General features: G+C 51.1%; 39 protein-coding genes. 20 read left to right on the top strand and 19 right to left on the bottom strand.

Annotation, left to right across the window (positions count from 1 at the left end):
• The first annotated feature begins 73 nt into the window (after window positions 1-73).
• The 7 genes from DZK30_RS10735 (at window position 74) to prmA (ending at window position 11,232) form a co-directional block, all read left to right on the top strand.
• The gene (locus DZK30_RS10735; protein ID WP_162903019.1) at window positions 74-1,897 is read left to right on the top strand and encodes a type VI secretion system baseplate subunit TssF; all 1,824 of its coding nucleotides are present in this window, start codon (window positions 74-76) and stop codon (window positions 1,895-1,897) included.
• Between the two features lie 32 nt (window positions 1,898-1,929).
• Window positions 1,930-2,592, top strand: a complete 663-nt coding sequence (locus tag DZK30_RS10730) for a peptidylprolyl isomerase (RefSeq protein ID WP_118974147.1) — start codon at window positions 1,930-1,932, stop codon at window positions 2,590-2,592.
• A 65-nt stretch (window positions 2,593-2,657) separates the two neighbouring features.
• Window positions 2,658-3,428, top strand: a complete 771-nt coding sequence (locus DZK30_RS10725; RefSeq protein WP_118974146.1) for a TIGR02757 family protein — start codon at window positions 2,658-2,660, stop codon at window positions 3,426-3,428.
• Between the two features lie 243 nt (window positions 3,429-3,671).
• Entirely contained in the window at window positions 3,672-6,599 is a 2,928-nt protein-coding gene (locus tag DZK30_RS10720) for a choice-of-anchor L domain-containing protein (RefSeq protein ID WP_162903018.1), read from the top strand.
• Between the two features lie 247 nt (window positions 6,600-6,846).
• Complete coding sequence (locus DZK30_RS10715) at window positions 6,847-7,902, top strand: PorP/SprF family type IX secretion system membrane protein (RefSeq protein ID WP_118974144.1); 1,056 nt, start codon at window positions 6,847-6,849, stop codon at window positions 7,900-7,902.
• A gap of 196 nt (window positions 7,903-8,098) precedes the next feature.
• Window positions 8,099-10,279: an OmpA family protein gene (locus DZK30_RS10710; protein ID WP_118974143.1), complete on the top strand. Its 2,181-nt coding sequence runs from the start codon at window positions 8,099-8,101 to the stop codon at window positions 10,277-10,279.
• A 122-nt stretch (window positions 10,280-10,401) separates the two neighbouring features.
• A complete protein-coding gene (gene prmA, locus DZK30_RS10705) occupies window positions 10,402-11,232 on the top strand; it encodes a 50S ribosomal protein L11 methyltransferase (protein WP_118974142.1) in 831 nt (276 codons plus the stop codon).
• Here prmA and DZK30_RS10700 read toward each other — a convergent pair.
• The 6 genes from DZK30_RS10700 to DZK30_RS10675 all read right to left on the bottom strand — a co-directional run bounded on the left by DZK30_RS10700 (window position 11,229) and on the right by DZK30_RS10675 (window position 16,446).
• Window positions 11,229-11,744 carry a hypothetical protein gene (locus DZK30_RS10700; RefSeq protein ID WP_162903017.1) on the bottom strand — a complete coding sequence of 172 codons (516 nt, stop codon included), beginning with the start codon at window positions 11,742-11,744 and terminating at the stop codon, window positions 11,229-11,231. The two genes, prmA and DZK30_RS10700, sit on opposite strands and share 4 nt — an antisense overlap.
• A gap of 53 nt (window positions 11,745-11,797) precedes the next feature.
• Window positions 11,798-12,532, bottom strand: coding sequence for a ribonuclease III (gene rnc / locus DZK30_RS10695; protein WP_240432902.1), 735 nt, complete (start codon window positions 12,530-12,532; stop codon window positions 11,798-11,800).
• Window positions 12,533-12,537: 5 nt separating this feature from the next.
• Complete coding sequence (gene fabF / locus DZK30_RS10690) at window positions 12,538-13,797, bottom strand: beta-ketoacyl-ACP synthase II (RefSeq protein WP_118974140.1); 1,260 nt, start codon at window positions 13,795-13,797, stop codon at window positions 12,538-12,540.
• Between the two features lie 46 nt (window positions 13,798-13,843).
• Window positions 13,844-14,080 carry an acyl carrier protein gene (locus DZK30_RS10685; RefSeq protein ID WP_106520856.1) on the bottom strand — a complete coding sequence of 79 codons (237 nt, stop codon included), beginning with the start codon at window positions 14,078-14,080 and terminating at the stop codon, window positions 13,844-13,846.
• A 173-nt stretch (window positions 14,081-14,253) separates the two neighbouring features.
• Entirely contained in the window at window positions 14,254-15,648 is a 1,395-nt protein-coding gene (gene fumC, locus DZK30_RS10680; protein WP_118974139.1) for a class II fumarate hydratase, read from the bottom strand.
• A gap of 81 nt (window positions 15,649-15,729) precedes the next feature.
• Window positions 15,730-16,446 carry a DUF3575 domain-containing protein gene (locus DZK30_RS10675; RefSeq protein WP_118974138.1) on the bottom strand — a complete coding sequence of 239 codons (717 nt, stop codon included), beginning with the start codon at window positions 16,444-16,446 and terminating at the stop codon, window positions 15,730-15,732.
• 211 nt (window positions 16,447-16,657) lie between these two features.
• Here DZK30_RS10675 and DZK30_RS10670 point away from each other — a divergent pair, with 211 nt between their 5' ends.
• Window positions 16,658-17,773: a fatty acid desaturase family protein gene (locus tag DZK30_RS10670; protein ID WP_118974137.1), complete on the top strand. Its 1,116-nt coding sequence runs from the start codon at window positions 16,658-16,660 to the stop codon at window positions 17,771-17,773.
• Between the two features lie 136 nt (window positions 17,774-17,909).
• Window positions 17,910-18,896: a tRNA dihydrouridine synthase DusB gene (dusB, locus tag DZK30_RS10665; RefSeq protein WP_118974136.1), complete on the top strand. Its 987-nt coding sequence runs from the start codon at window positions 17,910-17,912 to the stop codon at window positions 18,894-18,896.
• Between the two features lie 56 nt (window positions 18,897-18,952).
• Here the strand turns inward: dusB and trpS are convergent, their stop codons facing one another.
• Together trpS and DZK30_RS10655 are read right to left on the bottom strand one after the other, a co-directional pair.
• Entirely contained in the window at window positions 18,953-19,954 is a 1,002-nt protein-coding gene (gene trpS / locus DZK30_RS10660; RefSeq protein ID WP_118974135.1) for a tryptophan--tRNA ligase, read from the bottom strand.
• A 129-nt stretch (window positions 19,955-20,083) separates the two neighbouring features.
• Window positions 20,084-22,120 carry a hypothetical protein gene (locus DZK30_RS10655; RefSeq protein WP_118974134.1) on the bottom strand — a complete coding sequence of 679 codons (2,037 nt, stop codon included), beginning with the start codon at window positions 22,118-22,120 and terminating at the stop codon, window positions 20,084-20,086.
• A 112-nt stretch (window positions 22,121-22,232) separates the two neighbouring features.
• Here DZK30_RS10655 and DZK30_RS10650 point away from each other — a divergent pair, with 112 nt between their 5' ends.
• Window positions 22,233-24,068: a DUF2207 domain-containing protein gene (locus tag DZK30_RS10650; RefSeq protein ID WP_118974133.1), complete on the top strand. Its 1,836-nt coding sequence runs from the start codon at window positions 22,233-22,235 to the stop codon at window positions 24,066-24,068.
• A 169-nt stretch (window positions 24,069-24,237) separates the two neighbouring features.
• Here the strand turns inward: DZK30_RS10650 and DZK30_RS10645 are convergent, their stop codons facing one another.
• The 6 genes from DZK30_RS10645 to DZK30_RS10620 all read right to left on the bottom strand — a co-directional run bounded on the left by DZK30_RS10645 (window position 24,238) and on the right by DZK30_RS10620 (window position 35,229).
• On the bottom strand, window positions 24,238-25,992 hold the full coding sequence (locus DZK30_RS10645) for a T9SS type A sorting domain-containing protein (protein WP_205529412.1): 1,755 nt from the start codon (window positions 25,990-25,992) through the stop codon (window positions 24,238-24,240).
• 69 nt (window positions 25,993-26,061) lie between these two features.
• A complete protein-coding gene (locus tag DZK30_RS10640; RefSeq protein ID WP_118974131.1) occupies window positions 26,062-27,849 on the bottom strand; it encodes a T9SS type A sorting domain-containing protein in 1,788 nt (595 codons plus the stop codon).
• A gap of 64 nt (window positions 27,850-27,913) precedes the next feature.
• Entirely contained in the window at window positions 27,914-29,722 is a 1,809-nt protein-coding gene (locus tag DZK30_RS10635; RefSeq protein WP_162903016.1) for a T9SS type A sorting domain-containing protein, read from the bottom strand.
• Between the two features lie 40 nt (window positions 29,723-29,762).
• Window positions 29,763-31,568, bottom strand: coding sequence for a T9SS type A sorting domain-containing protein (locus DZK30_RS10630; protein WP_118974129.1), 1,806 nt, complete (start codon window positions 31,566-31,568; stop codon window positions 29,763-29,765).
• Between the two features lie 39 nt (window positions 31,569-31,607).
• Window positions 31,608-33,422, bottom strand: a complete 1,815-nt coding sequence (locus DZK30_RS10625) for a T9SS type A sorting domain-containing protein (RefSeq protein ID WP_162903015.1) — start codon at window positions 33,420-33,422, stop codon at window positions 31,608-31,610.
• Window positions 33,423-33,456: 34 nt separating this feature from the next.
• Window positions 33,457-35,229 (bottom strand): T9SS type A sorting domain-containing protein, encoded by a 1,773-nt coding sequence (locus DZK30_RS10620; protein WP_118974127.1) that lies wholly within the window; start codon window positions 35,227-35,229, stop codon window positions 33,457-33,459.
• A gap of 160 nt (window positions 35,230-35,389) precedes the next feature.
• Here DZK30_RS10620 and DZK30_RS10615 point away from each other — a divergent pair, with 160 nt between their 5' ends.
• The 4 genes from DZK30_RS10615 (at window position 35,390) to DZK30_RS10600 (ending at window position 42,824) form a co-directional block, all read left to right on the top strand.
• On the top strand, window positions 35,390-35,692 hold the full coding sequence (locus tag DZK30_RS10615) for a hypothetical protein (protein ID WP_118974126.1): 303 nt from the start codon (window positions 35,390-35,392) through the stop codon (window positions 35,690-35,692).
• A gap of 76 nt (window positions 35,693-35,768) precedes the next feature.
• Window positions 35,769-38,639, top strand: a complete 2,871-nt coding sequence (gene uvrA / locus DZK30_RS10610; RefSeq protein WP_118974125.1) for an excinuclease ABC subunit UvrA — start codon at window positions 35,769-35,771, stop codon at window positions 38,637-38,639.
• A gap of 214 nt (window positions 38,640-38,853) precedes the next feature.
• A complete protein-coding gene (locus tag DZK30_RS10605) occupies window positions 38,854-40,800 on the top strand; it encodes a tetratricopeptide repeat-containing sensor histidine kinase (RefSeq protein WP_118974124.1) in 1,947 nt (648 codons plus the stop codon).
• A gap of 56 nt (window positions 40,801-40,856) precedes the next feature.
• Window positions 40,857-42,824 carry a tetratricopeptide repeat-containing sensor histidine kinase gene (locus tag DZK30_RS10600; protein WP_118974123.1) on the top strand — a complete coding sequence of 656 codons (1,968 nt, stop codon included), beginning with the start codon at window positions 40,857-40,859 and terminating at the stop codon, window positions 42,822-42,824.
• Here DZK30_RS10600 and pafA read toward each other — a convergent pair.
• Entirely contained in the window at window positions 42,821-44,452 is a 1,632-nt protein-coding gene (gene pafA, locus DZK30_RS10595; protein WP_118974122.1) for an alkaline phosphatase PafA, read from the bottom strand. The genes DZK30_RS10600 and pafA overlap by 4 nt on opposite strands.
• 278 nt (window positions 44,453-44,730) lie before the next feature.
• Here pafA and DZK30_RS10590 point away from each other — a divergent pair, with 278 nt between their 5' ends.
• Window positions 44,731-47,133 (top strand): alpha-ketoacid dehydrogenase subunit alpha/beta, encoded by a 2,403-nt coding sequence (locus DZK30_RS10590; RefSeq protein ID WP_118974121.1) that lies wholly within the window; start codon window positions 44,731-44,733, stop codon window positions 47,131-47,133.
• A 190-nt stretch (window positions 47,134-47,323) separates the two neighbouring features.
• Here the strand turns inward: DZK30_RS10590 and DZK30_RS10585 are convergent, their stop codons facing one another.
• The 3 genes from DZK30_RS10585 to DZK30_RS10575 form a co-directional block, all read right to left on the bottom strand.
• Complete coding sequence (locus tag DZK30_RS10585; RefSeq protein WP_162903014.1) at window positions 47,324-47,620, bottom strand: DUF2752 domain-containing protein; 297 nt, start codon at window positions 47,618-47,620, stop codon at window positions 47,324-47,326.
• An 88-nt stretch (window positions 47,621-47,708) separates the two neighbouring features.
• Complete coding sequence (locus DZK30_RS10580; protein ID WP_118974119.1) at window positions 47,709-48,065, bottom strand: CCC motif membrane protein; 357 nt, start codon at window positions 48,063-48,065, stop codon at window positions 47,709-47,711.
• A 116-nt stretch (window positions 48,066-48,181) separates the two neighbouring features.
• Entirely contained in the window at window positions 48,182-49,102 is a 921-nt protein-coding gene (locus tag DZK30_RS10575) for a T9SS type A sorting domain-containing protein (protein WP_118974118.1), read from the bottom strand.
• 118 nt (window positions 49,103-49,220) lie between these two features.
• Here DZK30_RS10575 and DZK30_RS10570 point away from each other — a divergent pair, with 118 nt between their 5' ends.
• The 3 genes from DZK30_RS10570 to DZK30_RS10560 all read left to right on the top strand — a co-directional run bounded on the left by DZK30_RS10570 (window position 49,221) and on the right by DZK30_RS10560 (window position 52,488).
• Window positions 49,221-50,015 carry a thymidylate synthase gene (locus DZK30_RS10570; protein ID WP_118974117.1) on the top strand — a complete coding sequence of 265 codons (795 nt, stop codon included), beginning with the start codon at window positions 49,221-49,223 and terminating at the stop codon, window positions 50,013-50,015.
• Window positions 50,016-50,156: 141 nt separating this feature from the next.
• Window positions 50,157-51,938, top strand: a complete 1,782-nt coding sequence (argS, locus tag DZK30_RS10565; protein ID WP_118974116.1) for an arginine--tRNA ligase — start codon at window positions 50,157-50,159, stop codon at window positions 51,936-51,938.
• A 1-nt stretch (window position 51,939) separates the two neighbouring features.
• Window positions 51,940-52,488 (top strand): hypothetical protein, encoded by a 549-nt coding sequence (locus DZK30_RS10560; protein WP_118974115.1) that lies wholly within the window; start codon window positions 51,940-51,942, stop codon window positions 52,486-52,488.
• A gap of 209 nt (window positions 52,489-52,697) precedes the next feature.
• Here the strand turns inward: DZK30_RS10560 and DZK30_RS10555 are convergent, their stop codons facing one another.
• Window positions 52,698-54,893, bottom strand: coding sequence for a gliding motility-associated C-terminal domain-containing protein (locus DZK30_RS10555; protein ID WP_118974114.1), 2,196 nt, complete (start codon window positions 54,891-54,893; stop codon window positions 52,698-52,700).
• Between the two features lie 387 nt (window positions 54,894-55,280).
• On the opposite strand from DZK30_RS10555, the gene DZK30_RS10550 reads away from it, so the two are divergent.
• On the top strand, window positions 55,281-56,906 hold the full coding sequence (locus tag DZK30_RS10550; protein ID WP_118974113.1) for a DUF349 domain-containing protein: 1,626 nt from the start codon (window positions 55,281-55,283) through the stop codon (window positions 56,904-56,906).
• 152 nt (window positions 56,907-57,058) lie between these two features.
• A complete protein-coding gene (locus DZK30_RS10545) occupies window positions 57,059-57,643 on the top strand; it encodes a MarC family protein (RefSeq protein WP_118974112.1) in 585 nt (194 codons plus the stop codon).
• Window positions 57,644-57,671: the final 28 nt, after the last annotated feature.

Below are 57,671 nucleotides of genomic sequence, written 5' to 3'. Positions count from 1 at the left end.
ACCAGACCGGCCTCCTTTTCCCTTCAGGGAATTTCATTTTTCCGAATACTTCAAAAATACAGGCTCAACCGTTATGCTGAAAAAAGAACAGATCAGGGACCGCATGCTGAAAACGGCTGCCAGGCTTTGGGAGATCCCGGAGGGAGAGATAGAGACCAATTTTGATCCGCTGATCCTATTGCTACTGGAGGCCTGTGCCGGGGAGCTGGAGCAGATAGGCGCAGGTATCAGCGCTACGCAAAACCGGCTCATCGATCGCCTGGCCGAACTGATACTGCCCGAAGCGATGATCAATGCCCACCCGGGATCCTGCATCATGCAGGCCCAGCCGGTGGAAGCCAGGGCCATGCTTGATGAAACCACGCGCTTCTATACCACACAGCGTATTCAGCAGGCGGGCATGACCGCCTACAACCGGGATTTCTATTTTACGCCTGTGGGTAGCTTCCAGCTACTTAAGACCAATCTCGGCTATATGAAAGCCGGGCATAAATTTTACCGCTTCACAGCCAGCGGTCAAAAAGAGCTGATCGGTGATACCGGCCACAGCGGCGCTTCCAACGAGCTTTGGCTGGCATTGACGCCGGAGAAGGGATTAAACAGCTTTAAAGGGCTGCAGCTTTTCTTTGATCTCAAAGGGCATAGCGAGTCGGATCTTTTTTATAGCAGCCTGCTTCATGCAAAGGCTTATGCCGGGGAGCAGGCGCTTAGCCTGGAAAGCGGTTATTATAAAGGATACCAATTTGAGCTGAACCTGGAAGAGGCGCTGTCGGGCGGCTATCACTACAGCCGTAAGGTACACCGGCAGGTAGCCGGCGTTTATGCCCGCCAATTTGTTAACCTGGCCGGGGACCTGCAACCGGTTCCGGGCGATATGCCCGGCGCCTGGACCGGCCTGCCCGAAAAGACTTTACAAAGCCTCCAGGCCGAGGGCCTCGTCTTTATCCGGATTGTCCTGGGACGTATGTTCCAGCAAGAGACGCTTGACAGGCTGCATTGCAGCATTAATGCGTTCCCGGTGATCAACCGGTCGCTCAATACCCTGCATCACCGTACCGACAGCCGGGTTAATATAGTACCTATGCCCATAGAGGGCAGCTTCCTTGACCTGCAGGACGTTACCGGCTCCCCGGGCGGAAAATACCGGATCAACAGCTCGGCCGGCGGCCGTCAGGTGGAAGAAGGCGAAGCGATCGTGCGCCATGGCGGCGTAGGCAAAACGAACGCCCGGGAGGTGCGCGAGATCATAGGCAGCCTAACGGAGGCCATCCGGGATGAAAGCGCCTACTTTAGCCGTATGAGTAATGAATTTGTGCTGGCGCGCCTGCGGGAAATTACGCGCATACTGGCGCGGCTTGAGGATCAGATGCAGGTGGCCCGTGATAAAAAGGAGGCCTTGCATTACCTGTTGCTGAAGCCTAAAGCTGCAGGAGAGTCGATAACGGTAAGCTACTGGACCACTAACGGTACAGAAGCACATGTGGTCAAGGCCGGCACATCGCTTACCGCATTCAATCATACGCTCACACCTTCGCGCAGCGCCTTTACGCTGACCAATGTTACCGGTGGAAAATCGACGATCTCCGATGCAGAAAAAAAATACATTCTTCAACGACAGCTGGCATCGGGAGGGAAGATCATAAGTGCCGAGGATGTAAAGCTGCTGAGCTACCAGTTGCTGGGCGACAGGATCAAAAAAATAGCGGTGCGGAAGGGCGTGCAGCCAGGAGTAGGCCCCAACCAGGGATTTCAACGCTCCATTGATATTTTTCTTACATTAGCGCCCCGGCATAGCGATTCGGAGCAAGACGAGGTCGGCTATCTTTGCCGGGAGCTGGAATATTATCTCAGCTTGCATGCCTCTCCGGTATATCCTTTCCGGTTGGTGCTGCAATAAGGCCACTATTTTAAAAGGACTACCGATAACCGATGAAGAAACTTTTATTTTCCCTTTGTCTGGTGCTGCTGTGCTGCACCGCTTTTGCACAGAAATACCGTGCTGTAATTACGACTACATACGGCAAGATCGAATTATTTCTTTACGACAATACACCCAAGCACAGGGACAATTTTGTCAAGCTGGCCAAAAGTCATTTTTATGACGGTACGCTTTTCCATCGTGTGATCCCCGACTTTATGATCCAGGGCGGTGATCCCGATTCCAAAACGGCCAAGCCCGGCGCTCCGCTGGGTAATGGTAGTACAGGTTACCTGGTTCCCGCAGAAATAAAACCCGGGAATATCCATAAACGCGGCGTACTGGCTGCAGCACGCGATAACAATCCCGAGAAATCGTCTTCCGGGTGCCAGTTCTATATTACCGTGGGTAAGAAATTTACGGATGCCGACCTGGACAATATCAGCAAACGTACCGGCCAACAGTATACGCCGGAGCAACGCGCACTCTATCGCACCATCGGCGGCACGCCTCACCTGGATGGCAATTATACTGTGTATGGCGAAGTAACCAGCGGCATGGATATTGTAGACAAAATTGTAAAACAGCCCCGCGATGGCATGGATCGCCCTAAAGAGGATCAGAAAATACTGAAGCTCAGGGTTAAAAAGAAGTTTTTATTCTTCTGGATATAAAAAATGCCTGCGTTCAAAAAACTTCCGGTGAGCATTCTCCGGAAGTTTTTTTGTTTCTTCGGGAGATGAATACCACCGTGCTGAAGCAAATGCTGGATCGTAAAGTAGCCGAATACGACCAGCCCGATTTCATAGCTAAGGATCCCGTGAGCATTCCTCATCGCTTCAACCGGCTCCAGGATATCGAGATATCGGGCTTCTTTGCTGCACTTTTTGCCTGGGGCAACCGGACCTCGATTATTAACAGTTGCAACCGTTTGCTGCAGTCGATGGATAACGCGCCCTACGACTTTGTGCGCAACCATACCGAAGCCGATCTAAAACCCCTGCTCACCTTTGTCCACCGTACCTTCAACGCGACGGACCTGTTCTGGCTCCTTCATTTTCTCCGGCAGCATTTCCACAATCATGACACACTGGAGACGGCTTTTTCACAATTTATCAACCCCTTATCCCCCGATATTACACAGGCAATCAGCGGCTTTCACGACTATGTATTTGCTGCGTCCATGGCGCCAGAGCGTACCCGGAAGCATATCTCTACTCCGGCTAAACAATCGGCCTGCAAGCGGCTGAATATGTTCCTTCGCTGGATGGTGCGTCGCAATAGTGCCGTCGACTTTGGCATCTGGCGCAAGATCAATCCGGCACAGCTTGTATGCCCGCTGGATGTGCACGTAGCCCGGGTAGCCCGCCGGCTCCATCTGCTGAGCCGCAAACAGGATGACTGGGAAGCAGCCCTCGAGCTCACAGCCGGCCTGCGCCAGCTCGACCCCACCGATCCTGTGCGGTACGACTATGCGCTATTTGGCCTGGGCGTCATTGAAAAATTCTGAACGGAAAGCCCGCCTGTATTGTTCCTCGAAATATTTCTCTATCTTGTAGCACTATAGGCGTCCTTAACACCATAGCAGCCGGTCCAAATATCCCGGGGAACAGGTATATGATATAAATTATACTTCTCCCCCAACGTTTGCCTGTTATCGGGTCGTCTCTGGACTTGGAGTAGGGTGTCGGTCGTGCCGACCGGGGTATATATTCCAGTAAACCAAACCGCAACCGAACATAAAAAGCCATTTATGTATACAGCATTACAACGCATTATCCTTTTCCTTTGCTTGCTCCTGGTCCCTGGTTTTTCTAGTTATGCACAGCTTGTGGTTACCGATAACCAGACGGCTACGCAGCTGGTACAAAAGCTTACAGGCTCGGGGGTAACCGTATTAAATCCAACCCTTACCTGTCCCGGATTATCCAATGCGGTATTTTCCGGTACCAGCAACCTGGGTATCGACAGCGGTATCATTCTTACGTCGGGAAGAGCCATGACCGTGCCTGGCGGCGCTATAGGTGTGAACGGCCCCAATACGGGCGGCCCCGGCCCCGATTTTGCAAATGGCGCACCCGGAGACCCGGATCTGAATAATATCCTGGCCGGCCTGCAAAGCAATAATGCCTGTGTATTGCAATTCGACTTTGTTCCTGCGGGCGATTCTGTGAAATTTGATTACGTTTTCGCTTCCTCCGAATACCAGGTCTATTCCTGCTCCCAATGGAACGATATGTTTGCCTTCCTGATCAGCGGCCCCGGATTTACCACACCTTATAATATGGCGCTGGTACCCGGCACCACGGTTCCTGTCTGTGTCAATTCCACTACAAGCATTATTCCCAATGGCGGCGTCAATCCCTGCAACGGCGGCGATTGTACACCCTGTACCAATATGGCCACGGGTTCGCCCTTCTCTGCTTACTACGTAAACAATGTAGGAGGGGCAACGATTACGTACCGTGGTTTCACTACTCCTTTTACAGCCAAAGCCCAGGTCTCGGCCTGCGATACCTATCACCTGAAGCTGGCGATTGCCGACGGTTCGGCCGGTGGCAACGACGATATCCTGGATTCGGGTGTGTTTCTTAAAGCAGGGAGCCTCAGCTCGACATCACTCCTCGTAAAGACGTTTGGCGGTGGCGGCCTGGAAGTACCCTTTACCAACACCGTGCGCGGCTGCCCTCCCGGCCTCATACGCATCAGCCGCAACGGTAGCCTGGGACAAGCCATTACGATTCCCCTCAGCATTTCGGGAACCGCAGTAAACGGGGTGGACTATAATACACTGCCCACCAGCGTAACGATGCCTCCCGGCGATAGTGTGGTCAATCTGTTTGTGAACGGCATTCCCATGAATCCCGCAGTGGGGCCCAAGTCTGTGGTGGTCAAGATACTGTCGCCCTATACCTGCGCCAGCACCAATGAGCCGATCGTGCTGTCTGCCGATACCATCATGATCTATGATTCGATCTATGTAAAGATACTGACACCAGATACTGCGATCTGCCGCGGCAAATCGGTAGACCTGAAGGTTGATGCCGATACGGCGCTCGATTTTATATGGAGTCCTGCAGCTACGGTAAGCAATCCGCTGGAGCAGAATGTAACGGTAACACCAACCGATCCTACCACCTATACCGTAAGCGTAACGTTGCCGGTAGGCGGATCGGGATGCGCTCCCTCCACCGCCCAGGTGAAGATCGATGTAAAAGATACGCCCAGAGTGAACCTGGGAGCTGATAAAGCCACCTGTGGCGATGCCGTGCAGCTATATGCCAATACGTCGCCGCCGAATCCCGACGAACGGTTTTCCTGGACGCCGGTAACCGGCTTAAGCGATCCGGAGATCCGCAACCCGCTTGCTGTACCCCCGGCAACCATCGATTATATGGTAAAGGTGAACCCCGGGGCCGTAGGCTGTGATGGCTACGATACCATAAGGGTACGCCTGCTGCCCGATCATATTACGGTGCTGAACGAGGACACGGCTGTGTGTGCCGGTACCCTGATACCATTAAGGGTCCTCGGCGATACGGCGTTCAGCTATAACTGGACCCCCGAGCCGGACGTAGTCGATCCCCTCGCGGCCAATACCACCCTTCATGCCATGACCAGCGGGTATTATACCCTTACCGCCTCTTTCCCGGGCTGTATTGATATGCCCGACAGCTTTTATGTGGAGGTACAACCGGTTCCCGATGTCCATATAGGCCCCGACAAGATCATTTGCTCTTACGATGCGATCCAGATGTATGCTGCCGTAACGCCAATCAATTATCCCAGCTATACTTACGACTGGACACCAGGCGCCGGCCTTACGGACTCTACGATACAAATGCCGGTATTCAACGGCGATGCTTCGGTACCGGAGCTTACCGTAAAGGTGACCACACCGCTGGGCTGTACCGGAAGCGACACGATGACCATGACCGTATTTCCAGGTGACTTCCTGGTGGTGATGCCCGATACGGGCGTATGTCCGCCGGCAAATGTGCAGCTCCTCGCCGAGGGCGCCAGCACCTATACCTGGTCGCCCGGGTACGGGTTGGATCATGCGGATATTGCCCAACCTGTGGCTACTCCCGAAAGCCCTACCCTGTACACGCTCATTGGCGCTAAAGACTACAGCAGCCATACCTGCTATGATACCCAGACGGTGATGGTGAATGTATATCCGCAGGCAACAATAACCCTTCCTGACAGTGTGCAGCTATGGCCCGGTGAAAGCTACCAGATCGACCCGGCCGGTAACTGTCTTTACTACCAGTGGTTCCCGCCGTCGGGGTTAAGCGCCGTCAATATTTCTAATCCGGTGGCCCAGCCTGAAGTGAGAACCCGTTATTTTGTAACGGCCCGCACCGAGCATGACTGTCTCATAAAAGACTCTATCGATGTACTGGTCAATACAGAATCTGTGCTGAATGTGCCCAATGCCTTCTCCCCTACCAGCGGCGATTTCAAGATCGTGAAGCGGGGTATTGCCCATCTCAAATATTTCCGTATATTCAACCGTTGGGGCAACAAGGTTTTTGAAACGTCTGATATCGATCAGGGCTGGAATGGCAGATTTAATGATAAAGAGCAGCCGCTGGGTGTGTATATCTACAGTATAGATGCCACCACCAGCACGGGTAAGCCTTTTAGAAAAGATGGCAATGTGACGCTTATCCGGTAGCCGGTAACAGCATGAAGAAGGAGCGTTGAAAGCATTGCTGACAAGGGCTGCTTAACGTATACTGCGATCATTACGATTAAACTATAAACATAACCGGAGTTCGATGAAGTGATTTGGAGGGTAATAAAAAAAATATTTTGATAATTTTATGGATAATCAATTTTTTTTTGCACTTTTATCTCCCAAAAATTTCTATTAAGAAAATCTCGCGGAAATAACTTTTGATAAACAGCTTAACAAACAAATTATGAAGTGTAGAATTACGATTGCGGGCGTTGGCCTGATTGCAGCAGCAATGCTCAACACAGGAAGCGCTCAAGCTCAGGATGTCCACTTTACACAATTCGATGCTTCGCCGCTTTTGCTGAACCCTGCTAATACCGGCGCCTTTAATGGCGAGGTGCGTGCTTCGGCCATTTACCGCGATCAGTGGCGTAGTGTGGTGGGCGCAGCTGCATTCAAAACTTATGCCGTTTCCGTAGATATGCCTATCATCCGTGATATTTCTGTTGACGATTATCTGGCAGGCGGTCTCTCAGTCTACAATGACCGGGCCGGCGATGGTAATCTCAACAACTTCTCCGCTTTGCTTTCCGTTGCCTACCACAAGTTCCTGGGGCAGGATGGCAGGAAGGTGCTGACCGTGGGCCTGCAAGGCGGCTATTCTCAAAAGAATCTTGACCTGAGCCGGTTGTATTTCGGCGACGAATTCCAGGAAGGGACGCTCAACCAGGGTACCTCTGCCGAATTTGGCTGGCTTACGACCAAAACCAATAATTATGTTATCAATGCCGGCATCAGCTACGCGCAGGCGGTGAGCGAGAAGTTCTCCTTCACCATCGGCGCCGGTGTCAACAATATCAACCAGCCACTGGAATCGTTCGATCGCCGCGAGGCATCCAGCGATGTAGGTCTGGGTATGCGCTACACCGGCCAGATCGGCGCGATCATTGGCGTTGGCGACCGGTTTACCCTGAAACCCGCTGTACTGGTGCAATCCCAGCAGAAGGCCATGGAAATTATTGCCGGTAACGAATTCAATCTGAAAGTAGGCAACGAATACGATCTTCCCACTGCACCAGCCGTATTTGCCGGTGTATGGTACCGTCACGATGATGCCATTATGGTTACTGCGGGTCTTGAATTCAAAGGTTTCCGCGTAGGTGTGGGTTATGACTACAATACTTCAGATCTTAAGAATGCGTCTAATGGTAACGGTGGTTTCGAGATTTCCCTGCGCTACATAGCACCCAGTCCGCTGGCCTTTGCACGCAAGCTCCTTTACCCCTGCGGACGTTTCTAAGATTTATACTGTAAGGCTCTTAAATTTTATTGTTTCCTACATAATTGGGTGATAAAACAGAACATAACTGATTCATAAGGAGCCTGCCAGATAATTTTAAAAAAAATTTGGCAGGTTCTTCGTTTTTTATAAATCAATTTCTACTTTTATAGCCCAAGTTTCTAATTTAATATCATTTAATCAACGTTGCACGCACATGAGACGCAAATCGTTACTCTATCTATTTTCAGCCATTATCCTGGCAGCCGTTGTACAGAACGATGCTTTGGCGCAAAAAGATAAATACCGCAATAAAGCAAACGATCCTGTAGCCAAGTTGGGTTACGATAAAAAATTGCGTTGGGCAGACGGACTGTTTAAATCAGGCAGCTATTACAATGCTGCAGATTATTATGCCCAGCTCCTCCAGGAGCAGCCGCGTAATCCATACCTGAATTATCAGGCTGCTGAATGTGCGTGGTTCATGCGTGATTATGTACCGGCAGCACGTTATTACGGTATTGTTTACTCTGCCGCTTCCGCCTTATACCCCGAATCGATCTATAAAGAGGCTCAGATGCTGAAAATGCAGGGGAAATATCAAGAAGCGATCGGCCGCTTCCAGAAGTTCATTTCCGACAATCCCAAATCTTTCAAAAAGCTGAAGAAAAGGGCACAACGTGAGATCGATGGCTGCAAAATGGCGATGAATTCTGTAAACAATCCCATTCCCGCCACTGTAAAGAACCTTGGACCAAATGTAAATACTGCTTATACGGAGTTGTCGCCTTATCCCCTGGGCGATACCGCCTTGTTGTTTGCGACCATGAAATCAAACAACCAGGTTGAAGTAGGCAAGGAAAAGCGGGCCGACTATGTATCCCGCTTCATGATATCGCATAAATTTAAGCGCACCGAAGAGCGCGACACCTTCCAATGGCCTCTGGCATTCCTCGATGGACGCTTTAACGATGCCAAGTACCATACAGGTAATGGCTGCTTCAGCCCCGGCGGCGACCGCTTCTATTTTACGCGCTGCATGGAAAACGATAAGAATGAAATGACCTGCCGTATCTTCTGCTCAACTTTTGAAAAAGAAAAGTGGGGAGAGCCTGTATTACTGGCCTTCGGCATCAATGAAGGCGAATCGTCCAATACACAACCCTACATTGCCAAAGTAGGTAAAAAAGAAGTACTGTTCTTCTCCTCTAACCGGGTATTGCAAAGCCGTGGTAACTTCGATATTTGGTACTCTGTATACGATCCCCGTCAAAAGAGCTACCGTCGTCCGCAAAATGCCGGTAAGCAAATCAATACAGAAGGTAATGAGGCGTCTCCTTACTACGATACCCGTGTAAACAAACTGTACTTCGCGTCTGACGGCTGGGTGACTATGGGAGGCTTCGATATTTACTCTGCCGACGGCGGCCCTTCCCGTTACACCAATCTGACCAACCTGGGTTACCCCATCAATACCTCTGCCGACGAGCTGTATTACATCCACGATCCTGTAGGTAAGCCCGACGCCTATGTTGTGAGCAACCGTATTGGTTCTATCGCGTTGAAAAATCCTACCTGCTGCGACGATATCTGGCGTATTCAGTACGAACCCAAGATCTATGCTATGGGTAAGGTGCTGGATCAAAAATCTCAACGGCCTGTAGCACAATCCGTAGTGAAAATGGTAGACGAAGCCGGTAATCTGAAAACCTATAATTCTGAAGACGGTCAATTCCAGTTCCTTACTGCCAGGGGACATAACTATGTGCTGACTGCCGATAAAGCCGGTTATCTTTCTACCAAAGCAACCGTAAGCACAGAAGGTATCAAGCGCCAGGATCCGGACGACACCGTTTTTGTAACGATCTACGTCGACAGCTTCGCCATTGACAAAGACTACGAAATGGCCAATATCTTGTACGATTATGATAAAGCGACCCTTCGTCCCGAGTCTGCCGCATCACTGGAAAAGCTGACCGAGCTGATGAAGAACAATCCTTCGCTTGATGTGAAGATCTTCTCCTATACCGATAGTAAAGGTACCGATGCTTACAACCTCAATCTTTCCCAGCAAAGAGCCGAATCTGTAGTCAACTACCTTGTACGTAACGGTATCGACCGCAGCAGGCTTTCTGCACAGGGTATGGGTGAAAAGAATCCTGTAGCATCCAATACAGGTCCCAAAGGAAAGGACAATCCTGAAGGCCGCCAGCAAAACCGTCGCACGACCTTCCGCATCATGACAGATGTACCTACACTTCGTACGATCTATGACAGCACCAAGCCTGGTACTATTGGTCAACAGGAGAAAAACCTGCAACAAGGTGAAGGTACCGATGAACAAGAACCGGCTGATTCCGACTCGCAGTTTGGCAATCCCGGAAGCCGCGTGAACTAATTCACAAAATAACTCAATAGTGAAGAGCGCCTTGTAAAACAGGGCGCTCTTTTCATTTTCACCCTGTACCTCTTCTCGTAGCAATTGTTGGAAAGCCTTACTGCGATGCTTACATTTGCGCCATGAATCACATTAAAGTCTCGTTCCCCGTAACCGACCAGGACAGCAGAGACACCCTGATGGCCATGCTCTCCACACTCGATTTTACCGGATTTGAAGAAACGGAGGATATGCTGATCGCTTATGCCGATGAGCAGGGTTACGATGAGGCTGCCGTACAGGAGATCGCCGGCCGGCTACAGCTTGGTTTCAGTACCGGGCAAATTGCGCAACGTAACTGGAATGAAGAATGGGAAAAGCATTTCCAGCCGGTAATCATTGACGGCTTCTGCAGTGTAAGAGCCGATTTCCATCCCCGCCCCGAAAACATTTCTTACGATATTGTGATCACGCCCAAAATGTCGTTCGGAACCGGTCACCATGCCACGACTGCGTTAATGATGACCTTTATGCGGGAAATAAATCTGCAGGATAAAGATGTGTTCGACTTTGGCACCGGAACGGGTATACTGGCGATACTGGCCGAAATGCTGGGCGCCCGAAGCGTGCTGGCTATCGACAATGATGAATGGTCTTTTGAAAATGCACAGGAAAACTGCACCCGTAATGCCGCTACAAAGGTAACTGTGCAAATGGGTACTGCCGACGATCTTCCGGCGGCGAGCACTTTCGATATCGTCCTGGCCAATATCAACCGGCATATCTTATTGGCGTATATGGATCGTATGGCCGCAATGCTACGACCGGGCGGTACGCTGCTGCTGAGCGGAATACTACCGGAGGATATTGCGATGATCCGCAGTGAAGCAGCGAGCGTGGGCTTTATTTATCAGCAAGAACGGATAGAACGGAACTGGGCCTGTCTTCAGTTTGCCCAAAAGGCGGAAAGCTAGTGCTGCGGCCCGCCGGCATTGAAACATTGAACCAAGGCTCCTATTTTTTGCTGTTCGGATGGAGAAAAGTTTGTGCTCAAAAGGTGGAACACCGTGACGCGTTCTATCGGCGCCGTGATCTGTTGCATTTGCTCCGGGCTTAATTCCAGGCCGAACCCAAGCGGGGTATTGCTGGCAACAGGGTTTATATTTGCCAATGCTTCTTTAAAAAGGATATGTACCCCATTGGTCAACAGCAATTCAAAATCGCCGTAGGTACCGACTAAACTATCAGCCAGCTTGCTTTTGGGCAGTGAATTCAGGGCCAGGTAATAGCGGGGGCGCAAGCTTTTGTCTGATGGGTTGGTCTCCTTACCAAAATATAAGCCCCAGTAATTTTCGGAAACAAACAATACCGACTCGATCACATTTCCATTTCTTAGCTTCCCTCGTCGTGTGTCAGCACATGGCTGTGCAAGCGCGTGGTATGATACGAATAAGAGGGCAAGGGAATATTTCAAGGCATTACGCATATACCGGAGGCGTATTTCTCTTATGAAAGCAGGTCGTCAATAGCAGGGGAGGCTTAAGGTTCTTTATCCAGCTGTTCCGCTTCTACTTTTTCAATAGCCTTTTGCGCCGCCATCTGCCCGGCCTCCTTCTTGGTATACCCGGAGGCGGTCATGAAGGATTCGCCATCAACTTCGATGGCTACGGTAAATACCTTGCGACCGGCTTCTATCTTTTCGCTCAGGGTTACAAAGTCGAGATGCTTACCGCTGCGCTGCGCCCAGGTGTAAAGCTTATTCTTGAAGTTATACTCGGTTATCTCCAGCTCTTCGATATCGATATAGGTGGCCAGCATTCTCTTCAGAATGAACCGGCGGGTCTTTTCAAAGCCGACATCAAGGTAGATAGCGCCAACCAATGCTTCCAGGGCATTGCCAAAGATATGGCTGCGGCGCAGCATCTTATCATTTTTATTGAAACGTACGATCTTCTGAAGGCCCATGCGCAGCGCAATTTCGTTAAGCGAGGTACGGCTTACGATCTTGGAGCGCATTTCGGTCAGGTAACCTTCGTGCCGGGTGGGATATTTTTTGAAGAGGTACTCGCCTACGATAGAACCGATAAAGGCATCGCCGAGATACTCCAGGCGTTCGTTATTGTTGGCGACCACATCGCTTTGGGACCTGTGCGTAATGGCGGAGATATAGTACTGCAGGTATCCGGGCTTAAAGCCCAGAATATTCTTGAGCGCTTTCTGGAGCGCTTTGTCTTCTTCTGAAAAACGGGTGAAAATATTTTTCGAAAGGCTCAATGCTGCTAGGCTTCGATTTTTTTGAAGACCACGGACGCATTATGACCGCCAAAACCGAATGTATTACTGATCGCAGCATTTACGGTACGCTGTTGCGCCTTGCTAAAAGTAAGATTCAATCTCGGATCAAATGCCGGATCGTCGGTGAAATGGTTGATGGTAGGAGGAACGATATTATTCTTCACTGCCAGAATGGTTGCTACCGCTTCAATAGCGCCGGCAGCACCGAGAAGGTGGCCGGTCATCGATTTGGTGGAGCTGATGTTCATATTGTAGGCATGCTCACCAAATACTTTCTGGATGGCGGTGATCTCGGCAATATCGCCTATGGGCGTAGAAGTACCGTGTACATTGATGTAGTCGATATCGGTCGTCTTCAGCTGTGCATCTTCCAGGGCATAGTTCATTACATTGATCACGCCCAGCCCTTCGGGATGCGGTGCAGTAAGGTGATAGGCATCGGCGCTCATGCCGCCGCCTACAATTTCGCAAATGATGTTGGCCCCGCGGCGTTTGGCGTATTCATATTCTTCCAGGATAACGCAGCCGCCGCCTTCTCCCAGCACAAAGCCATCCCGCTCGAGATCGAAGGGGCGGCTGGCTGTTTTGGGATCATCATTTCTTTCAGAAAGCGCCTTCATGGCATTGAAGCCGCCGATACCGGATTGCGTTACCACAGCTTCCGATCCGCCGGCAACAATAGCATCCGCCTTTCCCAGGCGGATATAGGTAAGCGCATCGATCATACCATGGGTGGATGAAGCGCAGGCGCTTACTGTAGCAAAGTTGGGGCCACGAAAGCCGTACTTCATGGAAATGTGACCGGAGGCAATATCGAGGATCAGCTTCGGAATAAAGAAGGGATTGAACCTCGGTGTACCGTCGCCGGCATTATAATTGGTCATTTCTTCGATAAAGGTGATCATACCACCGATACCGGATGACCAGATTACACCAATACGATCCCTATCCAGCGAAGGATCGTCCAGCTTTGCCTGCTGGATCGCTTCTGTAGCAGCTACCATGGCGATCTGCGAAAAACGGTCGAGCCTTTTAGACTCTTTCTTTTCCATGTGGTTGTCCACATTGAAATTTTTTAATTCGCAGGCAAACTTGGTCTTAAATTTTTCAGCATCAAACTGTTTAATGAAATCGGCGCCCGAAACGCCATTGATGAGCGCGTTCCAGTATTCACTTACTGTGTTACCAATGGGAGTTAGGGCGCCGAGTCCCGTTACAACTACTCGTTTTAACGTTACGTTCATTTAAACTAGTTAGATTACTGAGATGCTTACTTTGGGGGGGTAACAATTACTTCACGTGCTCTTCCAGATATGCAATAGCCTGACCTACGCTACCGATATTTTCTGCCTGATCGTCGGGAATAGAGATATTGAATTCTTTTTCGAATTCCATCATCAGCTCTACTGTATCCAAAGAATCCGCTCCAAGATCGTTGGTGAAACTAGCTTCAGGAGTTACTTCTGATTCGTCAACACCTAATTTGTCAACGATGATTTTCTTTACGCGATTAGCAATTTCGGACATAATGTTTGCAATTTAAGTTAATGGTGCAAAAATATACTTTTTAGTAAAACAAAGAAATGTTTTTTAGCGGGTAACGGATAAAATAAAGCCCCTTCCGCCGGCAGCGGCTTGTCTTTTTGATCAAAACCATCAAAGCAGGAAATCCTTCCTGGCAGCGGTTTCGCTGCAATATCTTACATACCTACCATGTCAGCCGGCACCACCCATTGATCGAACTCTTCGGCGGTCAGATAGCCCAATTCCACAGCTGTCTGCTTCAGGGTCTTACCTTGCTTGTGCGCTGTTTGGGCAATCTCGGCGGCTTTATAGTAGCCGATCCTAGTATTCAAGGCGGTTACCAGCATCAGTGAATTGTTTACATGTGCTTCAATATTTTTCTCGATGGGTTCAATGCCTACAGCGCATTTATCGTTAAACGACACGCAGCCGTCGCCGATAAGACGAGCGCTGTGCAGGAAATTGTAGATCATTACCGGCTTGAATACATTCAGCTCGAAATGACCGCTGGCCCCGCCGATGCTGATCGCCACATCGTTGCCCATTACCTGGGCTGCGATCATGGTGAGCGCTTCACACTGGGTAGGGTTCACCTTACCCGGCATAATGGAAGAGCCCGGCTCATTGTCGGGAATATGAATCTCGCCAATACCGGCACGGGGACCGGAGCTCAGCATACGCACGTCGTTGGCTATCTTCATCAGGCTAACCGCTACGGTCTTCAGGGCGCCATGTGCTTCAACGATCGCATCATGGGCAGCCAGGGATTCGAATTTGTTCTCTGCTGTAACAAAAGGCAGGCCGGTAAGTTCAGCGATCTTTTTGGCTACTGCTTCAGAATATCCTTTAGGCGTATTAATACCGGTACCTACGGCAGTGCCACCCAGGGCCAACTCGCTCAGGTGGGGCAGTGCGTTGTGGATCGCTTTGAGACCATGATCCAGCTGGGATACATAGCCGCTGATCTCCTGGCCCAGGGTAAGCGGCGTCGCATCCATAAAGTGGGTGCGGCCTATCTTCACCACATGCATATAGGCTTTGGCTTTGGCGTCCAGCGTATCGCGCAATTTTTTAATGCCCGGAATGGTCGTTTCAACCAGCATTTTATAGGCAGCGATGTGCATCGCAGTAGGGAAAGTATCGTTGGACGACTGCGATTTGTTCACGTCATCGTTGGGATGGATGAACTTTTCTTTATCGGTAAGCTGGCCGCCGTTGATCACGTGTGCACGATAGGCCACTACCTCATTCACATTCATATTGGATTGGGTGCCGGAGCCCGTTTGCCATACTACCAGGGGAAACTCCTTATCGAGCTTGTGATCCAGTATTTCGTCGCAGGCTTTACCTATGAGGGCCGATTTCTCGGCAGGCAGTACGCCCAGGTCGGTATTGGTAAGCGCCGCAGCCTTTTTCAGATAGGCAAAAGCCTGGATGATCTCTTTGGGCATCCGGTTGATGTCCTGGGCGATCTTAAAGTTGTCGATTGAACGCTGTGTTTGCGCGCCATAGTAGGCATCCACAGGAACCTGCACTTCGCCCATGGTGTCTTTTTCAATACGAAAGGACATATTATCAGATTTTGAGGTTAGCTGACGGGCAAACGTAGGCTGCCCGTTTTCTATTTCGGGCGCAAAGATATTGAAGATTTGCTAAAACAGATAAGCGATTTTAATCGCAAAAGGCAGGTGCAGGTTGAGGTCCCTGTCGCCTACGCGATCCTCATTGGGTGGTACCAATGTCGTAAACGAACCTTCCATACGCGGCGCCATCGCCCTGGTATCTATATCCGTTCTCATTTGTAGGGTGCGCAAACCCAGCCCAATATGACCTTCCAATAGCAAATGCTCCGTTAGTTTGCGGGCATAGCCCAGGAACACGCCGGCGCCGCAGGTCCATTTTCGTCCCCTGACATGATCGTAGGTGTATACGGCGCCATCTACATAGTGCAGATCGCCGTGATCGAGCTCCATATCCTGGTGACGGTAAAAGATTTCGGCGCCATAATATAAACGGCATCGCGCTCTCTGGCGGAAGTATTGTCTGACCTCGATGCGGAAACGGATGTCGCTGTTCAAGGTCTTATGCTGCTCTCCAATGGTATTGTTCAGCACATAGAACATAGGAATACCCAGGTCGAGACCAATGCCGAATTGCTCGCCAAAGTAGTATTCGAAGCCCACGGGAAAAAGCGCGCCATAGGGATCGGCCCAGGAGCAGGGCGTTAGCTTGAGGGCGGCGCAGTGGCTTAAGGTCCAGCGCTCGCCGCGATACTTTTTATGAGGGACATGATTTGCCGGTGCTTTTTGAGCAAATAAAAAAAACGGGCAAACCAACAACGATAGCACAAGGGTGACAGGACGGGCCATTCGTTATGATTTGCCAACAAGATATAATACAGCGATAATGAATTCAAACATAATCGCACATAAAAAATCGCTCAAGATACGTGAAGGCACAAATCGAAATAATGGAGTTGCTTTTCGCGCCGGTAATTGAAAAAAGGGGGATTTCCCCCTATAGTATCATGATTTACCTTATGTATATTTGAGTACCTGTTAAACCAAACCAACCAGAACCATGTCATTTGTACGAGAAAAGGACATTCTGCTCCTTCCGCAGATTCGGTACACCGGAAAAGAAGATCTTTTTTACCAGCGCTGCCGCAACAAGGTGAACCGGTATTTTATCGATAAGAAGAAACATAAGCTGGCAGATAGTCGCATGCATGGCAAGACCCTGCTCCTGTTTAGTCTTTGGATCCTGCTATATATGCTTATGCTTTGCAGTGGTATACGGGGCTGGTCTTTGATCCTGCTGCAAATTGCCTGGCACTTTAATATGTTCCTGATGTCGGTGGGTATAGCCCACGACGGCACTCATCATGCTTATAGCAACAAGCGCTGGGTCAATAAATTCTTTACCGGCGTATTCGATTATATCGGCATCAATTCCGATATGTGGGAATACAATCATATTCATTCGCACCACAGAGCGCCCAATGTGCCCGTTTACGATTCGGCCATTTTCTCGCTCAGCCTGTTCCGCTTTCATCCACGGGCGCCCTATTACCGTTTTCACCGTTACCAGCACCGGTATATCTTTATCGTGTATGCCTTCAGTACCTTGTTCAAACTCTTTATTCTCGATTTCTTTTCCTTTTCGCGATCCAGGATCGGATTTATTTCTATTCAGCGAAGGCCCATAACGCAATTTCTGTACCTGCTGTTTACTAAGGCCGTGGTGATCACTTATACCCTGGTGCTACCCTTGATCCTTATCGACGCGCCGGCATGGCAGATCGTTACCGGTTTTTTGCTGGGCCATATGATCAGCGGGATAGCGTTGGGTATCATTTTCCAGGTCACCCACTTACATAGGGATACGACCTGGCCCGAGCCCGATGCAACAGGGAATATCAAGACCAGCTTCGCGCAGCACATTTTGCTCACTACCGCAGATTTTTGTCCTTCAAGCAGAGTGATCACCTGGATATCGGGCGGGCTCAATATCCATGTGGCGCACCATTTATTCCCCCGTATCTCGCAGATGCACCGGGTACCGCTGGCTCGCATTATAAAGGAAACGGCGGCAGAGTGCGGCTTATCTTATCATTATTATCCCACCATACTTAAGGCGATACGCGCACACCTGGATACGTTAAAGATGCTGGGCCGGGAGCAAACAGCGTGCTGAAAACGGGATTTTAATCCGGACAAAGTATCGTCTGCTCATCACAATTGATTAATTTACAATTAGCTGTATCTTAAGCTTTAGGACAAGTTCAATTGATTTTTTTAATTCGTAACTTTGCAGCCCTCAAATTAAGGGTATGGTGAAGATTGGAAAAATAGAATTACCGGCATTCCCGTTGCTGCTGGCGCCCATGGAAGACGTGAGCGATCCGCCCTTTCGTGCAGTATGCAAAGAGCAGGGCGTGGACCTTATGTATACCGAGTTCATATCGTCGGAAGGCTTGATCCGCGATGCGATCAAGAGCCGGCAGAAGCTGGACATATTCGATTACGAGCGCCCCATTGGCATACAGATCTTCGGTGGCGATGAAGAAGCCATGGAAATGGCAGCCCGCATCGTCGATGCCACGCAACCCGACCTGATCGATATCAATTATGGCTGTCCGGTGAAAAAAGTGGTGTGTAAGGGCGCCGGCGCCGGCATACTGAAGGATGTGCCCAAGATGATCAAGCTCACCGAAGCGGTGGTGAAGGCCACCAACCTGCCGGTAACCGTAAAAACCCGCCTGGGCTGGGATGAGGACTCGAAGAACATCGAAGATGTAGCAGAGCGCTTGCAGGACATCGGCATACAGGCCCTGTCTATACATGGCCGTACCCGCGTGCAAATGTATAAGGGGGAAGCCGACTGGACGCTTATTGCCAAAGTAAAAGAAAACCCCCGCATTCATATTCCCATCTTTGGTAACGGCGATATTGATACGCCCGAAAAAGCACTCGAATATAAGAACCGGTATGGCGTAGACGGCATTATGATCGGCCGCGCCGCTATCGGCTACCCCTGGATCTTCAGGGAAATCAAACATTATATGCAAACCGGTGAGCATCTGCCCCCGCCTACTGTGGAAGAACGGATCGACATCTGCCGTCGACACCTGCTGCGTTCGGTAGAATGGAAAGGAGAAAAGCTGGGCCTGCTGGAAATGCGCCGCCACTATGCGTCCTATCTTAAAGGACTGCCCAATGTAAAGGAATATCGTATGAAGCTGGTGAATAGTGATACGCTGGCGGAGATAGAAGATACCCTCACACGCCTGCTGGAGGAACAATTACAACTCTTATAAATCTACAAACGCTTATAGGGTTTTGAACCCTATAAGCGTTTGTAAAAGCGAAATCGTTAATAGTAATGGATCCCTATCGCTTTCCTGGCCATTGCTATGGTTTTTGAAGCGCTTTCGCGGGCTTTTTCAGCACCTTCCTTTAATATTTTACGTAGCCGGTCCTCATCCTGTTGTAAATCGGCAGCCCGCTCCCTGATGGGTTGTACAAAGGCAGCCATGTCTTCGGCCAGTTGCTTTTTCATATCGCCGTAACGGATCGAGCAATTGTTATAAGCACCCAGGTAGGTATCATAGGTAGATGCGGCCGATACCAGCTGCATCAACTGAAAAATATTACGGATATAGTCCGGCATGTCGCTGTTGGGCTCGGTAGGACCGGAATCGGTTTTCGCCTTCATGATCTTCTTACCGATGGTATCTGCATCATCATTCAGGTAGATGGTAGCATTCACATTTTCACTCTTGCTCATCTTGCCATTACCATCCAGGCTCATGATCTTTACCGTATTTTCATCAAAGCGGAATACATGCGGCTCGGCAAATACTTCGCCATAGCGGCTGTTGAAGCGTTGTGCAAAATTGCGCGCCATTTCCAGGTGCTGCTCCTGGTCCTTACCCACCGGCACTTTCACGGCATTGTGGATCAAGATATCGGCAGCCATCAATACCGGGTAAGTCAGGAGTCCGGCATTAACGTTATCGGGATTCAATCGCACCTTATCTTTAAAGGTAGGTACCTTTTCCAGCTCTCCTTTATAGGCGAGCATATTCAGCATCAGGTACAATTCAGGGATTTCCGGTATGTCGCTCTGCGCGTATAAAGCAACTTTATCGGGATCCAGGCCACTGGCAATATTTTCGGCCGCTACGCGAAAGACGTTGGCCTTAAGATCCTTCGGATCGGGATGGGTAGTGAGGGAATGATAATCTGCCACGAAAAAATAGCACTGGTAATCTTCCTGCATCTTCACATAATTGTGAATAGCGCCGAAATAATTGCCCAGGTGCAGATAGCCGGTAGAGCGGATACCGCTGACTACGATCTCTTTCTTTTGCATAAGGCAGCAAATTTACGGAATGCCTGTCAATTTCCTCCCGGTCGACTGCAGTGCATCCGAAAGCGGTAATCGCTTTGGCGGTTGAAAGCTCCCGGATAAACAATCAAGTCACTCACTGATGAATCGGCTTTAATGCTGGCTTTCAAAAACGTCGCTCTCCTTCCGCTCTCCTTTGGGTGGATAAATAAAATCCTGCGGGAATTTCACCAGGTATTTCCAGATAAGCTTTCCCGCCAGCGGCAGGCGGGAGAGCGCTACACCCCGCGAGCGTACGGCAACGTAGAAGGCCAGCGAAAAGCTGATAAGAAAGTTGAAGAAACCGATGCCGATCACACCTATCGTGGTCCATATCCAGTCGTATGCGCCCAAATGGTTTTCCAGACCATCCACACCAAAAGCAAAATAAGCGGTGGAAATAGTAATATGCCGTATATCGAAAGGAACGCCAAAAAATTCACCGATCAGTTTGGCAAATCCCAGCATGAAACCAAGCGAAACATTACCAACAATACCCCCCAGGTTACGTACCAGGAAATCTGACACCTTGCTCAGCGTGCTTCCCTTAAAGAGCCGCCGTAATCCCTGGTGCTCCTTCATACGTGCCCCCAGGCTGCTATAGATCACTTTATTGTCCACATACCCCGACATGATCCCGCTGGTGAACAGGCATATGCCGGTGATGCCTGCATATAACCAGGCCAGGCTGGTGAGCGGATTCTGATCGCGCAAAGACTGCAAGGCCTCTCCCTTGTCGTGGAGCAATGGTGTCCCGGTCAGGTATTCCCAGGCTACCGACAGTAAATAGGACAGGGGGAACACGACCACCAGGTTGCCCGCGAATGAGGCAAACTGGCTGCGCCAGACCTTACCGAATGTGAGCGCCAGGCCCTGGAACGATACGCCGCCTTTGCGCGTGTCGAGCGAACTTGCCAGGGCCGAGGCCGTCATGGTGGGCTGCTTGGTTGCCAGTGAGGCGCCGGTGAGAAACAAAGCGACAAAGGCGATAGCGTAATTGAAACCATAGCAGAAGTATTGCCAGAATAAAGGCATGTGCACTTTATGCAATAAGGCTTTGATCAATGCAGCGAAGGCAATGATAACGCCACCTGCCGCGGCCGAAAAGAAAAACCCGGAATACTCGGTGCGTGTGGTCGTAATGTAATGCTCGCCGGACGCGCTCTTGTGCTCTGCGATCTGGTAGGCGAGCATGTCGGCGTTCTTACGGTACAGGTCGGAAATGCTGTACCGTTTATTGACACTTTCGATCACATCTTCAAACAAAACTACCGAATTACGTAAGGTATGTTCGGGCAAGGCCCCGGGTGTCAGAAAGCGTACCAGGATGAACATACGCTTCAATTGCTGCGCTGTACGCAGCAGCAGGTACGATTGTCCCAGGCTGGTCCCGAACTTTCCGGTCTGAGACCGTATGTCGTTAATGATAAGCTCGCAGGCATTCAGCTGATCGATCACATCCTGCGCGCTGGATTGCAGGTAGGCTTCAGAAGTGGTCCCCGACCTTACCAGGTGTATGAAAGCAAGCAGCTTTTTATTCTGTTCAATAAAAGGCGTGATCACTTCTTCTTGTGACTTCAGCTGCTGGCTCAACTCCTCCTCCAGGCCCAGGTAAGAAACACGGTAAGAAAGTATCGTAAGGGTATTGACCAGGTATTGCCGGAATGGCGTATCCGCTTTTTCCAATCCTCCCGCAGCGATCTGGAAAAAGCGTATCCAACGCTCATCCGGTATTTCCCGCACCCACTTATAATCGGTCTTCCTATAAAAAGCCCGTTCCAGCAGGTAATTCATACTACGTTTCTCCGGCAAGGGCGGTAATATGCGATGGCGCAACTGCCGGAATAGTGCTGAAAAAAATGTTCCGGAAGAAAGAATACCGACATTGGTAAAGATGCTTTGACTGTCGCGGGTATTGAACAGGTACACAAACATCTGTTGCAAGGCCAGCGTCAGCTGCTTGTCCTGGTCCAGCAATGCCAGCAGGGACTCCAGTCCTTCGGCAGCTGGCCGGTGGCGGCCGGGACGCAATGTTGCTATCAGCTCAATAAATAGCGTATTGTACCGGTTGGTATCGGTAGAGCTTTTTATTTCCTGCACCAGAGCCTGCAGATCATGTCGCCGGTTCTGTTTCTTCAGCGTAGACGTCATGCTGCAAAGTAAAGGTTTTGAAAATTAATATACCGCCCTGAGACAAATGCCATCATAATGCCTTGTGAAAATTATTTTTCCTTAGTTTTAGCTACCCTAACACCTATTGACCATGCGCTATTGCCTTGCGATCCTCCTGTTGCTGCTGTGCTGCCCTGCCGCTATGGCCAGACATAGGCATCACAAGACAAGCGATAAGACCGCCCCTCCTGCTCCCGCGCCTGAGCCGGTTCCTTATGACCGGAGCGACCGGATAGCCCGCTTTGAATCATGGGTAGTGGTAAGGCCGGAAGGCGCGCTGGATGTAACCGAAGAGATCACAGTCTACAATCGCAATGGCAACGACCAGATCACCCACGGTATCCTTCGCAACTTTCCCACCAAATATGTCAATGAGCAGAAACTTTTCCAAAACACCACTTTCGAGCTAAAGGAAGTACTGCTCAATGGCACGCCGGTACGATATATGCAGGAAGGTACCTTCGGTCGCAACGGTTACACATTGAAGATCGGGGACCCGCTGCGCCTGCTCGATACTGGTTTTTCTACCTATACGATCCGTTACCATACGCAGCACCAGGTCAAATTTCTTAAAGACTATGATGAGCTGGCCTGGAATGTGACAGGCAATGGTTGGGCCTTCTACATCGACTCGGCCATTTGCCATATGGTGATCGCCGGCAGCGATTCGGCTTATTCCAGTGCCTGCTATACCGGGCCTCAGGGTTACAATACCGGCCTATGCCGTTTTTCGGGCCAACGGGATACGATCCTTTTCCACAGTACGCAGGCGTTGAAGCCGGGAGAAGGCCTGACAGTGGCTACTTCCTGGGAAAAGGGCATTATTGCACCGCCTACGGCAGCACAACGGTGGTGGTGGTTGCTGAAGAACAATATTGGTGCCTTGGGTATGCCGTTGCTATGGCTCGTTATCCTGTGCTACAATCTTTTTAAATGGTGGCGCCATGGGCGGGACCTGCGCCCTGGTACTATTATTGTCCAGTACGGACCACCCGAAGGCTTTTCACCTGCAGCACTGGGCTATATCTATTTCCAGCGCATGCGCAACAGGCTCCTGGCCGCGGCCATTACCGACCTGGCCCTCCGCAATGCGTACCGGATAGAAGTGAGACGAACCGGTATGGTGTTTAAAGAGAATGAGTATATCTTCCGGCCCGCCAGCCAGGACTTTATTCCCGCCGGCTACGAAGACTTCAGGGAAGAGGCCAGGGAACTGATGGGTACCATTGTAAGCAAAGGCACATACAACGAAACGCTGGACGGCCTCAAAAAGCAGGTCCGGCAGAAGCTTGATGCGGCATACGAAGGCCGGACGAGTAGGAACAAGACGGCTTATTTTATCCGGAATGCCCGCTTCCTGCTATTTGGATACTTCCTCTCGGTGCTGCTCTTTATCCCGCTGATGATCCTGGTACTCGCCGATGCTGATCTGAATTTCTGGCCTCTGGTACCGCTGGTAGGTGGCTTTATCCTTTGCATCCTGACCCAGATGATCTTCGCCCGGCTGATGCCCAATTATACACCCGAAGGCAGAGCCCTGATGGACAAGATCGAAGGCTACCGCCGTTACCTGAAAACGGTGGACGAAAACCGCCTCAACCTTACCAACCCGCCGGAAAAGACGATTGATCTTTTTGAAAAGAACCTGGCCTTTGCCATTGCCCTGGATTGCGATATTGAATGGGGCCGGAAGTTTGAGCAGGTTATCAAGACGGCGATACAGCAGGGTGCCACACACCCGGGATTGTTCTATGGCAATAGCTTTGCTTCCGGCAATGCTTTCTCCGCATCTTCTTTCATCTCGGGCTTTAGCGGGGCAATATCATCGGCAAGCACCCCACCCTCATCCTCCAGTGGTGGGGGCAGCTCTTTCGGTGGCGGCTCCAGCGGCAGTGGCGGCGGCGGAGGAGGTGGTGGCGGCTGGTAAATCTATTCCTGCTTTACTATCTTTTCTGTACAGAATACATCTCTTACAGGGTTGAGGTAAACGGCGATCACTTTGGGGGGCGACAGGCTGGCTTCCGATATCCGCAACCGTTTCTCATGGTTCAGGGATCTTATCTTGGTTTACTGATATTTTTCTGATGCTTCAGTCGTTATAGCTTCAACACTTTCTCCGTCCTTATCCTGGCGCCGTTCCGATCATACAATTGCAGGAAATAAAGTCCCTTGGCCAGATCAGCTATATCAATCGTATTTTCCTTTCCCTTCAGGTATACCCTTCCATCAACGCCACATAACCGGTAACTTACCGGTACAGGCGTCTTGATATAGAGGTAATCCGACGTGGGATTGGGGTATATGGAGATCAGCCGGCTTAATTGCTCCGTTTCGTCGATAGCCGCGTAACCCGTCACCTGTATACTAACCGAATCGCGACAGCCCCATTGGTTTTCCACCACCACGCTGTACGAGCCATTGCTACGAATAGACAGTATCTCTCCGGTCTCACCTGTAAGCAAAGTATCTCCCTTGTACCAGCGGTATTGTGTATAGCCGCTTTCAGTACGCAACAATGGTTTCGTGAATTGGAGGGTGGCATTAATCGAACGGTCGATTACTTTAAATGTATCTACTCTTGTACCGCAGGCAGTATTGTACCGCACAAAGTAAATGCCAGCCTGGGTTACCGTGCGTGTGTTGCCGGTGCTATTGTTGTCCCAGGTATAGCCCCCGGCGGCGGGAGCAGCGTTGAACACAATACCACCTGATGGCATGGTGCATATCGATGTATCCTTCACTACCCGGTTAATACCGCCGGGTGGAATATTACCCGCCAGCACAACTTCGTTTGGAAACCCCAGTATAATCCGGTTAGGGCTGAGATCGATAACCGTATCACGGTATTGGGCTGCGCTACCCAAAATATTGGGGTGCTCAATACGGCCAAGGGCGGTTCCGGGACCAACATTAGCGTTGCCCGAGATAAAGTAGATTTTACCATCGACGCCCAGCTTAAAGTCGCTTGAAAGTGCACTCATACCCAATGGGATCTTGCTGATTCCGGGATAGTAATCATCAAGATTGTATTGAAACACTGTCTGTTGACGCGTTGAATAGAGTTTGCTGCCATCGGGAGAAAAGGAACAGCCATAGCCCCCGCCACTGCTGTCCACAATACGGTCGTATACCACCCTACCGTTAGTATAGTCAAAATCAAATAGCGCCAGCATGCCCGCTCCTCCGACACCAGTATTGCAGATGGCAATCCTATCGGCTCCCGGAGACGCTTTCATACCACTCACGTCAAAGCGAAAATCATTTACGAAAGAGATTACCGGCGTAAGGCTCAAACCGGCTACCGTAACCTCATAGGCATAAATTTTGCTCTTCAGTCCGCATACCAGTAGCCAAACATTGTTGTTACAGCCCGGTATCGCTATCATTTTTTCAGAAAGCGAATCTTCGATAGGCAGATAACGAAGGGGAAAGCTGATATCCACATCTCCCAAACCATTATTCAGAGACATATCGATCCGGTTACAAAAAAGAATTCCATTTGTAGCAAGTGAAAAAGTATAATAGTAGCGATCGCTTCCCGGAGCCGGTACAATCACGGCGCCCTGGGTAGTAGAAAGCGTGGAATATGCAGGCCCCAGAACATCATCGCCATGAGGCATTACTGAGCCAAGGGCATTCCAGATAGTCTCACCGTTGGTATAGAACCGCAAGCCGTACTCGCCGTTACTCACAGAGGCGCAACCTTCAATCGCATATATTGCAGTAGAGACCGGCGTGGGTATAGTCGCATTAAAGTCAAGGCCGGCACCCTCACCCATGGCCCAAATGCTGTTTTCGGGGATATTGTACTGCGCCTGTACACCTATAGGCAGGCAAATTAACAGTATCAAAAAAGTGAGGATATGCCTTTTCATAGCTTAAGATTGTTGCCGCTTTATTGATCTTCTTATTGCTGCTGATTATAGCTTCAACACTTTCTCCGTCCTTATCCAGGCGCCTTTCTGATCATGCAACTGCAGGAAATATAGCCCCTTGGCCAGGAGCCTTATATCAACTGTATTTTCCTTTCCCTTCAGGTATATCCTTCCATCAACGCCACATAGCCGGTAGCTTACCGGTACGGGCGTCTTGATATAGAGATAATCCGACGTGGGATTGGGATATATGGAAATCAGGCGGCTTAATTGCTCCGTTTCGTCTATAGCCGTGTAACCGGTCACCTGTATACTAACTGAATCGCGGCAGCCCCATTGGTTTTGCACCACTACGCTATACCAGCCATTGCTACGAACAGACAGCACCTCTCCGGTCTCGCCTGTAAGCAGGGTATCTCCTTTGTACCAGCGGTATTGTGTATAGCCGCTTTCGGTGCGCAATAGCGGCTTTGTGAATTGTAGTGTAGCATTAATTGAACCGTCGTTTACTTTAAAGGTATCCACCCTGGCTCCGCAGGCAGTATTGTACCGCACAAAATAAATACCGGTCTGAGTCACGGTGCGCATAGAGGCTGTGCTGTTGTTGTCCCAGGTATAGCCCCCCGAAGCCGGCGATGCGATCAGTTGCACACCACTGGAAGGCATGCTGCATATGGCTGTATCCTTCACTACCCGGTTAATACCGCCGGGTGGAATATTGCCCGCCAGCACAACTTCGTTCGGAAGACCTCCTACCACCCATCCTGTACCCAGGTCGACCGCCATATCGTTGTACCCGGCGGCGAGCCCCAGTGCATCGGGGTTTTCGATACAGCCCAGGAAATGGCCTACTCCCGCGCTGCTATTTGAAGAGATGAAGTAGACCTTACCATCAACAGCCAGCTTTATATCCAGTGGCATTGCATCTCCCATCGCGACCCTGGTAGCTCCCGGATAAGGAACATTAAGATCAAACTGCGCCAGCCTCGGCTGCAGCCCGAATTGACTAAAGGAATACACCTTTGTCCCGTCGGGAGAAAACGCACAGCCATAGCTCGCACTGCTGTCTATTACCTTGTTAAAGGTAACGGTACCATTGGTATAATCAAAGTTCAGCAAAGCCAGTATCCGGGCTTGGCCGGCCTGCCCATTGCAGGCAGCGATCCTGTCGGCTTTAGGCGATACTTTAATCACTCCGGAACCGAAGCGCATCAGGTGGCTCAAAGAAGAGACTACAGGTGTAAGGTTGACGCCCGCAGAGGTAATTTCATAAGCAAGCACTTTTCCGTTGGCTTTGAACACGAGTAACCAGACATTGTTATTGCAACCCGGCACAGCAGCCATTTTTTCGGAAAGGGAATCCTGAAGCGCAAGATGCCGCAGCGGAAACCCGGTATCGATGTCTCCCCTGTTGCCATCCAATGTCATATCGATACGGTTGCAAAAAAGTTTATTGGTATTATCCGTCAGTGAGAATAAGTAGTAGTAACGGTTGCTGCCGGGAGCCGGTACGATAACTGCGGCCTGGGTAGTGGAGAATGTAGTATGCTCAGGTCCCAGGATATCGCTGCCATTGGGCATTACATTGCCCAAGGTATTCCATACGATCTTTCCATTAGTATAGAATTTGAGACCAAGCTCGCCATCGCTGATCGAGGCACAGCCCTCCATAGTATTCATAGCAGTCGATACAGCCGTAGGCGGGGAAGTATTGAAATTCACTCCGGCGCCGGTACCCATAGCCCAGTAACTGTTTTCTGTAATGTTGTACTGCGCCTGTGTGGCCGGTATACCCAGCAGGAACAGGAAAGCTAAAAAGAATAATGATCTCATAGTTAGTTATGTATTTAAAGGCAATTGATTTTTATTCTATTTCTGAAAATGGGGGTCTGAATCGTTATAGCTTCAGCACTTTTTCCGTCCTGATCCGGTTGCCCTTTTTGTCATAGACCTGCAGGAAATATAAGCCACCGCCGAGGCCTTTCATATCTAAGCTGTTTGCAGAGGGAGCATGCAGCAGCAAGCGCCCATCGGGACCAAGCAGGGATAAGGATACTTTTTCCCGAGCCTTTACATACAACACATCGCGTACCGGGTTGGGATAAACCGTAATTGCTTCGTCAGGCGAGGGGCTATTGATACCTACAAATCCGGTAACATGATAAGCGGCCGAGTCGGAGCAGAGCGTGTCCTTCTTTACCGATACAGAATACCAACCATCAGCTGTAACCGTATACGACGCCTGTGTTGCTCCCGGGATAGCCGTACCGTCCAGGTACCACTGATAGTTAGTATAGGTATTGTTGGTAGAAAGTACGGGTTGATTATAGCTGATGCTTAAAGGTGGTAATCCGCCTGTATTCCTGATCTTGAACGTATCGGTTTGCGGTCCGCAGAAGGTGTTATAGCGTACCCAATAAGTTCCTGGCTGGGAAATTGATCTTAAAGGGCCACTGACACTATTGTCCCATTCGTACCCGTCAAACCCGCTTCGGGCCTGCAGGCTTATACCACCAGCGGGAAAGCTGCACAGCCTGCGGTCGCTGACGACACGATTGACGGCTGGAGGTGGCGACAGACCAACAATGACATCGTTGGGAAGCCCGAGATTAAGGCGGGTCTGGTTTATATTAATCTGAGTGAAAAGTAAGGACGTAACCGAATCCCGGTAATGACAAGCAATGCCAGCATCATCGGGCGACTCGATACAACCCATATAGACATTGCCCGAGCTCATACCTACCCCACTCTTGAAATATATCTTGTGATTAACGGCCAGCTTCAGATCAGTCAGGCCTACGCCATGTCCGACGACCACTTTGGTTTGAACAGGATCCGGATCGTTCAGATCGTATTGCAGTATGCGCGCAGGCAGGCATTGAATATAGAGCTTGCTGCCGTCAGGAGAGAAAACGCCGCCATATCCTATAATCGTATCGATAAGGCGTGCATTGGTTACAACACCTGCGGAAGCATTAAAATCATACAACGTCAGCTTGGCGGTAGGGCCGTAGGTAAATAGCTTGTTTCCCTGTAGATTAGCTTTCATGACGCCTGTAAGATAGTTGTTACCGGCCCCGGCGTCAGAGATCACCGGCACGGTATCCAAACCTGATACGGACAAACGGTAGGCATAAAAGCGGGGTTGCGTATCGGCATGGGTTAATATCCAAATGTCATTTTCCCTTCCCTTCAGGGCGATCATCTTTTCAGAAAGCGGTGCATTCAAACGAACATGATCCAGGCTGTAGGCTGTGTCGACATCTCCCTGTCCATTCGACAGGTTCATATTTACCCGGCTGCAGTACAAGCCCATACTGGTACCATTGGAAGCAAGGGAAAATACATAGTAGAGGCCGCACTGCTCCATGGCCGGTATGATCAACGCTCCTTGCGTGGCAGAAAAAGAGCTCATCGGCCCGCATCCCGTAACATCCGAACCGTTGGGCATTACGGTACCTGAGGCGTTCCATATACGCGAACCATTGGTATAGAAAAGCAGCCGACCGGCCTCGTCGCATACGGAGGCACAGCCTTCACCTGCCGCCATAGCTGTTACTATGGGCACCGGCTCTGGCCCGGAAAAATCAAGGCCCGACAGGTGGCCCATGGCCCAAACTGTATTTTCCGGGCGGTAATATTGCGCCTGCATTCCGACAGGCCGGCACGCCATCATAATTAAAAAAATAAGGATATTATTTCTCATAGTGAAACCGTTTATTTGTTTTCCTACAGGTAGTTGTGACTTACCATTTTAACACCTTTTCCATCTTTATTTTGTTGCCGTTCAGGTCATATATCTGAAAGAAATACAGACCTCGTCCAAGACCCTTCATATCTAAACTATTGGTTGCCCGGGCATGCAGCAGCAAGCGCCCATCGGGGCCAAGCAGGGATAAGGATACTTTTTCCGGCGCCTTTATATACAACACATCGCTTACTGGGTTGGGATAAACCGTTACCGCTTTTTCAAGTGACGGGTTATTGATACCCGTCAATCCGGTAACATGATAAGCTGCCGAGTCGGAACAGAGTGTGTCTTTCTTTACCAGCACCGAATACCAGCCATCGGAGGTAGCTGTATAGTCAGATTGGGTAGCGCCGGCTATAGGCGAGCCGTCCAGGTACCACTGGTAGCTGGTATAGCTGGTGTTGACAGACAGCAGGGGCCTATGGTAGCTAATGTTCAACGGCGGCAACCCACCCGTATTTCTTATTTTAAAGGTATCCGTTTGCGACCCGCAGAAGGTTGTATAACGTACCCAATACGTTCCCGTATCGGAGATGGTTCTCGAATATGTATTGATCCCGTTATCCCAGGTGTAACTGTTAAAGCCACTTTCGGCCTGCAGGCTGATACCTGCCGCAGGAAAACTGCACAGCCGGCGATCGCTGACCACACGATTGCCCGGTGGCGGAGGGGAGGCGCCTACGACCACTTCATTGGGCAATCCGTTCCCGATATGTAGTCCGTTAAGGAAGGGCTCGCTAACGAACATCGAGCTGACTGTATCCCTAAGATGACAGGCGAGGCCGGCACTGTCGGGTGCTTCGATACTGCCGAGGAATGAATAGCCCATCCCGCCTCCGAATATGCTCTTGAAATATATTTTATGATTGTAGGCGAGCTTTACATCTGCTAAAGCCACATGCGTGCTTAAAACAACTTTAGTCTGAGCAGGATTTATTTGATTCAGATCGTATTGAACCATTTTGCTTGGGATATCAAGGACGTATAATTTGGTGCCATCGGGAGAAAAAGTACCGCCATAGGTGGCGATGACATCGATCGTACGGGCATTGCTTACGGTACCCGAAGCAGCATTAAAGTCGAATAACTCAAGCAGGGGACTGTTGCAGACAAGCAGGAGGTTTCCCTGTGGGCTGGCCTTCATAACGCCGCTGCTATACAGCGTGCCCGCACCGGCATCTGAGACCACCGGGACGGTATCAAGACCGGATGCAGAAAGGTGGTAGGCGTAAAACCGAGTCTGCTGTTGCGCATGGGTCATTATCCACACATTATTGTTCGCTCCTTTTACAGCGACCATTTTATCGGAAAGACCACCTTTCAAAAGGACTTTATTTAAGCTGTATGCGGTATCAATATCACCTTGGCCGCCGGCAAGGTTCATGTCTATCCTACTGCAATACAGGCTCTGGATAAAATTGGTACTGGCAAGGGAAAACAAGTAGTAGACGCCACATCGCTCCATACCGGGCACGATCAAGGCGCTCTGCGATACTCCGGCCGAACTGGTAAGCCCGCTACCGGTAATATCCGTACCATGGGGCATCAACGTACCGGCTGCATTCCATACGCTTGATCCATTGGTGTAGAAAAGCAGGCGGCCGTCTTCGTCGCATACCGATGCAGAGCCCGCCATGGCCTCTATACTCGTGGTTAATGGTATGGCGAGGGCATTGCTGACATCGACGCCCGAATGATCGCCCATGGCCCATATCCGGTTCTCCGGGCGGTAATATTGGGCACGCACCGATGCCGGCAGCCCACCTATCAAAAACAACGCAACCAGGATAAATTTTTTCATAGCAAAATTGATTTTATAAAGCACTTGCTAAACCCTTCGCTATAATTTCAATACCTTTTCTATTTTAATGCTATTTCCGCTTCGATCACAAACCTTCAGAAAATATAACCCGGGCGCCAGTTTAGCTATATAAACCCTGTTCTCCTTTCCCTCCAGGTATGTTCTTCCGTCGACGCCACAGAGCCTGTAGCTTACCCTTATCGGCGCTTTGATATAAAGATGACCCGATGCCGGGTTAGGGTACACAGAAATAAGACGGCTTAATTCCGCCACCTGGTTGATAGCCGTGTAACCCGTCACCTGAATGCTTACGGAGTCGCGGCAGCCCCATTGGTTTTCAACCACCACACTGTACCAGCTATTGCTACGAATAGACAGTACATCTCCAGTCTCACCTGTAAGCAAAGTATCTCCCTTGTACCAGCGGTATTGTGTATAGCCGCTTTCGGTACGCAACAATGGTTTCGTGAATTGCAGTGTGGCATTAATCGAACGGTCAATTACTTTAAATGTGTCCACTCTTGTACCGCATGCAGTGGGATACCGCACAAAGTAAATACCAGCTTGGGTTACCGTACGTGTGTTGCCGGTGCTATTGTTGTCCCAGGTATAGCCGCCTGCCGCAGGGGCAGCCTTGAGTGTAACACCGGCTGCAGGCATGTCGCATATCGATGTATCCTTCACTACTCTGTTAATACCGCCGGGTGGAATATTTCCCGCCAGCACAACTTCGTTCGGGAAGCCCGCCACCATCCATCCTGGACTCAGATTGACTGCCGTATCGTGATACCCGGCGGCAAGGCCCGGCGCATCGGGATTTTCGATCCGGCCCAGGAAATGGCCGAATCCTGCGCTGAAATTTGACGAGATGAAGTAGATCTTACCATCGATGGCCAGCTTCAGATCAGCAGGAACCGCCTCTCCTAATTCTACGCCTGTCGTACCCGGATAAGGTATATTAAGATCGAGCTGCTTGATCTTCCGCACGGTACCCGGAGGTGTAAAGGTGTACAGCTTGGTACCATCGGGCGAAAAGGTGCAGCTATAGTTGTCGAAGCTGTCCACGATCCGGTCAAGGGTAACAACCCCGCTGGTATAATCGAAATGGAACAAAGTCGTATAGCCAATATTTCCAAACTGGAACTGGGTATTACAAGCCGCTATCCTGTCGGCTTTGGGTGATACTTTGATCATACCGGTTGAAAAAAAGACCGGCACATTAAACGTAGAAATTACTGGTGTAAGATTCACCCCGGCTGCCGTGATTTCATAGGCCAATATCGTTCCGTTATGCTTGCACACCAACAGCCATACATTGTTGTTGCAACCTGGTACAGCAGCCATTTTCTCCGAAAGGGAATCTTCAAGGACAACATGCCATAGCGGAAATCCGGTATCGATATCGCCCCGGTTGCCATCCAGGGTCATATCAACACGGTTGCAGGAGAGGATATTCGTATTGTCGGTAAGTGAAAATACATAGTAGTAGCGGCTACTGCCGGGAGCGGGCACAATAACCGCGGCCTGTGTCGTCGATTCGGTAGAGTGACCGGGGCCCAGGATATCGTCACCATTAGGCATGATATTGCCCAAGCCATTCCATACGGTTTTTCCATTGGTATAGAACCGGAGTCCATACTCACCGCCACTCACCGATGCCCCACCTTCCGGGGCGACCATACTTGTCGACAGGGCCGCAGGCGGATAGGTATTGAAATCCATACCGGTGCTTCTTCCCATAGCCCATATACTGTTCTCAGCAATATTGTATTGGGCCTGCACATCTGCAGGCAGACAGGCGATCAGGATTAAGAGAACAATGGTAGCATATCTCATAGCGAAGATCTTTATCATGGTTTTACTCATTTTCTTCCAACGCTATTGCCGGCTATAGCTTCAACACTTTTTCTGTTTTGATCCTATTCCCTTTTTGATCACACACCTGAAGGAAATACAAGCCGGGAGCCAGGTTGGCTATATTGACCGCGTTTTCTTTTCCCTGCAGATATACCCTTCCATCGGCGCCGTAAAGCCTGTAACTTATGGCTACCGGCGCCTTAATATAAACATGATCCGATGCGGGATTGGGATGTACGGTTATAGAGCGGCTCAGCTGTTCAACGGGATCAATGGCCACATAACCCGTTACTTGTATGCTCACAGAATCACGACAGCCCCATTGGCTCTGCACCACCACGCTATACCAGCCGTTGCTGGTGACCGTAAGCTCATGCCCGGTCGCGCCTGCCAGTAAAGTATTCCCTTTATACCACCAGTAATGTGCATAGCCATCTCCGGTGCGCAATACCGGATTGGAAAATTGCAAGGTCGTATGAACAGAGCCATCTTTTACTTTGAAGGTATCCACTCTTGTTCCGCAGACTGTATTATACTGCACAAAGTAAGTGCCGGTCTGCGTTACGGTGCGCATATCAGCTGTACTGTTATTATCCCAGATATAACCTCCCGAAGCCGGCGCCGCAATGAGTTTTACGCCGGCCGAAGGCATGCCGCATACCACGGTATCCATAACGACACGGTTAATGCCGCCTGGTGGTATATTACCGGCCAGCACAACATCGTTGGGTAAGCAAAGCGGCGACAATCCCGGCGACAGGTTAATAACCGTGTCACGAAAGCCCGCAGCGATACCTAATGCATCGGGATGCTCAATACACCCCAGGAACTGTCCGCTACCGTAAGACGAAATGAAATAGATCTTGCCATCAACAGCTAGCTTCAGATCAAAGTTCATTCCCTCACCTAAGGTTATGGCGGTTGCCGCCGGATAAGGATCATCAAGATTATACTGCAGGATATCCAGTTGTTGATTATACGAATATAGCTTTGTCCCGTCCGGTGAAAAAGCGCATCCATAGGCATAGCTGGCGCTGTCGATTATGCGGTTTAAAGTAAGGGTGCCATTGGTGTAATCAAAATTGAACAGGGCGGTCATTGTAGCTGCACCCACTTGTGTTCTGCCAGCGACGATCCTGTCGGCCTTCGGCGATACCCGTACTGAACCGGTACCATTGGGTTTCACCTCACCAAAAGAAGAGACGACGGGCGTAAGGTTGACGCCGGCGGTCGTAATTTCATAAGCATATGCTTTTCCATCGGCGCCGAATACAAGTAACCAGACATTATTGTTGCAGCCGGGAGCGGCGACCATTTTCTCCGAGAGCGCGCCCTTCAGGGCTATGTGCCTTAACGGGAATCCGGTATCGATATCACCCAGGCCGCCTGCCAGCGACATATCGACACGATTACAAAAAAGGGTTGCGGTGTTATCTGTAAGGGAGAACAGGTAGTAATAGCGGTCGCTTCCGGGCGCCGGCACAATGACCGCCGCCTGTGTTGTGGAAGCGGTTGTGTGCCCTGCACCCAGTATATCGCTGCCATTGGGCATAATATTGTTAAAAGCATTCCATACGATTTTTCCATTGGTATAGAACTGGAGACCGAATTCGCCGTTGCTCACCGAAGCGCAGCCCTCTGCCGTGTACATCGCTGTCGCTATAGCAGAAGGGGGGGTGGTATTGAAATTGACACCTGCGCGAAAGCCCATAGCCCAAATATTGTTTTCAGGAATGTTGTACTGTGCATGTAGCGTATAGGTACAGGACAGCAGCAGGACGAGCAGCGTGTAAAAGAGCTTCATGATGGATTGATTTATTGGTCGACCTTCAAGATACAAATTTCATATTGATTATCATGAATACTAATAAATATTTATAGATACCATTTAAAGAATTGTGATTTTGCGTTCCTTTATGGCGCCGCGGGCATTCTTTCAATAATTTTAGGGATATAACAAAATTATGGTGGAAGAAAATCAAAAATCGCCGCATATACTCAATGCTTCATCCAACCTGCTGGGGCTCTGCTTTGTCGTATTAACCTCGCTGAAGCTGCTAAGGGTATCGCAACGGACACTTATCGACGAGTTTACCAGCGGCGCGACCCTGCTGTTTATGATCAGCTGCATCCTCTCCTTCCTGTCGATAAGAGGCAGCCTGAAGCGAAGCCGGCGCCTGGAAAATGTTGCAGACATCATCTTTCTCTGCGGCCTGGGCCTGCTTTTCCTTACCGCATTGCTGTTCTCGCTGAATATCATTTCCTGAGGCTCGTATTATCAATTTCAATTATCCCGGGATTGGGCAGATTCACGGCAGATAGCGTAAATTCGCAATCCTAATCATGCGACGTGGCAAAGACTGCGTCATCTTTCTCCAGGAAACCTTTATGTCCGACAATATAGAAATTTACGGCGCCCGTGTACATAACCTTAAAAACATTGACGTCCATATACCCAAAAACAAGCTGGTAGTGATTACCGGCCTCAGCGGCAGCGGTAAGTCGTCCCTGGCTTTCGATACTATATATGCCGAAGGTCAGCGCCGCTACATGGAAAGCTTCTCGGCCTATGCCCGGCAGTTCATGGGCGACCTGGAAAGGCCCGATGTGGACAAGATCACGGGCTTGTCGCCGGTGATCTCCATCGAGCAAAAGACCACCAACCGCAATCCCCGTTCCACCGTAGGCACCGTTACGGAGGTGTACGACTTCATGCGCTTGCTCTTCGCCCGCATAGGTATCGCTTATAGCTACGAAAGCGGTAAAGAGATGGAGCGTTTCTCCGAAGAGGAAATAGCGGCCCACATCAGGGAAACACTGAAGGGGAAAAAGATCGTGCTGCTGGCGCCCATCGTCCGCGGCCGCAAGGGCCATTACCGCGAACTATTTGAACAGCTGCGCAAGCAAGGCTATGTGCGTGTCCGTATCGACGGAAAGATCGAGGAGCTGAAGGAAAAAATGCAGGTCGATCGCTACAAGATCCACGATATAGAACTGGTGATCGATCGTCTCGAGGTAAACGACGCCGACATGCCCCGGCTGAACCAAAGCCTGCAGAAAGCCCTTCAGCTGGGCAAGGGACTGCTCTTTGTGCAGAACCACGATAGTGGCAAGCTACACCAGTACAGTAAGCACCTGATGGATGCCGAAAGCGGCCTGTCGTACGAAGACCCCTCGCCCAATACCTTCTCTTTCAACTCGCCCTACGGCGCCTGCCCTTCCTGCAAAGGCCTGGGGGTGGTGCATCGTATCAGCATGGAAGAAGTATTGCCCGATAAGAGTAAAACGATCATAGAAGGCGGTATCGCGCCACTGGGAGAGAAGCGGGAGGCTGGTAGCTGGCAGCAGGCCGAAGCTTTTGCGAAAAAGAACAAGATCCCGCTGAACAAAGCGATCAAAGACCTTTCGGAGTCGCAGCTCAACCTGCTCTTGTATGGTAATGCCGAAGGCATCATCACCTATCAGCAAGACGACAATGCTGAATACAGCTATCTGCTCGACGGCGCCGAATTTGAAGGCGTGCTGAACATGATGATGCGCTGGTTTGCCGAGTCAACTTCTGATTATATACGCGACTGGGCCGAGCAGTTCATGGTGCTGGACAATTGTCCCGAGTGCCAGGGTACGCGGCTCAAAAAGGAAAGCCTATGGTTCAAGGTAGCCGGCCGCAATATTGCCGAGTACGCTATGCTGTCGCTTTCTGCCTTGCAGGAGGCTTTCCGGGATATAGAAAAGAAGCTGAGCAAAAAACAGCAGGTAATCGCCAAAGACATACTGGTGGAGATACGCGACCGGCTCAGCTTCCTGCTCGAAGTAGGGTTGCACTACCTTTCCCTCAACCGCCCTACCCGTACGCTCAGCGGCGGCGAAAGCCAGCGTATACGCCTGGCCACCCAGATCGGCTCCCAACTGGTAGGTATTACCTATATTCTCGACGAGCCTTCGATAGGCCTGCACCAGCGCGACAACCACCGCCTGATCAATGCGCTGAAAAACCTGCGCGATGGCGGTAATTCCGTATTGGTGGTAGAGCACGATAAAGACATTATGCTGGCGGCCGACTACCTGATCGATATGGGCCCGGCCGCAGGTTACCATGGCGGGCGCATCGTTTCGGAAGGCACACCCAAAGAAGTGTTGAAAAGCGATAGCGTTACCGCACGCTACCTCAACAATAAGGACAGTATTGCCCTTCCCCCGCAGCGCCGCAAAGGCAACGGGAAAAAGATCGTGCTGAAAGGCGCTACGGGCAACAACCTGAAAAATGTAAGCGTTACCTTGCCGCTCGGCACTTTTACCTGCATTACCGGGGTGTCGGGTAGCGGTAAGAGCACGCTCATTAACGAGACCTTGTACCCCATTCTTTCCCGGCATTGCTTCCCTGCTTCCAAGATGCAGCCCATGCCGTATAAGAAGATCGAAGGCCTGGAGCATGTCGACAAAGTGATCGAGATCGACCAAAGCCCCATCGGCCGTACGCCCCGGAGCAACCCGGCTACCTACTGCGGCTTCTTTACCGATATCCGCCAGCTGATGGCACAGGTACCCGAAGCCAAGATCAGGGGCTATAATGCCGGCCGTTTTTCCTTTAATGTAAAAGGCGGGCGCTGCGAGACCTGCCAGGGCGGCGGCATGAAGGTGATCGAAATGAACTTTCTGCCCGACGTATACGTTCCCTGCGAAAAATGCAACGGGCGCCGCTACAACCGGGAAACGCTTGAGATCCGCTATAAAGGCAAATCGATCTCCGATATCCTGAATATGACTGTAGAAGAAGCGACGGAATTCTTTATCAATATTCCTTCCCTGCACCGGAAGGTCAGGACACTGAACGAAGTGGGCCTTGGCTATATCACCCTGGGCCAAAGCGCCGTAACCCTTAGCGGTGGCGAAGCCCAAAGGGTAAAGCTGGCCACCGAGCTGTCCAAGAAAGACACTGGCCAAACGGTCTATATCCTTGACGAGCCCACTACCGGTCTTCATTTCGAGGACATCAAGCACCTCCTGGCCGTATTGGACCGGCTCGTCGAACGCGGCAATACCGTACTGGTAATCGAGCACAACCTCGATATGGTAAAAGTGGCCGATTACGTGATCGACCTGGGCCCCGAAGGCGGCAGCGGCGGCGGCACCATACTCTGCACGGGTACGCCGGAAGATGTGGCGCGCTGCGAAGGCAGTCATACCGGCGAATACCTGAAGCTGGAATTGTAAAAAGCTGAAAAGGAAACAAAAAGCGTCTGCCGCAACCGGCAGGCGCTTTGTTGTTAATTAGAAATGGCGCCTACGCCGGAATTGAGTATTTTTATACTACCGCATACCCTGGTACTACGGGGACAGACAGGGGTATAGTATATACACTGTTGTCCTATTGCATTGCCGCTGCCTCCCGGAAACGGGCAGCGATACGATCCCAATAAATCGCACGATGAAGCACTACCCTATACTAGTATTGTTCCTGCTGTCATTTCTTTTTTGCCGGCCCAGGGCCGGCGCACAGGTAAAACGGGATATCGCAGCCATGGATACCGCTTCGCTCACAGCCATGCTCGATACCGTATGGCTGGAAACGGTCAATAACCCCGATAGCGGACTGGCGCAACTGGCGCAATATGAGGCCCGCAGCAGGGCACTCAGCTTCTCTTACGGCCTGGGTAAAACGAGGATGTACCAGGGCCTTTTCCTGAACCGGATGGGCAACTATGACACTGCGGTCGGCCTGCTGGCAGCGGCCATGACCGAATTTGACAAAACCGGGCAGGGAAAGCAGGAAATGCCCCGGCTGCTAAGCCAGACCGGTAATATCTACCTGAACAAGGGCCGCTATGAGGAAGGGCTTAAGTTCCAGCTCAAAGCGCTGGATATCGCCACACGCGATTATCCCGACATGAACGTGGATTATATCTATAGCAATGTCGCAGCGATATTGGCCATCATCCGCCGGCCGCCGGCCAGCATACGGCATTACCTGGAACTTGCCGAGCAAATGGCGTTCCGGCACCGGAACTTTTATCTGATGAGTACCCTGGAGAACAATAAAGGCACAAGCTACGCGGGAACCGGCCAGTACGATAGCAGCCTGCTTTGTTTCCGGCGGGCGGTTATGTTCAGCCGGTCTTCGTGCCGTACCGACAATGAGTGTGTCGCGCTGATCAATATCGGCGATTATTTTCTCAAGACCGGAACGCCCGATAGCGCGTTACAATACCTGTATCAGGCCCGGGATAAAGTCGCATTTGTGCCTGTAGCTGTCAGGGAAAAGCTAAATACAGTATTGGCCCTGGCCTATATGGAAATGGGCTGGCCGCAAAAGGCCCGTCCCCTGGTCTTGCAGAGCTATCAAAACGCCCTGGCCAAAAAAGATAGCGTAGGCCTCCAAAACGCCTACCAGGATCTTTCGCGCCTGTACGGAGATCTGAACGATTTCAAAAAGGGCTACGGCTATGCCTGGGATTATATCTTGCTCAACCATAAGCTGGAAAGCCGCGAGACCCTCGACAATATCAACCAGCTTGAGCTGGATTACCGTACTGCAGAGAAAGAAAAGGAGCTGATGGGCAAACAGTTGATGATCGTCCGGCAGGAGAAATCCCTGGCTGCGCGCAATACCTGGCTGGCGGTCTTCATCGGTGGCATAGCCGGGCTTTGCCTGCTGTTATTGCTGTTCCGGAGCCGTTACCGCTCAAGGCAGCGACTGCTGCAGGCCCGCCTGCGCGACATGGAGCAAATCGCACAGATCGAGAACCTGAAGGCAACCATACAAGGCGAAGCGCAGGAACGCATACGCATAGCGCGGGAATTGCACGACGGGCTGGGCGCCATGACCTCGGCCGCACGCATCAACCTGGGGCTGCTCACGCGTGAAGAGCATGGCGGCACATCGGCAGAGATCCTGCATACGACTACGCAGCTGCTCGACGAGATCAGCGCCGACCTCCGGTTTACGGCGCACAACATGATGCCCCAAGCGCTGATGGAAAAAGATCTTCCAAAAGCAGTAGCGGCTTTTTGCGAATATGTGGGCCGGAACAAACCCTTTACGATAGCCGTGCAGGTACTGGGATCGTTCCAAGCCTTACCGGAGGCCTATCTCCTCAGCGCATACCGCATGGTGCAGGAACTGGTGCATAATGCGGAAAAGCACGCCAACGCCGCAAGCATATTGGTCCAGCTCTCTTACCGCGACAGGCTGTTGATGATCACCGTGGAGGACGACGGTAAGGGTTTCGATATGCGCGCCACTCCTCAACGCAAAGGCATGGGCCTGGAAAGCATCAGAAGCCGGGTGAAAGGGCTCGGCGGCACGTTATCTGTAGACAGCACGCCGGGAAAAGGTACTGCTATTTGCATTGAGATCCGAACGGGAGAGCGTTAGGCCGCGGCTTGAAAAAGCGGTACGGTAATTGTAGTAATAAGGTAGCAAGAAATACTATGGCTGTTTTAATCCTAAACATACGAAGCATACGTTGTCTGCTCACGTTCCTGGGCACCCTGGTTTGCCTGCCGGGCTTTTCCCAACAAGCCTCCGAACGGCCGCTGCTGCCCGGCGACACCGCAGCGATATTCAGTCGGCTGTACATTCCTCCGAATGTAATGCACCTATATCCCGACAGTGCGTTCAGGATCGCCAGCCGGAACCTGGAGCAAAGCAGGATCTTGGGTTATACTTACGGCGCCGGCTGGTCGTTGATGGATCTGGGTCTGCTCGCGCAGGATAAAGGACAATACCCGGAAAGCATCAGGCTTTTTAATGACGCGATGGAGCTGTTGCAGCGAACGGCAAAAGGGCCCAGGGAAACCCCAAGGCTGCTCAGCTATATCGGCAATGCGTATAATTATATGGGTAATGTACAGCTGGGCTTGCATTACCAGCTAAAAGCGCTCGACCTGGCCCAGAATTTCTACCCCGATATCAATGTCGACTACATTTACAACAATACCGCTGCAATATTCTCGGCGATGAACCGGAGCCCGGAAGTGATCAGGTACTACATGGACCAGGCCGAACGGCTGGCTATCCGGTTCCGGAATTACCCGCTTTTGGGCGCTATAAGCCTGAATAAAGGCAACAATTACCTGGCTGCCAGAGCCCCGGACAGCTGCGCGTATTACCTGCAGCGGGCGGTACAGCTGGGCCGCGCCTCGGGCGACCTCAGGGTTGAATACATAGCGCTGATGAATACCGGTGTGCTGTGGCTGGAACGGGACCGCCCCGATAGCGCCATTGTCTACCTGCAGCAGGCCCGGACGGGGGAACAGGCGATACCTCTGGCTGCCCGTAAATTGCTCGCAGGTTCCCTGGGCAGGGCCTACCTGTTCAACGGCAGGGCTCAGGAGGCAGATCCCCTGATCCGGGAACAATACCGGGACGCCGTCGATACTAAAGATACCGTCAGCCTCAGGGATGCCTATTATAACATGTTCCTGCTCGAAGACAAGCTGGGCCGCTATCGCGAGGCCAGCCGCTTTGCGGGCGATTATATCCGCCTTAACGAAAAGCTGTCGGGTCAGGCGATCTACGAAAGCGTTAATGAACAGGAGATACAATACCGCTCTGCTGAAAAAGAAAAAGACCTGGTGGGTAAACAGCTGAAGATCGCCCGGCAGGAAAAATTGCTGGCGACCCAGAATACCTGGCTCACCGTGATCATCGGCGGTATTGTTACTTTGCTGCTGCTGGCCGCCTTTGCCTGGCACCGCTATACTTCCAGGCAAAAGCTGCTCCGGGCCCGTCTGCGCGATCTGGAACAAACCACCCAGATCGAAACCCTGAAGGCTACCATACAGGGCGAAGAGCAGGAGCGCATCCGCATCGCGCGGGAGCTGCACGATGGCCTTGGCGCCATGACCTCCACCGCGCGCATCAACCTGGGCCTGCTGAAGCAACAGGATGCCGAGTCGGCGCAGGTATTGCAAAGCACCACGCGCCTGCTCGACGAGATCAGCGCCGACCTCAGGTTCACGGCACACAATATGATGCCCAGGGCGCTCATGGAAAAAGACCTGCCCAAAGCGGTGGCCACTTTCTGCGAATATATAGGCCGTAATAAGCCGTTTACGATAAACGTGCAGACCTTTGGGGATTTCACATTGCTACCGGAATACTACCTGCTCAGCACCTACCGTATTGTACAGGAGCTGGTGCATAATGCCGAAAAACATGCCGGCGCTACCGCCATATTCGTGCAGCTATCCTACAGAGATGCCTTGCTTTCGATAACGGTCGAGGACGATGGCAAAGGCTTCGATGCCCGCACGGTAACGCTCCGCAAAGGCCTCGGGCTCGACAGCATCAGGGGACGCGCCCAGAGCCTCGGCGGCGACCTTGTGATCGACAGCGCTCCCGGCAGCGGCACTTCGGTGACCCTTGATATCCAAACCCTGATACCAGTAACTTAACGTTTTATTTCTTCAATCACCTCGCCCACACAAGCGTTGGGCGCCTGTATATGCAGCAGCGCGGCCAGGGTAGCCGAAATATCGGTCATGTGTGTGGTGCGGGAGGTCTCCCCCTTTTTGATGCCCCAGCCATACCAAAGCAGCGGAATGTGCACATCATAAGGGTTCCAGCTACCATGTGTGGTGCCGGTAGTGCCATAGCCGCTGAACCAGGCCGGGTCCAGGATGATCTGTATGGTACCGCAGCGGTTGGGATAATAGCCATTGGTCACCATGCTCTTCACCGGCTCAGGCACCACGCTCTTGTCGGGATGCTCCAGGTCGATCACATTGGTAACCCCATCCTGCACCCGGAACCAGTTGATGATCTCAGCCCTTACGGCTTCGCGATCCAGGCGATGGGCGGCAATGGCCCGCTCATTAAGGTATACCTGGTAGTTCATAAGCGAACTGACCAGGGAGGTGTCCCCATATTTTTTTTCCAGGAAACGGTTCAGATCTTTATTGATCACAGCCAGCGGCAGCGATTTGCCTGGCATATGATGGTCGTTGAGGAAGGTGGGATTATGCGCGCCGCCATGATCGGCGGTGAGGAACAGGGTATAGTTGCCTTTGCCCACTTTGGCATCCAGGTAGCTCATCAATTGGGCCAGGTCCTGGTCAAAACGCAGGTAGGTATCTTCTATCTCGATAGAATTGGGCGCGTACTGATGCCCTACATAGTCAGTACTGGAAAAGCTGACGGCAAGGAAGTCGGTGGTTCCCTGCTGCCCCAGGCGCTCGCCTTCGATACAGGCCTGGGCCATCAGCCGGGTGATCGTATTGCCATAGGGCGTAGAGCGGATTGCATCTTTGCTTTTGCCAATGGCCAGCGAGGTCTTATGGGGAAATACCGGGCGGATTTCACCCTTGGTAGCGCCTTCATAATTATTGTCGTCGGCGGTGCTTTGTACATAGGAAGTTATAGGATACAAGGTATTCCAGTCCAGCTTCATCAGGCTGTCGCTGATATTCCTTTTATTAAAATCCTGCACCCATTGCGGCAATTGCTGCATGTAAAAGCTGCTGGTGATAAAGCTTCCGTTCTCGCCGTCGTACCAGTAGGCGGCGTTGGCGGCATGCCCGGCCGGCAATATTGCACCGCGGTCTTTGATCGAAATGCCGAAGGTGCGTGACCTGAAATTGGTCGCCAGCCTCAGCTCATCGGTAATGGTGGAAGCCAGGAGGTTCCTCGGGCTCATCATTCCGGCTTTACCGCCGCCTACGCTGGTTACCGTCGTGTCTTCGGTGCAGTACCACTCCCTGTTGCTGCGGATATCGACCCAATCGTTGGCCACGATACCATGCAGGGCCGGCACAGAGCCGGTATAGATACAGGTATGGCCGGGCGCCGTAAACGAGGGCAGATAGCTGATCTTCGTATTCTGGCAATTGAATCCCTCGTTCATCAACCGCTTGAATCCCCCGTTTCCGTAACGGTCGTAGAAACGATAAAGGTAATCCCAGCGCATCTGGTCCACGACCACGCCTACAACCAGCTTCGGGCGGCTAAGGGGCTGGGCAGATTGCGCAAAAGAGAACTGGCCGGTGGCCAGGAGCACAGCGGTGCAAGCAAACAGTTTTTTCATACAAAAATGTTGGTCCATCCGGAGAAGCGTTGCTATATGGGCAGGGAGGTAATCCCGGATTTACTGCAAAGAAAACCAATTAATGTTACGCTTTTGTTTCCTGCCGCTTCCAAAGGCTATCTTCCAGGTATTTACCTCCGGGTTCGCAGCTTATTTTTGTAGTAATTAACAACCCGGCTTTTGCCGGCGCCGATTTACAACGGAACTTTGCTCCGCCCCTGGCGGCATTTGGGCTTATGCCCTGTAAATGTTACCTTTGTTTAATAAATGATGTATGTATGGATGCTACCCAAAACAATGTAGTTGCTAACGGAAAACTGTCTTTTGAGGAATTTAAGGAAGAAGTGCTGAAGGACTATGAATTGGCGGTGACCAGCAGGGAAGCCAGCCTGATAGGCCGGAAAGAAGTGTTGACCGGCAAAGCAAAGTTTGGCATTTTTGGCGACGGAAAGGAGCTGGCACAAATAGCGCTGGCAAAAACCTTTAAGCCGGGCGATATCCGCTCGGGATACTACCGCGATCAAACATTGATGTTTGCAACCGGCATGAGCAATGTAGAGCAGTTTTTTGCACAGCTGTATGCCAACCCCGATATTGAACAGGAGCCGGCATCCGGCGGACGCATGATGAACGGGCATTACGGTACCCGCTGGCTCGATGAGAAAGGCGACTGGAAAGACCTGACCGCACAACCGCATTCTACCAGCGATATTTCCCCTACTGCGGGACAAATGGTACGTGCGCTGGGCATCGCTTATGCCTCTAAGCTCTACCGGAATGCAGACAACCTGAAAACAGGCTTCGAGCGGTTTTCCCATAACGGCAACGAGGTCAGCTTTTGCACCATAGGCGATGCTTCTACCAGCGAAGGGCCCTTCTGGGAAACCCTGAACGCGGCCGGCGTACTGAAAGTGCCCCTTGCCGTTTGCGTATGGGACGACGGCTACGGTATATCCGTACCCCGCGCTTATCAAACAACCAAGAATTCGATATCGGAAGCCCTTTCGGGCCTGCAATACGACGAAAAGCTGGACAGCGGCGTAGAGATCTACCGTGTAAAAGGATGGGATTATGCCAGCCTGGTCGATACCTTCCAGAAAGGCATCGCGCGGGTACGTGAGCACCATATTCCGGCGCTGTTTCATGTCCAGGAGGTTACGCAACCCCAGGGACACTCTACCTCGGGCTCGCACGAACGCTACAAGAGCCGCGAGCGCCTGGAATGGGAAAAGGAAATGGACTGCGTGAAGAAGCTCCGCGAGTTTATCCTGGAAAATGCCATTGCCAATGAAGAAGAGCTGGTAGCTGTAGAAGAAAAGGCCAAAGACTACGCCCGCACCTGCAAGCAGGATGCCTGGAATAAATTCCTGTTGCCCATTAAAGAGCAGATACAACAGTTGAGCGCCCTGGCGCAGCAGCTCGTATACGAAGGTGGCAGCAATGCCCAGCAGATCGCTTCCTTCGTTCAGGAACTGGCGGCCATTAAGGAGCCTATCCGTAAAGATGTGCTGCGCACTGCGCAACGCATACTTAAGCTGGCCAACGGCAATAGCCAGGCGGTACGTGGCCTCCGCAACTATTACGAGCAGCTGAAAGCCGATGCTGTAGACAAATTCAATTCGGGCCTGCACTCCACATCGGCCAGTGCGGTAAGCCAGGTGAAGGTAATAGCGCCGCAATACTCGGCCGATAGCCCCCAGCTCAACGGCTTCGAAATTCTTAATAAATTTTTTGACCATACTTTCAGTACCAACCCCGCAGTATTTGCCTTCGGCGAGGATGTGGGTAAGATCGGCGATGTGAATCAGGGTTTTGCCGGCCTGCAGGAAAAACATGGCGAGCTCCGCATTTCCGACACCGGTATCCGCGAAGCCACTATTGTAGGCCAGGGCCTGGGTATGGCCATGCGCGGTCTTCGCCCCATTACCGAGATCCAGTACCTGGATTACCTGCTGTATGGCGTGCAGACCCTGAGCGACGATGTGGCCACGATGTATTACCGTACCCGTGGCGGTCAGAAGTGCCCGCTCATCATCCGTACGCGCGGTCATCGCCTGGAAGGTATCTGGCATAGTGGTTCCCCTATGGGCATGATCATCAATGCGCTCAGGGGCATTAATATCTGTGTGCCCCGCAATATGGTGCAGGCCGCCGGTATGTACAATACCCTGCTGCAAAGCGATGAGCCCGCCGTGGTGGTAGAATGCCTCAACGGCTACCGCCTGAAGGAAAAAATGCCCGATAACCTGTTTGATTTCACAGTGCCCTTCGGTGTGCCGGAGATCCTGCAGGAAGGTGAAGATATTACCATCGTTTCTTACGGCTCTACTCTACGGGTGATCCAGGAAGCCATGGAGCTGTACCTGGCGCCGCAGGGCATCAGCTGCGAGCTGATCGATGTGCAGACCCTGCTGCCTTTCGATACCACACACCGTATCGTGGAATCGCTGAAGAAAACGAACCGTATCCTGTTCATCGATGAAGATGTGCCCGGCGGCGCATCGGCTTATATGTTCCAGCAGGTAATGGAGCTGCAGGGTGGTTATCGCTGGCTCGATGTAGCGCCACGTACGATTGCGGCCAAAGCGCATCGCCCGGCCTACGCTACCGATGGCGACTACTTCTCCAAGCCCAATGCCGAGGATATCGCGGCGGTGATCGAGGAAATGATGGCGGAATAAAGGTTGAATGGCTGCCGGTAATACCTCAGGGTTGCTGAGTCTCTCGAAGTATACCAATTTATTGCTGTTCTGTCGACACGCTCAAAGACCGGAAATAATTGGTTTCCTATGTCGGGATAGTCAATAAAAAATAATCAGTGCAATAAAAATGGCCGGTCAAAAGACCGGCCATTTTTATTGCAGCTCCGTTTCAAAATAACATCTTACATAGATAACTGATCAATACCAATGCAGTGGTAGCCAGGTAGCTGTATTTTATATAAGCGGCTCCATTGGTCAGCCGGAACCTGAGGTGTACAGCCGTAAGACCCAGGGTAAACAATACGGGAAGCAAAGCCGGGTAAAGCATAAAGCTTTCTTTAAAATGCCCTTGCAGCAAAGCGACAAAGGCCCGCTGCATGCCGCATCCAGGACAATCCATGCCGGTAAGGCGCTTGTAAGGACAAGGCAGCAGATGATGTTCCAGCCAATGAATGATCCCTGCCATAATGAAGCATTGAGCTAACGAAAATAAAGACGCTGGAGCAAAAAACGCTATCCCTGACGGGATAGCGTTTGCAATTATGTATTCAGGATCAATGACGGTACATATCCCAGGGCATAGTAGACAGGGAAGCGCCATAGATAATGAGGCAAATGATAAGGAACAGAATGTACAGCGCCGAGAGACTCACCCCTACGATGGCACAAACACGACCGGCATTCATATTCTTGAAGGACGATGGTGTATACAGATCGGGGTTGGATTGGTAAAGCCTTTTGGCTTTACCGGCCATTACCAGGGCAATGATGCCGCAAATGGTACCGACAATGCCGTAGCAGAAACAGCCTACGATCGATATGATGCCAAGAACAAGAACAGCGGTAGCATTGGGCAGTTCTTGCCTGGGATTATTAAAGATCTCGCTGGAGGGTTTGTTGATGTTTTCCATATGGGTACAGATTTTGGCACGAAAGATAGTAAACCTCTTATTCCCACAGAAAGAAAATATACCAAAAGATTATTAAATTGTTGATAGCCCGTGGAAAACCTGCCTAAAACAAGGGCTTATTGTACCATTATCTTTTCCGCGAACAGTAATGCGCCATCCTCCCTTACCTGCAGCAGGTAAAGGCCCGGCGCAAGGCCGGCCAGGTCAATAAGCCCATCTTTGCTGAAATTGATCTCTCCCAGGCTTGTTCCCGTAAGGCTAAGCAAAGCAGCATTCATCCGGGCGCCGCCATATCCTTTGTAGACAATATGTAGCCAGCTGGTCGCCGGGTTAGGCATAATGTCGAAGCGGGCGCGATGGTTTTCCAGCTTCCTCACCGAGCTCGCATCCGAACAGGCACTGTAGGCAGAAAGTGGTATAGTATCCTGGTTTTTAAAACAGACCAGGCGGGTATCCCATTCGCCCAGCCCATCGGGAATAAATATAGGCCCGGTATCGTTACCGATGCCTTCTATCACCTGGTAACGGGCCGGCCGGGAGTCATTCGGGAAATAAGCGCTCATTTGAAAGGTCTTGTGATAAAGGCCATTCATGAGTACCGAATCTACAGATTGCACCACATGATAGCTGAGGCTATCGCCGGCCGTCGCCGGCGAAACCACATAAGGCATGGCAAGGGTATCGCCCGCCCGGAGATTATAATCGAGGTATACAAATGCATGGGTATCGGTAGCAACCAGGCGGGTGGGTCCGGGTCCGGGCAGCGGCCTGATGTACACCTTATGTGCCTGTGTATCGTCCCGTACCCATACACCATTTTCGTATTCCAGCCAGTGATACTGGTAACCAGCCAGCACGACGACCGTATCTTTAAACCGATAATGAGATATGATCGTTGTTCCGGGAGGTCCCTCAGGCGCTATCGTAATGCTTGTCCGCCATTGGTTCGTCGTATCGGAAAACCAGACCTTTTGCGCCAACGCAGGCAGTCCCGGCAGCAACAAAAGGTAGAAAAGGATAAGGTAGTGTTTCTTCATGGTGCTATTTTTCTATGCATTAAATATACAAAAATCCGGCTTGCTTTCTTTACACAATCCGTGTATAACTCATTTTACCGGCCCACCGGCATTTCTTAATTTTGTACTTATTTCCCCGATGCAACAATACCTAGACCTTTTACAGCATATACTCGATACCGGCGTTGAAAAAAGCGACCGTACCGGCACCGGCACCATCAGTTGTTTTGGCTACCAGATGCGCTTCGACCTGCAAAAGGGCTTTCCCCTGGTTACCACCAAAAAGCTGCACCTCAAGTCCATTATCTATGAGCTGCTCTGGTTCCTGAAAGGCGATACCAATATTGGCTATCTTAAAGAGCACCAGGTAAAGATCTGGGACGAATGGGCAGATGCTAACGGCGATCTGGGACCTGTATATGGCAAGCAATGGCGTAGCTGGGAAGGCGCCGATGGTAAAGTCTACGACCAGATCGGCGATGTGCTGCACCAGCTGCGCACCAATCCCGACAGCCGGCGTATGATCGTGAATGCCTGGAATGTGGCCGACCTGCCGCAGATGGCGCTCAGCCCCTGCCATGCCCTGTTCCAGTTCTATGTGGCCAATGGAAAGCTAAGCTGCCAGCTGTACCAGCGCAGCGCCGATGTATTCCTCGGCGTGCCTTTCAACATTGCCTCTTATGCGCTGCTCACGATGATGATGGCCCAGGTATGCGGACTCGAATACGGCGAGTTCATCCACACCTTCGGCGACGTACACTTATACAGCAACCATATCGAACAGGCCCGCCTGCAGCTGAGCCGCCAACCCTTCCCGCTGCCGCAAATGAGGCTGAACCCGGCGGTAAAGGATCTTTTTGCTTTTACCTATGAGGATTTTACCCTGGAACAGTACGAAAGCCACCCGCATATTAAAGCGCCCGTGGCGGTGTAATTTTTGGGATAGAGAAAATATACGGGAGCATTTTATTCAGAAATGCTCCCTTTTTATTCGATCGACCCTCTTTTAACCGCCGGAAAAACAATCGTACCTTTGCACCCCTGATAGCTAAAGCTTTAAATTTATTTCAACAATATGTTGCCTATTGTAGCCCAGATCAAGATCGCTGCTGCGCAAGCCATCAACCACCTGTATCCCGCAGCCGCGGTTACCGACGAAACAATACTTGTCAACGAGACGAAGCCTGAATTTGCAGGCGACTATACCGTAGTGCTTTTCCCTTTCGTCAAAAGTCTGCGCCAGAATCCTGCCGTGCTGGGCAAAGCCATAGGCGAGTACCTGCTGGCCCATTACCCCTTGTTTACAGCGCACGAAACGGTGGCCGGCTTTCTCAACCTTACCGTGGCCGATACAGAGCTGGCGGCCTTTCTGAACCACAGCTACAACGATACGCAATACGGACAAAAGGAAAGTAACGGGCAAAAGGTGATGATCGAGTACTCTTCGCCCAATACCAATAAGCCCCTGCACTTCGGCCACCTGCGCAACAATTTCCTGGGCTGGTCGGTAGCCGCGATACTTAAGGCCAATGGCTATGAGGTAATCAAGGCCAACCTGGTCAACGATCGCGGCATCCATATCTGCAAATCGATGATCGCCTGGATGCGCTATGCCGATGGCGCTACGCCCGAAAGCACGGGGATCAAAGGCGATCACCTCGTAGGCGACTACTACGTTAAATTCAACGACGTGTACAAGCGGGAGATCGACACCCTGGTAACGCAGGGCATGGACAAAGAAAAAGCCGAAAAGGAAGCGCCCATTATGCTCGAAGCCCAGGAATTGCTCCGCAAATGGGAAGCCGGCGATCCGGAAGTATATGCCCTCTGGCAAAAAATGAACAGCTGGGTATACCAGGGCTTCGACGCCTCTTACAAAAAACTGGGTATCGACTTCGATAAAATGTATTACGAAAGTGATACTTACCTGCTGGGCAAAGCCATCGTGGAAGAAGGACTGGCCAAAGGCGTCCTGTTCAAAAAGGACAATGGATCGGTATGGATCGACCTCACTGCCGACGGGCTGGATGAAAAGCTGCTGCTGCGCGCCGATGGCACTTCGGTATACATGACCCAGGACCTGGGTACCGCCCGCCTTAAATACAACGACTTTCACATGGACCGCTCGGCTTATGTGATCGCCGACGAGCAGAACTACCATATGCAGGTGCTCAAGCTGATACTGCAGAAGCTGGGCGAACCCTGCGCCGAAGGCATTTACCACTTGTCCTATGGCATGGTCGAGCTGCCTTCGGGCCGTATGAAAAGCCGCGAGGGTACCGTGGTCGACGCCGACGATATGGTCGCCGAAATGATTGCCCTGGCCCGGGAACAAGCCCTGGAGGCCGGCAAGACCGAAGACTTTGCACCTGAAGAGCAGGAGCGCCTGTACGATATGGTGGGCCTGGGCGCGCTCAAGTTTTACCTGCTGCGCGTAGAGCCCAGGAAGAAGATGATCTTCGACCCCAAAGAGTCCATCGACCTGCATGGTTTTACAGCAACTTTTATCCAATATGCCCATGTACGTATCTGCTCCGTCCTGCGCAAAAATGAAATTGCATATGGTCAGTTCACGCTAGGCGAAGGCCTGGCCCCACTGGAGAAATCCCTGCTGCTGAAGATCGAACAATACCCCTCTATCCTGGATCAGGCGGCAAAGGAATATAATCCCTCCCTGGTTTGTAATTATGCCTTTCAGCTCGCGCAGCTGTTCAATTCATTCTTCGCGGTGCATAGCATCAACCAGGCGGAAAGCGAAGAAAAAAGGCAGTTACGGCTCATGCTGGTTACAATGATCGGCAACGTGATCCGGCACGCTATGAGCCTGCTGGGTATCGAGGTACCACAGAAGATGTAATATGAACAACTCGGGTACCATTACGGAAACACCAGCAAGCCTAACCATTGAGGCCAGGGTAGCCATTCCTTTATATCTCAAAGTGATCCTGGTGCTGTTCTTCGTCCTTGCCGCAATGTTTACCGCGCTCGTCATGAATATGGTTGCCGGAGATTCGGCCAAAGCTTTGTTGGGTGTTACCCTGCTGGGTGGTGCGCTGCTGTTCTTCTGCGGCCGTTATGTGCTTTGGAACATTGCCGGAAGCGAGGTCGTTACTGTTTCTGCACAATCCATATGCTACTACAGGCGGTATGGCGCCATTGGCCGGCCGGCCCGGGTGATTATGTTCCAAACCCTGGCGACCAACATCGAAACCGTAAAGCAGGAAAAAGACATTACCTGGGGCACGATCAATTTTTACGATCGCAATGCCATCACTATGCAGCTGCAGCATATCTTCTCTTCGGCTGTTTACCTTCCTATAGAGCAGCTGGCAGCGGTGCAGCAAAAGCTTGCTGGGCTGTTTGAGCGACAGCAAGCCGGCCAGTGGCTCAGCTTCTCCCTGAATTAGAATAAGCTATTGCCAAAGGCCCCAAGCCTGTCACATTGAGTAGTTCAAAATGGGAACAGGCTTGAAACCTAGTTTTTGTTGTATTTCGAAGCGCCATGAAAAGACGGCGTAGTACCGGTAATTTTTGTCGTGCTTCGACTCCGCTCAGCAAGACAAAGATTACCCCTTTTGACCCCTGCTCCTTCGCATTTTGCCATAGCTTACCCTTGCTAACGGATCAGCGAGAGCGACTCTTTTTTCTCATACAGCTTACCATCGGCGCAGGTATACCGGATCAGGTACATATAGGTATCGGTGCCCGCTTTGGAACCATTTTCATAATTGCCATCCCAACCTTTAGGAATATTGGTATTGTTGTAGACCAGCTGGCCCCAACGGTCAAATACCTGCATCGACACCAACAACTGACCGGTCTGCAACGCCGGTTTAAAATAGTCGTTCATACCATCGCCATTGGGAGAAAAAGCATTGGGCGTAAACACCTCGCAACAAGGCTTCGTATTGACCAGCACCGTGTCTGTATCGAAGCACCCGTATTGGTTGTAGACCGTAAGCGTGACCCGGGTAGGTTCGATAAAAATACCAGTCACTTCCGGCTTTTCGGAGCCGCCCGTGATGCGGAAGGCCTTCGCCGGCTCCCAGCGGTAATCGTCCACACCCGTTGTCTGGGCCGAAAGCTTCATGGTATCGTAGGCGCAGATGACCTCGTCGCCCGGAGGCATGATCCTGGCTTCCGGCAGCGGATAGATCACTACTTTCAGCTTTAGCGAAGTATCGGTACACCCCTTATCGGTAACGGCGCTCAGCCAGTAAGTGCCGGCTGTAGTTGCCGTATAAGAAGGGCCTGTTTCACCAGCCATGGCCACATCGTCGCGAAACCATTGATAAGTGGTCGTGGCGCCGGGCTTGGTTACAGCCAGTATGCTGGAAGAGCCTTCGCAGATACCCACTTCATGGGCGCCATTGCCGTTGTTGAGCACCACATCGGGCAAGGGATTGACCTGCAGGTTGAGGTAATAGATGCTGTCGCAGCCTTTTACGGTTTTAAAAGTAGTATCGTACAGCCCAGTCTCATAATAGTATAGTCCATAGAACAGGTAGGTATTGCCTTTGCATATCTCGACCAGGTCGTTCCGCCCGAAGTGATACACAGGATTAATGCGTATGGTATAAGCCACCGTTTGCGTAACGCTTATGGGGCAGCCATCGTCTTTGAGGTTCACATAAAACACATAATCGCCGGGGGCTACGCCACCGATATCCCAGCTGAAGTGCATCGTGGGCGAGGGGCTGCCATCGCCGCTTACATTAACAAGGGCCCCTGCAGGCAGATTGGTAGTAGTGATCGCAATATTATCGCCTTCGGGATCGGTAGCATGGATATCGAACGACACGTTGCCGCTGGTGCCCTCGCAGGCATTGATCGTACTGGGGTCGGAGGGATCGGCATTGGCATTGGTAAGGTTGGTCACCGGGCCCCCGGGCCCCTGGTTGGGGCAGTTGGTCAATATAATAAAGGCCATTTCCCTCATACTGCTGCCCACAATGTTGCCCCCTCTTGTCTCGACCACTTTATTGACCACTACACTATTGACTGCAGCGTTGGGATTAAAGTTCATCTGCCCGCTTACCGGGTTGAAGCTGAACGAGCCTGGTGCGGCGGGTACCGGATTGGTGGCTGTATAGGGCGGATTGTATACGATATCGGAAGGCGGCGGTGCATTAACGATCAGCGATTCTTTAGCCGCTACCAGGCTGAATGCAAGCCCGTCGCCGTCGGGATCCACCGCTCCCAGGTTATAGGTCTGGAGGTGATTGATACAGAAGAACGGCGTAGGTACAGAGGTAAAGGCGCTGGTAGAGTTCTGGCCGGCGGTATTGTTCAGTGTTGCTTCCAGGTACATGAGCGAGCTGCCGGCCTGCACATCGGCATTGGTGATCAGCGGCGTACGGCCCGCGTTGGAGCCCAGGTTGATCGATCCTTCAAATTCGAACCGCCAGTTGGCCGATGCGCCGTTCACCGTAAAATCGCCCTCGTATACATACAGCTTAACGCCCGGGATGGGGTTGTTGATATTGGTACAGGTGGTACTGTTTACCTCATCAGGGCAAACAGGCGTGATCTCCACATCGCTGAGCGCAGCATTGTAGGTAAGATTGACCCCATTGATAAGGCTGGTGTTGTCGTACAAAGCGACATAGGGATTGGCCCCGATCAGCAGTGGCAACGCGGCGCTGGTAGAGCTGCAATCTGCAAAAAATTTAAGGGTTACCTTGTAGGTATGTGTGGTGCCGCTGGACGATACATAGGTGTACCCGATCTCTCCGCCCAATAGGTGGCTGGCCCTGGCCGTTGCTATGCCTAGCAACAGGAACGGCAATAGGAGTGTAAGAATGCGCTTCATAGGTTGTGTTTGGTTTTAAAGCATATTTCATGTATCTATAGGATAAATTTATATGATAGACTTCCCTTTGGTTTCAAAAAGCTAGGGATTGATAATTTTATAACATTTCTTTAGCACCTGATCCAAAAAGGATTTCTATTTTTCGTTGTCCTAGGATGAGCCGGATATATGGGTGAGGCTTTTAAAACCAGCCTCGCGGGGGAAGGATATTTTTAAGATTCATTTTTTTCCGTAATGAATCTTTTTTAAATTCGCATACCATATCAGAAAAAGTTTGCAATTATTGCTATACTGGCTTCTTTATGGATAATATAGTTTTCTGAAGTTTTTAGGACCAATTGAACGAAGCATAAGTCACCAACAACCGAACAGGAAAAACTATCAATTATGACTACACAGCAGCCGGATCAGCAGGCGGCCAACCGGATTACTCCTGAAATGTGGAATGAACTGGAATTTACAGGCAAAGCATTTTGTTCGCTTAACGAGGAGCAGGAATTGATTTTGAACGCGACGACTTATAGTCCCGAGCGCAAGCTTTCGGCGCTTACACCCGATAACTATGCTACTGTGGTCGCGGCGCTGGTCGAAAAATTCAAAGAGGTGGAACATAAGGCGCTGGAACTGGACACCGAATGGGGCCAGCAGGAAGATAAACTTAAGCTAAGCGGAAAGATCGCCAGGCTTAAGGAGTACATTCAGCGGGCCAACGCCATAGGCGATTACAGCCCTATCTATACTGGTCTCGAGGAAAAAGAAAAGGAAGTACAGCAACTGCAGGATGCCCATTATGCTGAAAAGCTGAAGCTGGCCGAAAAGGCAGAGGCACTGCAGGATTCGGAAGACTGGAAAGCCACGACCGAAGCCTTCAGGACTATTGTTGAAGAATGGAAAGCTGCCAATCCCGCCGATAAGAACCGCAGCGAAAAGCTATGGGAACGTATCGAAAAGGCCCGCAACCATTTTTACGAACGGAAACGGCAGCACCATGAAGATATCGAGCAGGACATGATGCAAAACCTCGACCTTAAGCTCGAGATTTGCGAAACAGCCGAAAAACACGCCCATTCGGAAGACTGGCGCAAATCGTCGGACGTGATGAAGGAGCTGATGGACAAATGGAAAACCATAGGTCGTGTTGCCTCTGCCGAAAAGAATGAAGAGCTGTGGAACCGCTTTATCCAATCCCGCAATATCTTTTTCGACCGTAAAAAACAACATTTTGAACAAATCCAAACCGAACAGGAAGGTAACTATGCCCTGAAACTGGCCCTTGTGGAAAAGGCCGAGGACCTGAGCAACAATACCGACTGGAAAGATACCACCGCCCTGCTGGCCCACATTATGGACGAGTGGAAAACGATAGGCAAGGTACCCTTTGAAAAAGCAGACGAGCTATGGAACCGGCTGCAGGCGGCCAGGGACAGGTTCTTTGCTGCTAAACGGCAAAGTGCAGAAGAGTTTAAGGTAAACCTGGAAGACAACTACGCCCAAAAGCTGGCGCTGCTGAACAGGGCCGAACACCTCAAGCAATCGGAAAACTGGAAAGAGGTAACCGAAGAGATGAACGACCTGATGCAGGAATGGAAAAAGATAGGCCATATTCCCAGGGAGTACGGCGATGAAATATGGGAACGCTTTATTGCGGCCCGCCATCTTTTCTTCGATCGTAAAGATGCAGACCGCGATAAACGCAAAGCCCGGTTCCAGAACCAGCTGGACAGCCGCTTCCAGCAAACACGGCAATTCCTCGACAAGATCAGGGCCGAGCTGGAAGAAGAAGAGAGCAAGCTGGCCGATTTTCGCGAATCGCTTAACAATACTACCGGCACAGGTAGTAAGGAAGATGAACTGCGCAGGCACCTGGAAAACCTGATCCACCAGATCGAGAAGAAGCTGCCTGCCCGCCGTGAAAAGATAGCTGAAGTAACACGGCAATACGAGGAACTGCACCAAAAGCGCTCCGAAGGCCGCCCGGAAAAGAACAGACAGGTAGAAGAAGAGCCGGAATAGCTTTCTGCCGGTATAAGAGCCCCAGGCTCCGGTAAAGCTGTCCTTTCACCATCGGGGACAGCTTTTTACCTAGCACCTTACGGAAAAGGCGATGGCGTCAATGGTTAAAGCGTAACTTTGTACCGCATTCCCTTTTCCCTAATCCAGAACTTATGTACGGCGTCGAAAACATCATGCTCTCCGAGATCATCACCGTATCCATCACACTTTTTGCCGTGATCGATATCCTGGGTTCCATACCGGTGCTCATTGGCCTCAAGAAGAAAATGGGAGAGATCAATAGCCTGCAGGCAACCCTCGTATCGGGAGCGCTGATGCTGCTGTTCTTCTTTGCCGGTGGGCAGATGCTGCATTTCATGGGTCTCGACATTGCGTCATTCGCCATTGCCGGTTCCTTCATCATTTTCTTTTTGGGTATGGAAATGATCCTGGGTATTGAATTCTTCAAGAGTGAAGGCGGCGGAAAGACCGGCAGCGTGGTGCCTATCGCGTTCCCGCTGATCGCCGGATCGGGCACACTAACCACGGTGATGTCGCTCAAGGCCAGCTACCATCATTACAATATCCTGATCGGCATCCTCATCAACCTGCTGATCGTCTTTGCCTGTCTCAAAGCCCTCAATTTCATTGAAAAGCTATTGGGCCCTTCCGGCATTATGGTGGTGCGTAAATTCTTTGGCGTTATCCTTATCGCCATTGCCGTTAAAATATTCAAACAAAATATAGGTCTGAAATAAGACGCCGCAACAAATATTCTTGCTGCTT

The sequence above is a fragment of the Taibaiella koreensis genome, from assembly GCF_003545715.1.
In the GTDB taxonomy this organism is placed as follows: domain Bacteria; phylum Bacteroidota; class Bacteroidia; order Chitinophagales; family Chitinophagaceae; genus Taibaiella; species Taibaiella koreensis.
The sequence above is the reverse complement of the archived record's forward strand: the minus strand, read 5'-3'. Positions and strand labels throughout refer to the sequence as shown.

What these genes read in the sequence shown, in the direction of transcription:
- DZK30_RS10735 (WP_162903019.1), top strand. Translation starts at nt 74, where the DNA reads ATGCTGAAAAAAGAACAGATCAGGGACCGCATGCTGAAAACGGCTGCC.
- DZK30_RS10730 (WP_118974147.1), top strand. Translation starts at nt 1,930, where the DNA reads ATGAAGAAACTTTTATTTTCCCTTTGTCTGGTGCTGCTGTGCTGCACC.
- DZK30_RS10725 (WP_118974146.1), top strand. Translation starts at nt 2,658, where the DNA reads ATGAATACCACCGTGCTGAAGCAAATGCTGGATCGTAAAGTAGCCGAA.
- DZK30_RS10720 (WP_162903018.1), top strand. Translation starts at nt 3,672, where the DNA reads ATGTATACAGCATTACAACGCATTATCCTTTTCCTTTGCTTGCTCCTG.
- DZK30_RS10715 (WP_118974144.1), top strand. Translation starts at nt 6,847, where the DNA reads ATGAAGTGTAGAATTACGATTGCGGGCGTTGGCCTGATTGCAGCAGCA.
- DZK30_RS10710 (WP_118974143.1), top strand. Translation starts at nt 8,099, where the DNA reads ATGAGACGCAAATCGTTACTCTATCTATTTTCAGCCATTATCCTGGCA.
- prmA (WP_118974142.1), top strand. Translation starts at nt 10,402, where the DNA reads ATGAATCACATTAAAGTCTCGTTCCCCGTAACCGACCAGGACAGCAGA.
- DZK30_RS10700 (WP_162903017.1), bottom strand. Translation starts at nt 11,744, where the DNA reads ATGCGTAATGCCTTGAAATATTCCCTTGCCCTCTTATTCGTATCATAC.
- fabF (WP_118974140.1), bottom strand. Translation starts at nt 13,797, where the DNA reads ATGAACGTAACGTTAAAACGAGTAGTTGTAACGGGACTCGGCGCCCTA.
- DZK30_RS10685 (WP_106520856.1), bottom strand. Translation starts at nt 14,080, where the DNA reads ATGTCCGAAATTGCTAATCGCGTAAAGAAAATCATCGTTGACAAATTA.
- fumC (WP_118974139.1), bottom strand. Translation starts at nt 15,648, where the DNA reads ATGTCCTTTCGTATTGAAAAAGACACCATGGGCGAAGTGCAGGTTCCT.
- DZK30_RS10675 (WP_118974138.1), bottom strand. Translation starts at nt 16,446, where the DNA reads ATGGCCCGTCCTGTCACCCTTGTGCTATCGTTGTTGGTTTGCCCGTTT.
- DZK30_RS10670 (WP_118974137.1), top strand. Translation starts at nt 16,658, where the DNA reads ATGTCATTTGTACGAGAAAAGGACATTCTGCTCCTTCCGCAGATTCGG.
- dusB (WP_118974136.1), top strand. Translation starts at nt 17,910, where the DNA reads ATGGTGAAGATTGGAAAAATAGAATTACCGGCATTCCCGTTGCTGCTG.
- trpS (WP_118974135.1), bottom strand. Translation starts at nt 19,954, where the DNA reads ATGCAAAAGAAAGAGATCGTAGTCAGCGGTATCCGCTCTACCGGCTAT.
- DZK30_RS10655 (WP_118974134.1), bottom strand. Translation starts at nt 22,120, where the DNA reads ATGACGTCTACGCTGAAGAAACAGAACCGGCGACATGATCTGCAGGCT.
- DZK30_RS10650 (WP_118974133.1), top strand. Translation starts at nt 22,233, where the DNA reads ATGCGCTATTGCCTTGCGATCCTCCTGTTGCTGCTGTGCTGCCCTGCC.
- DZK30_RS10640 (WP_118974131.1), bottom strand. Translation starts at nt 27,849, where the DNA reads ATGAGATCATTATTCTTTTTAGCTTTCCTGTTCCTGCTGGGTATACCG.
- DZK30_RS10635 (WP_162903016.1), bottom strand. Translation starts at nt 29,722, where the DNA reads ATGAGAAATAATATCCTTATTTTTTTAATTATGATGGCGTGCCGGCCT.
- DZK30_RS10630 (WP_118974129.1), bottom strand. Translation starts at nt 31,568, where the DNA reads ATGAAAAAATTTATCCTGGTTGCGTTGTTTTTGATAGGTGGGCTGCCG.
- DZK30_RS10625 (WP_162903015.1), bottom strand. Translation starts at nt 33,422, where the DNA reads ATGATAAAGATCTTCGCTATGAGATATGCTACCATTGTTCTCTTAATC.
- DZK30_RS10620 (WP_118974127.1), bottom strand. Translation starts at nt 35,229, where the DNA reads ATGAAGCTCTTTTACACGCTGCTCGTCCTGCTGCTGTCCTGTACCTAT.
- DZK30_RS10615 (WP_118974126.1), top strand. Translation starts at nt 35,390, where the DNA reads ATGGTGGAAGAAAATCAAAAATCGCCGCATATACTCAATGCTTCATCC.
- uvrA (WP_118974125.1), top strand. Translation starts at nt 35,769, where the DNA reads ATGCGACGTGGCAAAGACTGCGTCATCTTTCTCCAGGAAACCTTTATG.
- DZK30_RS10605 (WP_118974124.1), top strand. Translation starts at nt 38,854, where the DNA reads ATGAAGCACTACCCTATACTAGTATTGTTCCTGCTGTCATTTCTTTTT.
- DZK30_RS10600 (WP_118974123.1), top strand. Translation starts at nt 40,857, where the DNA reads ATGGCTGTTTTAATCCTAAACATACGAAGCATACGTTGTCTGCTCACG.
- pafA (WP_118974122.1), bottom strand. Translation starts at nt 44,452, where the DNA reads ATGAAAAAACTGTTTGCTTGCACCGCTGTGCTCCTGGCCACCGGCCAG.
- DZK30_RS10590 (WP_118974121.1), top strand. Translation starts at nt 44,731, where the DNA reads ATGGATGCTACCCAAAACAATGTAGTTGCTAACGGAAAACTGTCTTTT.
- DZK30_RS10585 (WP_162903014.1), bottom strand. Translation starts at nt 47,620, where the DNA reads ATGGCAGGGATCATTCATTGGCTGGAACATCATCTGCTGCCTTGTCCT.
- DZK30_RS10580 (WP_118974119.1), bottom strand. Translation starts at nt 48,065, where the DNA reads ATGGAAAACATCAACAAACCCTCCAGCGAGATCTTTAATAATCCCAGG.
- DZK30_RS10575 (WP_118974118.1), bottom strand. Translation starts at nt 49,102, where the DNA reads ATGAAGAAACACTACCTTATCCTTTTCTACCTTTTGTTGCTGCCGGGA.
- DZK30_RS10570 (WP_118974117.1), top strand. Translation starts at nt 49,221, where the DNA reads ATGCAACAATACCTAGACCTTTTACAGCATATACTCGATACCGGCGTT.
- argS (WP_118974116.1), top strand. Translation starts at nt 50,157, where the DNA reads ATGTTGCCTATTGTAGCCCAGATCAAGATCGCTGCTGCGCAAGCCATC.
- DZK30_RS10560 (WP_118974115.1), top strand. Translation starts at nt 51,940, where the DNA reads ATGAACAACTCGGGTACCATTACGGAAACACCAGCAAGCCTAACCATT.
- DZK30_RS10555 (WP_118974114.1), bottom strand. Translation starts at nt 54,893, where the DNA reads ATGAAGCGCATTCTTACACTCCTATTGCCGTTCCTGTTGCTAGGCATA.
- DZK30_RS10550 (WP_118974113.1), top strand. Translation starts at nt 55,281, where the DNA reads ATGACTACACAGCAGCCGGATCAGCAGGCGGCCAACCGGATTACTCCT.
- DZK30_RS10545 (WP_118974112.1), top strand. Translation starts at nt 57,059, where the DNA reads ATGTACGGCGTCGAAAACATCATGCTCTCCGAGATCATCACCGTATCC.